Origin of the sequence: Anaerotruncus massiliensis (ex Togo et al. 2026) (genome assembly GCF_030825285.1) — a bacterium.
In the GTDB taxonomy this organism is placed as follows: domain Bacteria; phylum Bacillota; class Clostridia; order Oscillospirales; family Ruminococcaceae; genus Anaerotruncus; species Anaerotruncus massiliensis.
The window spans coordinates 1-50,745 of record NZ_JAPJQF010000017.1; the positions used below are offsets into that span (position 1 = coordinate 1).

General features: G+C 63.3%; 52 protein-coding genes. 19 read left to right on the top strand and 33 right to left on the bottom strand.

Going from position 1 to position 50,745, the window contains the following annotated elements:
• The 8 genes from RCI06_RS07085 to RCI06_RS07120 form a co-directional block, all read right to left on the bottom strand.
• On the bottom strand, positions 1 to 361 hold a 361-nt coding region (locus tag RCI06_RS07085; RefSeq protein WP_306575259.1), incomplete at its 3' end, for a hypothetical protein.
• 64 nt (positions 362 to 425) lie between these two features.
• Complete coding sequence (locus RCI06_RS07090; protein WP_306575261.1) at positions 426 to 1,358, bottom strand: pseudouridine-5'-phosphate glycosidase; 933 nt, start codon at positions 1,356 to 1,358, stop codon at positions 426 to 428.
• A 31-nt stretch (positions 1,359 to 1,389) separates the two neighbouring features.
• Positions 1,390 to 2,448, bottom strand: coding sequence for an ABC transporter permease (locus tag RCI06_RS07095; RefSeq protein ID WP_101552507.1), 1,059 nt, complete (start codon positions 2,446 to 2,448; stop codon positions 1,390 to 1,392).
• Entirely contained in the window at positions 2,445 to 3,977 is a 1,533-nt protein-coding gene (locus RCI06_RS07100; protein ID WP_306575264.1) for an ABC transporter ATP-binding protein, read from the bottom strand. Before RCI06_RS07100 ends, RCI06_RS07095 begins: the two co-directional genes overlap by 4 nt.
• A 73-nt stretch (positions 3,978 to 4,050) precedes the next feature.
• Positions 4,051 to 5,127: a BMP family ABC transporter substrate-binding protein gene (locus tag RCI06_RS07105; RefSeq protein WP_306575267.1), complete on the bottom strand. Its 1,077-nt coding sequence runs from the start codon at positions 5,125 to 5,127 to the stop codon at positions 4,051 to 4,053.
• Between the two features lie 22 nt (positions 5,128 to 5,149).
• Positions 5,150 to 5,944, bottom strand: coding sequence for an SDR family NAD(P)-dependent oxidoreductase (locus tag RCI06_RS07110; protein WP_306575269.1), 795 nt, complete (start codon positions 5,942 to 5,944; stop codon positions 5,150 to 5,152).
• A 14-nt stretch (positions 5,945 to 5,958) separates the two neighbouring features.
• The gene (locus tag RCI06_RS07115) at positions 5,959 to 6,747 is read right to left on the bottom strand and encodes an SDR family NAD(P)-dependent oxidoreductase (RefSeq protein WP_306575272.1); all 789 of its coding nucleotides are present in this window, start codon (positions 6,745 to 6,747) and stop codon (positions 5,959 to 5,961) included.
• A gap of 20 nt (positions 6,748 to 6,767) precedes the next feature.
• On the bottom strand, positions 6,768 to 7,682 hold the full coding sequence (locus tag RCI06_RS07120; RefSeq protein WP_276873418.1) for an ABC transporter permease: 915 nt from the start codon (positions 7,680 to 7,682) through the stop codon (positions 6,768 to 6,770).
• 373 nt (positions 7,683 to 8,055) lie between these two features.
• Here RCI06_RS07120 and RCI06_RS07125 point away from each other — a divergent pair, with 373 nt between their 5' ends.
• Positions 8,056 to 8,805 carry a DeoR/GlpR family DNA-binding transcription regulator gene (locus RCI06_RS07125; protein ID WP_276873415.1) on the top strand — a complete coding sequence of 250 codons (750 nt, stop codon included), beginning with the start codon at positions 8,056 to 8,058 and terminating at the stop codon, positions 8,803 to 8,805.
• A gap of 89 nt (positions 8,806 to 8,894) precedes the next feature.
• On the opposite strand, the gene RCI06_RS07130 is transcribed toward RCI06_RS07125, so the two are convergent.
• From RCI06_RS07130 to RCI06_RS07205, 16 genes are all read right to left on the bottom strand, one after another.
• Positions 8,895 to 10,814 carry a YgiQ family radical SAM protein gene (locus RCI06_RS07130; RefSeq protein ID WP_306575276.1) on the bottom strand — a complete coding sequence of 640 codons (1,920 nt, stop codon included), beginning with the start codon at positions 10,812 to 10,814 and terminating at the stop codon, positions 8,895 to 8,897.
• A 76-nt stretch (positions 10,815 to 10,890) separates the two neighbouring features.
• Complete coding sequence (locus RCI06_RS07135) at positions 10,891 to 13,434, bottom strand: DNA translocase FtsK (RefSeq protein WP_306575278.1); 2,544 nt, start codon at positions 13,432 to 13,434, stop codon at positions 10,891 to 10,893.
• A 24-nt stretch (positions 13,435 to 13,458) separates the two neighbouring features.
• Positions 13,459 to 14,334: an undecaprenyl-diphosphate phosphatase gene (locus RCI06_RS07140; RefSeq protein WP_101552492.1), complete on the bottom strand. Its 876-nt coding sequence runs from the start codon at positions 14,332 to 14,334 to the stop codon at positions 13,459 to 13,461.
• Positions 14,335 to 14,373: 39 nt separating this feature from the next.
• Entirely contained in the window at positions 14,374 to 14,574 is a 201-nt protein-coding gene (locus tag RCI06_RS07145) for a YlzJ-like family protein (RefSeq protein ID WP_306575281.1), read from the bottom strand.
• The gene (locus tag RCI06_RS07150; protein WP_101552488.1) at positions 14,571 to 15,326 is read right to left on the bottom strand and encodes a ClpP family protease; all 756 of its coding nucleotides are present in this window, start codon (positions 15,324 to 15,326) and stop codon (positions 14,571 to 14,573) included. Before RCI06_RS07150 ends, RCI06_RS07145 begins: the two co-directional genes overlap by 4 nt.
• 198 nt (positions 15,327 to 15,524) lie before the next feature.
• Positions 15,525 to 16,352: a TIM barrel protein gene (locus RCI06_RS07155; protein WP_101552486.1), complete on the bottom strand. Its 828-nt coding sequence runs from the start codon at positions 16,350 to 16,352 to the stop codon at positions 15,525 to 15,527.
• Between the two features lie 33 nt (positions 16,353 to 16,385).
• Positions 16,386 to 17,045: a hypothetical protein gene (locus RCI06_RS07160; protein ID WP_276871661.1), complete on the bottom strand. Its 660-nt coding sequence runs from the start codon at positions 17,043 to 17,045 to the stop codon at positions 16,386 to 16,388.
• A 25-nt stretch (positions 17,046 to 17,070) separates the two neighbouring features.
• Positions 17,071 to 18,588 (bottom strand): FGGY-family carbohydrate kinase, encoded by a 1,518-nt coding sequence (locus RCI06_RS07165; RefSeq protein WP_306575285.1) that lies wholly within the window; start codon positions 18,586 to 18,588, stop codon positions 17,071 to 17,073.
• A 45-nt stretch (positions 18,589 to 18,633) separates the two neighbouring features.
• Complete coding sequence (locus RCI06_RS07170) at positions 18,634 to 20,034, bottom strand: class II aldolase/adducin family protein (protein ID WP_302822744.1); 1,401 nt, start codon at positions 20,032 to 20,034, stop codon at positions 18,634 to 18,636.
• Between the two features lie 18 nt (positions 20,035 to 20,052).
• Positions 20,053 to 21,057: a dihydroxyacetone kinase subunit DhaK gene (locus RCI06_RS07175; protein WP_306575289.1), complete on the bottom strand. Its 1,005-nt coding sequence runs from the start codon at positions 21,055 to 21,057 to the stop codon at positions 20,053 to 20,055.
• Complete coding sequence (locus RCI06_RS07180; protein ID WP_101552476.1) at positions 21,041 to 21,862, bottom strand: ABC transporter permease; 822 nt, start codon at positions 21,860 to 21,862, stop codon at positions 21,041 to 21,043. Before RCI06_RS07180 ends, RCI06_RS07175 begins: the two co-directional genes overlap by 17 nt.
• A gap of 10 nt (positions 21,863 to 21,872) precedes the next feature.
• Positions 21,873 to 22,772, bottom strand: coding sequence for an ABC transporter permease (locus tag RCI06_RS07185; protein WP_306575292.1), 900 nt, complete (start codon positions 22,770 to 22,772; stop codon positions 21,873 to 21,875).
• 84 nt (positions 22,773 to 22,856) lie between these two features.
• Complete coding sequence (locus RCI06_RS07190; protein WP_306575294.1) at positions 22,857 to 23,996, bottom strand: extracellular solute-binding protein; 1,140 nt, start codon at positions 23,994 to 23,996, stop codon at positions 22,857 to 22,859.
• Between the two features lie 78 nt (positions 23,997 to 24,074).
• Positions 24,075 to 25,160 (bottom strand): ABC transporter ATP-binding protein, encoded by a 1,086-nt coding sequence (locus RCI06_RS07195; protein ID WP_101552469.1) that lies wholly within the window; start codon positions 25,158 to 25,160, stop codon positions 24,075 to 24,077.
• An 18-nt stretch (positions 25,161 to 25,178) separates the two neighbouring features.
• The gene (locus tag RCI06_RS07200) at positions 25,179 to 26,366 is read right to left on the bottom strand and encodes an MFS transporter (RefSeq protein ID WP_306575297.1); all 1,188 of its coding nucleotides are present in this window, start codon (positions 26,364 to 26,366) and stop codon (positions 25,179 to 25,181) included.
• A 105-nt stretch (positions 26,367 to 26,471) separates the two neighbouring features.
• Entirely contained in the window at positions 26,472 to 27,863 is a 1,392-nt protein-coding gene (locus tag RCI06_RS07205) for an APC family permease (protein ID WP_306575300.1), read from the bottom strand.
• Between the two features lie 299 nt (positions 27,864 to 28,162).
• On the opposite strand from RCI06_RS07205, the gene RCI06_RS07210 reads away from it, so the two are divergent.
• Positions 28,163 to 29,434, top strand: a complete 1,272-nt coding sequence (locus RCI06_RS07210) for a PucR family transcriptional regulator ligand-binding domain-containing protein (RefSeq protein WP_101552462.1) — start codon at positions 28,163 to 28,165, stop codon at positions 29,432 to 29,434.
• Positions 29,435 to 29,480: 46 nt separating this feature from the next.
• On the opposite strand, the gene RCI06_RS07215 is transcribed toward RCI06_RS07210, so the two are convergent.
• Genes RCI06_RS07215 through RCI06_RS07225 form a run of 3 tightly spaced genes read right to left on the bottom strand, consistent with a single transcriptional unit; the run spans position 29,481 to position 30,930 of the window.
• Positions 29,481 to 29,963 carry a gamma carbonic anhydrase family protein gene (locus RCI06_RS07215; RefSeq protein WP_276871644.1) on the bottom strand — a complete coding sequence of 161 codons (483 nt, stop codon included), beginning with the start codon at positions 29,961 to 29,963 and terminating at the stop codon, positions 29,481 to 29,483.
• Positions 29,964 to 29,975: 12 nt separating this feature from the next.
• Positions 29,976 to 30,416 (bottom strand): hypothetical protein, encoded by a 441-nt coding sequence (locus RCI06_RS07220; RefSeq protein ID WP_276871643.1) that lies wholly within the window; start codon positions 30,414 to 30,416, stop codon positions 29,976 to 29,978.
• Between the two features lie 22 nt (positions 30,417 to 30,438).
• Positions 30,439 to 30,930: a dCMP deaminase family protein gene (locus RCI06_RS07225; RefSeq protein ID WP_101552458.1), complete on the bottom strand. Its 492-nt coding sequence runs from the start codon at positions 30,928 to 30,930 to the stop codon at positions 30,439 to 30,441.
• A gap of 154 nt (positions 30,931 to 31,084) precedes the next feature.
• On the opposite strand from RCI06_RS07225, the gene rsmA reads away from it, so the two are divergent.
• Positions 31,085 to 31,945 carry a 16S rRNA (adenine(1518)-N(6)/adenine(1519)-N(6))-dimethyltransferase RsmA gene (gene rsmA, locus RCI06_RS07230; RefSeq protein ID WP_306575304.1) on the top strand — a complete coding sequence of 287 codons (861 nt, stop codon included), beginning with the start codon at positions 31,085 to 31,087 and terminating at the stop codon, positions 31,943 to 31,945.
• Positions 31,946 to 31,984: 39 nt separating this feature from the next.
• Here the strand turns inward: rsmA and RCI06_RS07235 are convergent, their stop codons facing one another.
• On the bottom strand, positions 31,985 to 32,422 hold the full coding sequence (locus tag RCI06_RS07235; RefSeq protein WP_101552453.1) for an ImmA/IrrE family metallo-endopeptidase: 438 nt from the start codon (positions 32,420 to 32,422) through the stop codon (positions 31,985 to 31,987).
• A gap of 10 nt (positions 32,423 to 32,432) precedes the next feature.
• Positions 32,433 to 32,825 carry a helix-turn-helix domain-containing protein gene (locus RCI06_RS07240; RefSeq protein ID WP_158595686.1) on the bottom strand — a complete coding sequence of 131 codons (393 nt, stop codon included), beginning with the start codon at positions 32,823 to 32,825 and terminating at the stop codon, positions 32,433 to 32,435.
• A 160-nt stretch (positions 32,826 to 32,985) separates the two neighbouring features.
• On the opposite strand from RCI06_RS07240, the gene RCI06_RS07245 reads away from it, so the two are divergent.
• The 4 genes from RCI06_RS07245 (at position 32,986) to RCI06_RS07260 (ending at position 35,477) form a co-directional block, all read left to right on the top strand.
• Positions 32,986 to 33,183 carry a hypothetical protein gene (locus RCI06_RS07245; RefSeq protein ID WP_101552449.1) on the top strand — a complete coding sequence of 66 codons (198 nt, stop codon included), beginning with the start codon at positions 32,986 to 32,988 and terminating at the stop codon, positions 33,181 to 33,183.
• Positions 33,184 to 33,197: 14 nt separating this feature from the next.
• The gene (locus tag RCI06_RS07250; RefSeq protein ID WP_306575307.1) at positions 33,198 to 33,503 is read left to right on the top strand and encodes a sigma-70 family RNA polymerase sigma factor; all 306 of its coding nucleotides are present in this window, start codon (positions 33,198 to 33,200) and stop codon (positions 33,501 to 33,503) included.
• Between the two features lie 111 nt (positions 33,504 to 33,614).
• Complete coding sequence (locus tag RCI06_RS07255; RefSeq protein WP_121587360.1) at positions 33,615 to 34,799, top strand: isocitrate/isopropylmalate family dehydrogenase; 1,185 nt, start codon at positions 33,615 to 33,617, stop codon at positions 34,797 to 34,799.
• Positions 34,800 to 34,829: 30 nt separating this feature from the next.
• Positions 34,830 to 35,477 carry a redox-sensing transcriptional repressor Rex gene (locus tag RCI06_RS07260; protein WP_101552443.1) on the top strand — a complete coding sequence of 216 codons (648 nt, stop codon included), beginning with the start codon at positions 34,830 to 34,832 and terminating at the stop codon, positions 35,475 to 35,477.
• 224 nt (positions 35,478 to 35,701) lie between these two features.
• On the opposite strand, the gene RCI06_RS07265 is transcribed toward RCI06_RS07260, so the two are convergent.
• Both RCI06_RS07265 and ychF read right to left on the bottom strand, forming a co-directional pair.
• Positions 35,702 to 36,385: a hypothetical protein gene (locus tag RCI06_RS07265; protein ID WP_306575310.1), complete on the bottom strand. Its 684-nt coding sequence runs from the start codon at positions 36,383 to 36,385 to the stop codon at positions 35,702 to 35,704.
• Complete coding sequence (ychF, locus tag RCI06_RS07270; RefSeq protein WP_256152731.1) at positions 36,385 to 37,482, bottom strand: redox-regulated ATPase YchF; 1,098 nt, start codon at positions 37,480 to 37,482, stop codon at positions 36,385 to 36,387. The genes RCI06_RS07265 and ychF overlap by 1 nt, the downstream gene beginning before the upstream one ends.
• 296 nt (positions 37,483 to 37,778) lie before the next feature.
• Here ychF and RCI06_RS07275 point away from each other — a divergent pair, with 296 nt between their 5' ends.
• The 6 genes from RCI06_RS07275 (at position 37,779) to RCI06_RS07300 (ending at position 45,135) form a co-directional block, all read left to right on the top strand.
• Positions 37,779 to 38,993 carry a hypothetical protein gene (locus tag RCI06_RS07275; RefSeq protein ID WP_306575314.1) on the top strand — a complete coding sequence of 405 codons (1,215 nt, stop codon included), beginning with the start codon at positions 37,779 to 37,781 and terminating at the stop codon, positions 38,991 to 38,993.
• Positions 38,994 to 39,195: 202 nt separating this feature from the next.
• A complete protein-coding gene (locus RCI06_RS07280; RefSeq protein WP_101552436.1) occupies positions 39,196 to 39,888 on the top strand; it encodes a response regulator transcription factor in 693 nt (230 codons plus the stop codon).
• 72 nt (positions 39,889 to 39,960) lie between these two features.
• The gene (locus RCI06_RS07285; protein ID WP_101552434.1) at positions 39,961 to 41,400 is read left to right on the top strand and encodes a HAMP domain-containing sensor histidine kinase; all 1,440 of its coding nucleotides are present in this window, start codon (positions 39,961 to 39,963) and stop codon (positions 41,398 to 41,400) included.
• 428 nt (positions 41,401 to 41,828) lie between these two features.
• The gene (locus RCI06_RS07290) at positions 41,829 to 43,481 is read left to right on the top strand and encodes a S1C family serine protease (RefSeq protein WP_306575325.1); all 1,653 of its coding nucleotides are present in this window, start codon (positions 41,829 to 41,831) and stop codon (positions 43,479 to 43,481) included.
• A gap of 204 nt (positions 43,482 to 43,685) precedes the next feature.
• Positions 43,686 to 44,120 carry a universal stress protein UspA gene (locus tag RCI06_RS07295; protein ID WP_101552430.1) on the top strand — a complete coding sequence of 145 codons (435 nt, stop codon included), beginning with the start codon at positions 43,686 to 43,688 and terminating at the stop codon, positions 44,118 to 44,120.
• A 40-nt stretch (positions 44,121 to 44,160) separates the two neighbouring features.
• Positions 44,161 to 45,135: an alpha/beta hydrolase gene (locus RCI06_RS07300; protein WP_276874083.1), complete on the top strand. Its 975-nt coding sequence runs from the start codon at positions 44,161 to 44,163 to the stop codon at positions 45,133 to 45,135.
• Between the two features lie 59 nt (positions 45,136 to 45,194).
• Here RCI06_RS07300 and RCI06_RS07305 read toward each other — a convergent pair whose 3' ends face one another.
• Together RCI06_RS07305 and cysK are read right to left on the bottom strand one after the other, a co-directional pair.
• Positions 45,195 to 45,635, bottom strand: coding sequence for a hypothetical protein (locus RCI06_RS07305; protein WP_306575317.1), 441 nt, complete (start codon positions 45,633 to 45,635; stop codon positions 45,195 to 45,197).
• A gap of 37 nt (positions 45,636 to 45,672) precedes the next feature.
• The gene (gene cysK, locus RCI06_RS07310; protein ID WP_306575319.1) at positions 45,673 to 46,602 is read right to left on the bottom strand and encodes a cysteine synthase A; all 930 of its coding nucleotides are present in this window, start codon (positions 46,600 to 46,602) and stop codon (positions 45,673 to 45,675) included.
• Between the two features lie 216 nt (positions 46,603 to 46,818).
• Here cysK and ylxM point away from each other — a divergent pair, with 216 nt between their 5' ends.
• The 6 genes from ylxM to trmD all read left to right on the top strand — a co-directional run bounded on the left by ylxM (position 46,819) and on the right by trmD (position 50,478).
• Complete coding sequence (gene ylxM, locus RCI06_RS07315) at positions 46,819 to 47,184, top strand: YlxM family DNA-binding protein (RefSeq protein ID WP_172439274.1); 366 nt, start codon at positions 46,819 to 46,821, stop codon at positions 47,182 to 47,184.
• Positions 47,185 to 47,220: 36 nt separating this feature from the next.
• Positions 47,221 to 48,597 carry a signal recognition particle protein gene (ffh, locus tag RCI06_RS07320; protein ID WP_101552422.1) on the top strand — a complete coding sequence of 459 codons (1,377 nt, stop codon included), beginning with the start codon at positions 47,221 to 47,223 and terminating at the stop codon, positions 48,595 to 48,597.
• Between the two features lie 70 nt (positions 48,598 to 48,667).
• Positions 48,668 to 48,910, top strand: a complete 243-nt coding sequence (rpsP, locus tag RCI06_RS07325) for a 30S ribosomal protein S16 (protein WP_006873857.1) — start codon at positions 48,668 to 48,670, stop codon at positions 48,908 to 48,910.
• Positions 48,911 to 48,933: 23 nt separating this feature from the next.
• Complete coding sequence (locus tag RCI06_RS07330; protein WP_101552420.1) at positions 48,934 to 49,167, top strand: KH domain-containing protein; 234 nt, start codon at positions 48,934 to 48,936, stop codon at positions 49,165 to 49,167.
• A 68-nt stretch (positions 49,168 to 49,235) separates the two neighbouring features.
• Complete coding sequence (gene rimM, locus RCI06_RS07335) at positions 49,236 to 49,745, top strand: ribosome maturation factor RimM (protein ID WP_121587367.1); 510 nt, start codon at positions 49,236 to 49,238, stop codon at positions 49,743 to 49,745.
• Complete coding sequence (trmD, locus tag RCI06_RS07340; RefSeq protein WP_172439320.1) at positions 49,741 to 50,478, top strand: tRNA (guanosine(37)-N1)-methyltransferase TrmD; 738 nt, start codon at positions 49,741 to 49,743, stop codon at positions 50,476 to 50,478. Before rimM ends, trmD begins: the two co-directional genes overlap by 5 nt.
• The last annotated feature ends 267 nt before the right edge of the window (positions 50,479 to 50,745 follow it).

Sequence of the window (50,745 nt, forward strand, 5' to 3'; positions counted from 1 at the left end):
GGATGTCCCCGGGGGCGGGCGCCGCCTCCATGCGGTTGGCGGAATCGTGGTGCTTGACCCAGTGGCGGTAGCCGTCGAGGTCGTAGAGCAGCCACAGCTTGATGCCCTCCCCCTCCATCACCCGCACCCCCTCGATGTCGAGGCCGGGATGCCGGGCCAGCGGTTCGAGCAGGGCGGGGGGCATGGCGGAGGCCCGCCGCGTGACGAGCCCGACTTCCCCGTCCTTCGCCCAGTAGGACGCCCCGGCGGCGGCGTTCATGCCGCCGCCGCCCAGATATCCGAGCTGGAGCCTGCCGTCATAGGTGACGATAAAATCGCGGGTGGTGTGTCCGAACACCGCCAGTTCGATCCTTCCTGCCATGATGACTCCTCATCCGCAGGCGGGGGAGCCGCGTCCGCCCGCCCGCGTTCTTCCACACGTATTTTCAGAGTTCTCCCGCCGAAAGCGCGGCGAGCGCCTTGGCGATTTCGCTTGCAAGGCGGACGTTGTTGTAAACCAGCTGGATGTTGGTGTCGAGGCTGCGCCCCCCGGTGATCTGCTTGACCCGGTCGAGCAGGAAGGGGGTGGAATCCTTGCCGTGGACGCCCTTCTCCTCGGCCTCCCGGACGGCCTGTTCGATGACCGGGTTGATCTCCTCCTGCGGGATTTCATACTGCTCTGGCACGGGATTGCAGACCAGCATGCCGTTGGAGAGCCCCATCTCCTGCTGGAGGTGGAAAATCCGGGCGATGTCGGCGGGGTCGTCCAGCCGGTAATCCGGGCTGTAGGGGCTTTGGGAGGAATAGAAGGCGGGCAGGCGGTCGGAGCGGTAGCTGACGACCGGGACGCCCTTCGTCTCGAGGTATTCGAGGGTGAGCGGGATGTCGAGGATGGCCTTGGGCCCCGCGCAGACGGTCAGCACGGGCGTGCGCGCGATTTCATCGAGGTCGGCGGAGATATCGAAGGATTCCGGCGCGCCGCGGTGGACGCCGCCGAGCCCGCCGGTCGCGAAGATGCGGATGCCCGCCAGGTGCGCGATGATCGAGGTCGCCGCGCTGGTGGTCGCGCCGTCCAGTCCGAGGGCGACGGCCGCGCCTATGTCCCGCCGGGAGAGCTTGCGGACCGCGAGGCCGGCCTTGCCCATATAGGTGATCTCATCGCGGTCCATGCCGACGATGATCTCCCCGTGGATGACGCCGATGGTCGCGGGGACGACGCCCTTTTCCCGGATGATCCGGTCCACCTCGAGGGCGGTCTCGACGTTTTGCGGGTAGGGCATGCCGTGGGAGATGATGGTGCTTTCCAGCGCCACCACCGGCCTGTTTTCGGCAAGTGTCGCCTCGACCTCCGGGGAAATCCGCAGATAGGTTTTTTTCATGTGCTTATGGTCCTTTCCTGGTTTGATGATTTCACTGGCCGGAAGCCGCCGCCCGGAATCTTGCGCGGAGCTGCGGCAGCTTCTGTACGGTGATGATGACAATGACGATCCCCATGAGAATTTTGGCCATGGCCTTGGGGACGCCGCCGAACATCTCGATCGCGATGGACCCGCTCGTCATGGCCCCCATAAAGAAGGCGGAGAGGGGCACGAGCGCGGGATTTCCGCCCGCGAGCAGGGAGACGACGATGCCGTCGAAGCCCACGTCGGGGGAGAAATCGATCATGAACCGCCCGTAATTCCCGAGGATTTCGACCGCGCCGCCCAGCCCCGCGATGGCGCCGCTGACGGCGTAGACGAGCATCTGCCGGCCGCCGACCCGCAGGCCGGAAAACTCGGCGAACCGTTCGTTCGCGCCGATGACCCGGCACTCGTAGCCGATGACGCTCTTCGCGTCGAAAAAGGCGATGACCGCCACCGCGATGAGCGCGATCAGGATCCCGGTGGTGACGTTGGTGCCGCCGATCAGCACGGTCAGGCGGGAGCCCTCCGGGATGTAGGCGGTCGAGCCGCTCTCCCCGAGGGTGCCCGGCTCGTAATAGGGATATCGCACGAGATATTCGGTGAAGAGGGTGGCCACGTAGTTGAGCATGAGCGTGACCACCACGATGCTCGCCCCGAAGCGGATGCTGATGGAGCCGGCGAGCACCGACCAGAGCATCCCGGCGGCCATTCCGGCCAGCATGGCGAGAGGAAGGACCACAAGGCGGGGCGCGCCTGGCAGGGCGAGGCCCACCGCCGTGGCGGCGAAGGCGCCCAGGTAGAGCTGGCCGGCCGCGCCGATGTTGAAGATGCCGCACCGGGAGGAGACCGCGAAGGCGAGCCCGGTGAAGACGAGCGGGGTGGCCCAGCGCAGCGAGCGCGCCAGGTTGTAGACGCCGCCGAACGCGCCCTTGAAGAGGGCGGAATAGATGGTGGCGGGGCTTTTGCCGCTGGCGAGCAGCACCAGCGTGTTGAGCGCGAAGGCGCACAGCAGGATGAGCAGGATGCGCGCGAGCCCCCGGAAAAACCGTACCGCTTTTTGATTCATCCCTCCGCCTCCTCGCTTTCCGTGATGCCGAACATCATCCGCCCGAGCTTGTGCTCGTCCGCCTCGGCGCGCAGCAGCTCGCCGGTCTTCCTGCCGCCGTACATGACCATGATCCGGTCGCTGAGCTCCATGACCTCGTCGAGGTCGGCGGAGATGAGCAGCACGGCGTTGCCCGCGTCGCGCATCTCCATGAGCATCCTGCGGATGTACTCCGACGCGCCGATGTCCACCCCGCGGGTCGGCTGGCAGGCGATGATGACGCGGGGCTTCTTGGAGAGCTCGCGCGCCACGACCACCTTCTGCATGTTGCCGCCCGAAAGGTTTTTGCAGGCCTCCTCGGGGGAGGACGCCTTGATCTGATAGTCCGCGATGAGCTTTCGGCTGACCGTCTGCGCCGCCCTCCAGTCTATGACCCCGTGCTTCGAGACGGGCGGGCCGTTCCGGATGCTGAGGACGAGGTTGTCGGTGAGGGGGAAGTCAAGGATGAGCCCCTCCTTGACGCGGTCCTGCGGGATGTGCGCGAGCCCCCGCTCAAACCGTTTGCCGACCGGCATGCGGGTGATCTCCTCCCCCTGCATTTCGATGCGGCCCGCAGCGGGGCGGCGGACCCCGATGACCGCCTCGGCCAGCTCGGTCTGCCCGTTGCCCTCCACGCCCGCCACGCCGAGGATCTCCCCCATGCGCAGCTCGAAGGAGAGCCCCCGCACCTCCAGCGTGCCGCGGTCCCCGGGGACCGCGAGGTCCTCGACCGAGAGCGCGACCGGCCCCCGGTCGGTATCCTTGGGCACGAGCCCCCGGATCTCCCGCCCGATCATCATCTGGGCGAGAAGGCGGGGGGTCACGTCGGATTTGTTCACCGTGTCGACCGACCTCCCCGCCCGCAGGACGGTGATCCGGTCGGAGATCTCCATCACCTCCCGCAGCTTGTGGGAGATGAAGATGACGGTGTGCCCGGCCTGCGAGAGCTTGCGGACGGTGTGGAAGAGCTCCTCGCTCTCCTGCGGGGTGAGCACCGCGGTGGGCTCGTCGAGGATGAGGATTTTCGCCCCGCGGTAGAGCGTCTTGACGATCTCGATCCGCTGCATCAGCCCGACGGTGAGGCTGCTCACCGGCGCGTCCAGCGGGAGGTCGACGTCGAAGTCCCGCCTGATCGCCTCGAGGTGGCGTTCCATCTCGCGGGGCTTCCACAGCACCCGCTGCCCGGGCGGCCGGTGCCCGAGCACGATGTTTTCCGCGACGGTCAGGGAGGGGGAGAGCATGAAATGCTGGTGCACCATCCCGATGCCGTTGGCGATGGCGTCCTTGGGGCTGCGCAGCACGAGCGGCTTCCCGCCGAGGCGGATCTCCCCCTCGTCGGGGCGCAGAAGCCCGTAGAGGATATTCATGAGGGTGCTCTTTCCCGCGCCGTTTTCACCGATCAGCGAATGGACCTCGCCCTTTTTCACGCCGAAATGGATGTGGTCGTTGGCGAGCGTCGCGCCGAACCGCTTGGTGATGCCGGAGAGCTCCAGATCGTATTCAGGATTCATCAAAGTCACCTGCCGCATCCCGGTCGCGTGGAACCGGCCGCGCCCAGAGGGCGCGGGCCGGTCCACTGGTGTGTCATTTCTGAATGTTGCGCTCGACCGTCAGCTCGCCGGCCTTGATCTTTTCGGAGACGGCTTCCACGTCGGCCACGCCCTCGTCAAAGGCGGCCTTGTCCTCCGCGCTGAGGTGCTCGGAGATGAGCGGGCTCACGGTGATGCCGATGCCGCCCTCCGCCAGCGTGGAGAAGTGGGTGCCGGGGGAGAAGCTGCCGTTGGCGAATTCACTGACCACCGAGTACATGGCGGGGCCGAACTGGGTCATCGTGTCGGCCAGCACGACCGCGGGGGAAATCTCGTTGTGGGGGGAGGAGTCGCCGATGATGAAGACGCCCTTCTCCTCGCCCGCCTCGATGACGCCCATCGCGGTGGCGGCGCAGTCGGTGATGATCAGGTCGCAGCCCTGGTCGATTAGGCTGATGGCGGCCTCCTTGCCCTTGGCGGGGTCGTCGAAGGAGTTCGCGTTGGAGAGGAGCACGTCAAAGTCGGGGTTGACCGATTTTCCGCCCGCCTTGAAGGCGTTGTAGTTGGCGATCAGCGCGCTCTGCTCGGCGCCGATGACGTGCCCGGCCTGGTTGACCTTGGTCATGTGGCCGGCGAGGACGCCGCACAGGTAGTAGCCCTCCCAGGTGGCGAAGTCGACGCAGACGACGTTGTCCATCTCGATCTCCTCGAGCGGGAAGACCATGCAGAATTTGGTGTCGGGAAACTCGGGGGCCACGGCCTTGAGCGCCTCCACCATGGTGGGCATGGCGCAGATGATCATGTCGACCCCCTCGCGCGCGAAGGTGCGGACGACCTCCTCGTGCTGGGAGGGCTCGAGCGCCTCGTAGATGGAGGTTTCGAGGCCGAACTCCCCGGCGGCCTTCTCAAGATTCTGCTTGAGGCTGTCCATCGGCCCGGAGTCGCCGAGACTCTGGGGGATCACCATGACGACGCGGCGTCCGCCGGAAGCGGGGGCGGGTTCCTGGGAGGCGGCCGGGGCGGCCTGCGCGCCGCTGTCGGGAGCGAGGGAGGCGGCCGGACTGCCGCCGCAGCCTGCCAGCAGGGAAAGGGACAGGGTCAAAACGAGCATGAGAGCGAGAGCCTTTTTCATGAGATTCCCTCCTTATTCATCGTCAGAATTTGGTGTTCCCGGCGTCCACGTTGATCGACTGGCCGCGGATCATCGCGGCGGCGGGCGTGCAGAGGAAGGCGACGACCCGGCCGACCTCGACCGGCTGGATCAGCCTGCCGAGCTGGGGCGGGCCCCAGGTCCTTTCGCAGTCGGCGACGGTCACCCTGCCGCCCGTCTGCTGCTCGGTGGCGGCCATGCAGGCCCGGAGCATGGCGGTGTCCACCGCGCCCGGGCAGACCGCGTTGACGTTGATGCCCAGCGGGGCGAAGTTGGAGGCCATGCACTGGGTCATGTTGCTGACCGCCGCCTTGGAGGCGCAGTAGTGCACCTGGTCGTCGTAGGTGACCTTGGCGCCGTTGGAGGAGAGGTTGACGACGTTGCCGCCCTTTCCCGCCCGGCGCAGCCCGTCCGCGAAGAGCTGGGTCATCCGGAAGAGCCCCTTGACGTTGACGCCCAGAATGAAATCCCAGTCCTTGTCCCCGATCTCGAAGATATCCTGCATCAGCGTGACGCCCGCGTTGTTCACGAGGATGTCTGGCACGCCGAGGACCTGGCGCGCGCGTTCCAGCGAGTCCCGCACGGTGTCGGGCTTGGTCACGTCGCAGTAGCTGGCGGCGGCGTCGATCCCCTCCAGCCGGAGCTCCTCGGCCGCCCTGCGCAGGCTCGATTCGTTGATGTCGCAGAGCATGACGGACGCGCCGAGCTGGCCGAGCGCCCGGGCGATGCCGAGGCCGAGCCCGCTGCCGCCGCCCGTGACGATGGCGACGCGGCTTTTGAGGGAGTAATAGTCGTTCATGGAAGCCTCCTTCTCTAGTAGGCCTCGGCGAGCATGACGCCGCCGTCGGCCAGGATGGTCTCTCCCGTCACCCATGCGGAGAGCTCGCTGCAGCAGAAGATGCAGACGTCGGCGATGTCGACGTGCTGCGCGATCCGCCCGAGAGGGGCCCGGTCGCTGTAGCGTTCCCGCCAGCCGGGGACGTTCTGGTCGAGGCCGGGCGCGTCGATGAGCCCGGGCGCGACCGCGTTGACGCGGATGCCGTACTTTCCGAGCTCAAAGGCCATGCAGCGCGTGACCATCTCGAGCCCCGCCTTGGAGGAGCCGTAGACGAGCCCGTCGGCCATCGGCCGGAAGGCGTTGATCGAGAGGATGTTGACGATGGCGCCGCCCGTCCCCTGGCGGATCATCTGGTTGGCGGCGGCCTGCGCGCAGAAGAAGGCGCCCCGCAGGTTGGACTGGTGCATGTCGTCCCATTCGGCCTCGCCCACGGTGAGCAGGTCGTGGTGCGGATAGATGCCCGCGTTGTTGACCAGCATATCCACCCGGCCGAAGACCTCCGCCGCCTTGGCGATCATCTCCCGGCTCCTGGCGGCGTCCCGCACGTCGGTGCGGATGGCAAGCCCTTTGGCGCCGCGTTTTTCGATCTCCGCCACCACCTCGGCGGCGGGGTGCGCCGGGTCCTCGGTGCGGTAGGTGATCACGACGTTGGCCCCCGTCTCGGCGAACCGCTTTGCGATCCCCGAGCCGAGCCCGGCGCGGCCGCCGGTGACGATCACGGTTTTCCCCGAGAAGTCGAGCATCTTTTGAATTGGTACTGCCATGGAAATCCCCCTTTTTCGGTTTAGTTGTTGGTCGCGGCTGGGTTTGGCTTATGGACGGCGGGCTTTTTCAGGCGCAGGTTGCGCAGAATCAGCACCGCAAGCGTGACGAGATAGGGAATGGTGAGCACGAGCGGCCCAGGGAGGTTCAGGTTCTGGACGCGGAAGGTGACGACCTCCGCGAGCCCGAACACAAAGCTCGCGAGCGCCGCGGCGAAGGGGTTGGCGTGCCCGAAGACGACCGCCGTGTAGGCGAAGAACCCGCGCCCCGCCGTGATGTTCTCGGTGAACATCTTGACGTACCCGAGGGAGAGGTGCACCCCCGCCAGCCCACAGAGCATCCCCGCGAAGACGGAGGCGGCCAGCCGGTAGCGGTAGACGGGGATCCCGGCGGCGGCCGCGGCCTCCGGCTTTTCCCCCACGGCGCGCAGGGAGATGCCGAGGTGGGTGTGGAAGAGCAGGAAGTGGAGGGCCGCGACGAGGAGCAGGGAGACGTAGACCAGCGCGGTGTGGTTGTTGAGCACCTTGTCCAGGAAGGGGACCCGGTCGAACAGGGGGATCGAAATCCGCGGGAGGCCGATGATGCGCGGGTTCCCGACCGTCCCGGCGTCCCCGAAGATCATCTTCATCATGTAGGTGGTGGCGCCGATCGCCAGCGTGTTGATGCCGATCGAGACGATCGTCGCGTTGGCGCTCAGCCGCTCGGTCAGCCAGATGTAGAGCAGCCCGCAGACCGCGCCCGCCGTCAGCGCGAAGGCGACTCCCATGAGGGGGGAGGCGGTCAGGTAGACGCCCAGCACGCCGAAAAACGCGCCGAAGAGCATGATGCCCTCGTGTGCGATCGTGAACACCCCGGATTTTTCAAAGACGACGCCGCCCATGGCGGCGAGCAGAATGGGGGCGGCGGTGCGCAGCATGCCGGCCAGAATTTCGAGCATGGTCTTCCCCTCCTTGAAAGGTTTCGCGTGTAACGGCTTTGTGCCCGCAGGCGGAATGTGAAAAAATCTGTTACCGGAATTACCGGCTGCAAGCCCATCTTAACACGGCGTTTTTACGCATTGCAATACGGATGTGGGGGCGGGCGGAAAGATTCGGAGAATTGGCCACATGGGGGTCCGGGAGCTTGGGAGAAAGCCACATAAAAAATCACAAAATAAATCATTTTGTGATTTTTGTGGGAGAAAACAGGCGCTGTATTGACAAAATATTCACATATGCTTGAATTTTCCAACACAATTTGTTATGATTTGGCAAGATCATAACAGGAAGGGATTGCTTCGATTGGACAAAAAACTGTTGCGGATCAACCGGATGACAGAGCTTCTGCAGCAAAGGCGCTCCTCCACGGTCCGGGAGCTGGCCGGGGAACTGAAGGTGTCGGAAATGACCGTCCGCCGGGACCTGGAGGTGCTGATGGACGGCGATATTGTGACCGTCGCGCACGGCCACGTCCTGCTCAAGAACCCCCAGGCCCGGCCGGTCATCGGACCGGACTACGAGTGGGCCTATGAAAACAGCTCCCACTTCGAGGAAAAGGAGCGGATCGCCCGTTTCGCCGCGTCGATGATCGAGCCGGGCGACATGGTCATCCTCGACGTGGGCAGCACGCTCGAGCGCCTGCCCCGTCACATCCCGGCGGACATGGACTTTTCCGCCATGTGCTTCAGCGTCAGCGTCTTCAACCAGCTCCGGCAGAGGCCGAACCGGCGGCTCATCCTGGGGGGCGGGAGCTACCACCACGCCACCGACATGTGCGAATCTCCCGAGAATGTCGCGATGGTCAACAACCTCCGCGCCAACAAGGTTTTCCTCTCGGCGGGCGGGGTGCACCGGGAGCTGGGGGTCACTTGCACCTACCAGTACGAGGTGGACCTCAAGCTGGCGGCCATCAGCTCCTCCAAGACGCGCATCCTCGTGACCGATTCCAGCAAGTTCGGCAACGTCCGGGTGGCGTTTTACGCCCACCTGTCCCAGTTCGACGCGATCGTGACGGACACCGGCCTGCCCGAGGACTGGCGGGAGTGGATCGGGGAGGCGGGCATCAAGCTGCACCTGCTCTAGGCGCGCCCTTTTTCGCGCAGCAAAAAAAGCGGACATTTTCCGAAGAAAATGTCCGCTTTCCTTATGGAGAAAACGTTCCCGCGGGCCCGCTATCCGGGGCCGCGCCCGCCCGCGGGACGGGCGGGGGGCGTCCCGCGCGGGGACGGCGCGCCGCGCCGCTCCCCCCGGCCCTTCGCGCGGCCGGGCGCCTGGCGGCCCGCCGGTTTTTCCGCCGCCCGGTCGGGCGCGCGCCGGTCGGGCGGGATCAGGCAGTTCGGCCCGTTTCCGACGAGGTCCATCCGGCCGGTGCGCTGGAGCGCGGTGAGCACGGCGCGGCGGTTCTCGGGCTTATAGTACTGGAGCAGCGACCGCTGGAGCCATTTGTCCTCCTGCGAGCGGGGGACGAACACCTCCTTGAGGGTATAGGGGTCGAGCCCGGTATAGAACATGCAGGTGGAGACGGAGCCGGGCGTGGGGTAGAAGTCCTGCACCTGCTCGGGGCGGATGCGGTGCTTTTTGAGGAAGACCGCGAGGTTGACCGCGTCCTTCAGCGTGGAGCCGGGGTGGGAGGAGATGAGGTAGGGGACGAGGTACTGCTCCTTGCCCACCTGTTTGGTGAGGCGGTAGAACCGCTCGGCGAACTTCTCGTAGACCTCGATGTGGGGCTTTCCCATGCAGTCGAGGACGTGGGCGCTTGAATGCTCGGGCGCGACCTTGAGCTGGCCGCTCACATGGTACTGGAGCAGCTCGCGCATAAAGCGGTCGTCCTGTTCGAGCATCATATAGTCGTAGCGCAGGCCGGAGCGGACGAACACCCGTTTGACCCCGGGCAGCCCGCGCAGGCGGCGCAGCAGGTGCAGGTATTCGCTGTGGTCGACCTCGAGCGCGGGGCAGGGGGTGGGCGCGAGGCATTTGCGCTCGGCGCAGAGGCCCTTGGAGAGCTGCTTTTTGCAGGAGGGACGGCGGAAGTTGGCGGAGGGGCCGCCCACGTCGCTGATGATCCCCTTAAAGCGCGGGTTTTTGAGAAAGCCCTCCGCCTCGGCGACGACCGATTCCTCGCTGCGGCAGGTGACGGCGCGGCCCTGATGGAAGGCGATCGAGCAGAAGTTGCAGTTGCCGAAGCAGCCGCGGTTGTGCATGATCGAGAACTCGACCTCCTTGATCGCGTCCACGCCCCCCTGCGCCTCGTAGGAGGGATGGTACATCCGCTCGAAGGGCAGGGCGAACACCGCGTCGAGCTCCTCCGTCGTGAGCGGGGGCATCGGCTCGGTTTGCACGAGGAAGCAGTCGTCCCCCTGCTTCTGGATGATCTTGCGCCCGCGCACCGCGTCCTGTTCCTCAATCTCGGTGCGGGTGGCCTTGGCGTAGGAGAGCTTGTTCTCCTTCACCTTGGCGTAGGAGGCCACCGACACGGCGTCGGCGGGCAGCCCCGGCTGATTGGTGAGGTAGCAGACCCCCTTGCAGCGGATCTCTTGGGCGGGCACGCCCTTTTCCAGCTCCCGCGCGATATGCTCCGTCTGCTTTTCCCCCATGCCGAAGATGAGCAGGTCGGCGCGGCTGTCGACCAGAATGGAGGGCATCACCGTGTCCGCCCAGTAGTCGTAGTGGGCGAAGCGGCGCATCGACGCCTCCAGCCCGCCGATGACGATCTGCGCGTCGGGGAAGAGGGCGCGGATCCTGTTGCAGTAGACGGTTGTGGCGCGGTCGGGGCGGCGGCCCGCCTTCCCGCCCGGGGTATAGGCGTCGTCCGAGCGTTTCCGCTTGGCGGCGGTGTAGTGCGCGACCATCGAATCGATGTTGCCGCCCGTCACCCACCAGCCGTATTTCGGCGCGCCGAAACGCAGGTAGTCCGCGTCGGACACCGGCTGGGCGATCATCGCCACCCGGTAGCCGAGCGATTCCAGCAGGCGGGAGACGATCGCGATCCCGAAGCTCGGGTGGTCGACGTAGGCGTCGCCCGTCACGCAGATGAAATCCGGCCGGTCCCATCCGCGTTCGCGCAGCTCCTGTTTGGTCAGCGGTAAAAACATCGTAACGCTCCTCGGCCGCGCGGGGCGGCGGAAATGAGAGATGCCGCCGGGGGCGGCATCTCTGGGACGAATTTTATTAATCGGCGCGGTTCAGCTTCATTTCGGCCCACCGCTCGGGGGAGATGAGCACCTGGCGCGGCTTGCTGCCCTCGAAGGGGCCGACGATGCCGCGCTGCTCCATCTCGTCGACGATGCGCGCGGCGCGCGCGTAGCCGAGCTTGAGGCGGCGCTGGAGCAGGGAGGTGGAGGCCATCCCCGCCTCGACGACGCATTCGATCGCGGGCAGGAGCATCTCGTCCTCCGCGTCCTCGCCCGCCGCCGCGGAATCGCCGCCGCCGTTTTTGCTCCCCTTGCCGGCGACGACGTGGTTGTCGATCTCGCTGACGATCTCCTCGTCGTACTCGGCGGAGGCGTCGCTCTTGATGAAGGCGATCACGTCCTCGATCTCCTCGTCGGTGACGAAGCACCCCTGCACGCGCACCGGCTTGGCCGCGCCCACGGGATTGAAGAGCATGTCCCCGCGGCCGAGCAGCTTTTCCGCGCCGCCCATGTCGAGAATGGTGCGGCTGTCCACCTGCGACGACACCGCGAAGGCGATGCGGGAGGGGATGTTCGCCTTGATGACGCCGGTGATGACGTCGACCGACGGCCGCTGGGTGGCGATGATGAGGTGCATGCCGGCGGCGCGGGCCATCTGCGCGAGGCGGCAGATGTAGTCCTCCACCTCGGTGGGGGCGGCCATCATGAGGTCGGCGAGCTCGTCGATGATGATGACGATCTGCGGCAGGGTGGTCATCCCCTCGGTGCGGGCGGCGAGGTGGTTGTAGGAGGAGAGGTCGCGCACCGAGTTGTCCGCGAAGAGCTTATAGCGCTTGAGCATCTCGGTGACCGCCCACGAGAGGGCGCCCGCCGCCTTTTTCGGATCGGTGACGACCGGCACGAGCAGCTGCGGGATGCCGTTATAGACCCCCAGCTCGACCACCTTGGGGTCGATCATGAGGAAGCGGACCTCCTCGGGGGTGGATTTATAGAGCAGGGACATGATGATCGAGTTGATGCAGACCGACTTGCCCGAGCCGGTGGAGCCGGCGATGAGCAGGTGGGGCATCTTGGAGATGTCCGCCAGCGTCACATTGCCCGCGATGTCGCGGCCGAGCGCGGCGGTGAGCTTGCTCTTGGCGCCCTGGAACTCCTTCGAGTCGATGATCTCGCGGATGGACACCGCGCTGATCACCTTGTTGGGCACCTCGATGCCGACGGCGGCCTTGTTGGGGATGGGGGCCTCGATGCGCACCCCCGCCGAGGCGAGATTGAGCGCGATGTCGTCCGCCAGTCCCGTGATGCGGCTGATCTTGACCCCCGCCGACGGCTGAAGCTCATACCGCGTGACCGCCGGGCCCCGGGAGATGTCCACGATGCGCGTCTGCACGCCGAAGGAGGCGAGCGTGTCCACCAGCCGCTGGGCGTTGGCGCGCATCTCGTCGGTGATGTCCGTCTCGCTCTTGCGGCGGGGTTCCTTGAGCAGCCCGACGTGCGGCTTCACATAGGCGGGGTGCACCGGGATGGTGGATTCCGCCTCCAGCTCCATCTGGATGCCCTCGTCCGGCTTGCCGCGGTCGAGCGGCGGCGCGGGGACGGGGTCCGGCTCAAAGGGCGGCGCGGACTCCGGTTCGGGCGCGGGCTCCGCCTTGAAGGAGAAGCGGCCGGTGTCGGTGGCCGCCTTGCTCACGAGATCGTCGATCGACGGCTGGGGCGCGGGCACGAACTCCATCGCCTCGTCGGCGGGCAGCAGCGAAAAGCCCCCCGCCAGCGCGGGGTCGAAGTCGTCGTCGAGCGGGATGTCGATCGCGGCGGCCTTCGGCCGGGGCGCGGGCGGCGCGCCCGCCTGCGGCACGTCGGAGGTGAGGTCGGGAGCGGCCTTCGCGGTTTTGCGGCCCCGGCGCGGGGTGTCGAGCGGGATGTCGATGGGCGTCTTCGGGGCGGCCTGGGCGCGGGCGGCGCGGCGCTCCTCCTGCTTCTGCATCTGGTCGGCGTAGGTCTCCTCGATCTTTTTGACGGGCTGGTGCGCCGCGCGCGCGAGCCCGATGAGGGTGCCGCCGGTGAGCAGCATCAGGAAGACGAAGATGAGCAGGACGATGACGACCCCCGCGCCCACCTTGCCGAAGAAGTGCAGGAGCGGAAGCCCGGCGATCGCGCCGAAGAGGCCGCCGCTCTTGACCTCGGTGCCGCGCAGGATGCATTCGACGAGCATGTCCAGCAGGTGGTCGCTCTCGGGCAGGCCCATCTGGAAGATCTGCAGCGCGCCGCAGAAGAGGACGACCAGCACGCCACATTCAAACGCACGGGCCTTGAAGGGCTTGTCCATCGTGAGCAGCGCGGCTATGTACAGGAGGGTGACGGCGACGAAGATCGCGCCCCACCCGAAGAGGCCGAACATGGCGTTGTGCAGCCAGTTCCAGCCGCTCGAGCCCTTGACCAGGGTGAGCGCGGCGACGAAGATGCCGACCGCAAAGAGGATGATCGCGTGGATCTGCCGCCGCGCGCGCTGCTGGGCGGCGTTTCGTTTGCGGGTGGCTGCGGCGGATTTGCCGCGGGAATTGGATGAGGTTTTGGTGGCCATGATACCCTCCTGAGCAACTGCGGTTTATTTGCCGATGAAGAACTGCTGGATGGGATGCCCTGCGAAGTTGTCGATCACGCCCACGGTGAGCATGACGGCGCCGAGCGCGAGGGTGTACCAGCCGAAATATTTGAGCTTGTTGCCCTTGACGACCCACTGCACCAGCTTGATGGCGAGCACGCCGAAGACGGCCGAGGTGAGAAAGCCGGTGAGGATGACGGGCAGGGGCAGCCCGGACCCCTCGCGGAAGGCGTCGGGCACCTCGAAGATGATCGCGCCGAGCACGGCGGGGATGCCGAGGATGAACGAATAGGTGACGGCGTATTCCCGCTCGAAGCCCCACAGCATCCCGGCCGAGATGGTGGACCCGGAACGGGAGATGCCGGGCATCGTGGCGACCACCTGCGCCACGCCGACCGCGACGGCGTCCTTCGCCTTCATGCTGGAGGCGTTCTTGCGGCCGTGGTCGTGCTTGCAGGCGGTCAGGAGCATGACGCCGGTGAGGAGGAAGCAGAAGCCCTCGACCGTCACATCGTTGTCGGTGGAAAAGCCCTCGACCCAGTCCTTGATGAGGAACATCACGGTCAGCGGGAGAAGCGAGAGCAGCAGAAAAAGCAGCATCCGCCGGCTGGGGGACATGTTTTTGGCGGAGAAACGCCCGGTGAAGAGGTCCCGCAGCAGGGAAAACGCCTCGAGAATCAGGTCGGCGATGGTGCGGCGGAAGACGATGAACACGGCGATCAGCGTACCCGCGTGCAGCAGGATGGAGAAGAGGAACCCGGTGTCGCCGCTGTTCCCGGTGAAATACTGGAAGAGGGAGAGGTGTCCCGAGCTGGACACGGGGAGAAATTCGGTCAGGCCCTGCAGGACGCCCTGCAGAAACGCCTCCAACACGCTCATGGCAGACTCCTTTATGTAGGGCGCGGCGCGCCCTCCGGCTTATTTTGACAGTTGGCCCCCCGGCGCGTACCGGGGGTCGAGGTAGAGCCTGGGATCGGTGGAAATCAGCCGGGAAATGGTAAATTTTCCGTCGATATTTACTCCTTGTATATAACTGTTATGCAACTCCTGGTATTCGTATGCGGCGTTTTCACCGCCCGGGAAGATCTGCTCGGGCGGGATGATCGTGTGCAGGATCATGACGCTTCCTCCCGCCCCTCGATCATCGCGTAGAGCGACTCGATCACGTCGGACACGCCGCCGAGCGCGTCGATGAGCCCCTCGTCGACCGCCGACTGCCCGTCGAGCACGGTGCCCACGTCCATGACGAGCTCGTCCTTGTTCATCATGAGCTGGCGGAACCGCTCGGGGGTGATGTTCGAGTTGTCGGTGACGAATTTGACGATCCGCTCCTGCATCTTGTCGAAGTAGGAGAGGGTCTGCGGCACACCGAGCACCAGCCCGTTCATCCGCACCGGATGGACCGTCATCGTGGCGGACGGCACGATGAAGCTCTTGCGCGCGCTCACCGCGAGCGGCACGCCGATCGAGTGGCCGCCGCCGAGCACGAGGGAGACGGTGGGCTTCTTCATCCCCGACAGCAGCTCGGCGATCGCGAGGCCCGCCTCCACGTCGCCGCCCACCGTGTTGAGGATGATGACCAGCCCCTCGATGTCGGGGTCCTGCTCCACCGCCAGCAGCTGGGGGATGACATGCTCGTATTTGGTCGTCTTGTTGGTCGCGGGCAGGATGTAGTGCCCCTCGATCTGCCCGATGATCGTCAGGCAGTGGATCGTGTGCTTGCCCTTGCCCGTCGTGATGCCGCCGGTACGCTCGATCTGTTCGGTCTGCGCCTGCGAGCCGGTCTCCTGTTCGTCGGATTCGGCCTCGTCCTGCTTTTCGTTGTTTTGGGGAGCGTTCTGCCGGGTTTCCTCATCGTCAAACGCTTTCACAATCGGTACCTCCTTCAGAATGGTAACGACTGTAGCATTGACCGTTCTTCATCGGAAAATGCGGCAAAACATACAACTTTATTATAACATTACAGGGCAGAATGTCAAACGAACAAGCGCGAAAAAAAGAAGCCGCCGCGCGTTTGCGCGGCGGCCGGGGATGTGGTTATGCATATCTGCAAACGAAGGCCCGGGATACTACTCCAATTCTGACAGAAGCCGGCGGAGGGCGCGGATTTCGCGGCCCGCATAAATTTCGGGCTCCCGCGCCCCACAGGACAGAAGCTCAATGCTCAGCCAGCCATCATAGTGGTAGCGACGGATCAGATCCAAAAGCTCCCGCATGTCCAATACGCCGGTGCCGATCCCCATGTGGGTCTGGTCGATGCCGTTGCTGTCCACAAAGTGGATATAGTCGAGCTTGTCGCCCAGCTTTTCAAAGTGTTCATAATAGGGCTCGTAGTTGATGAGGGGGGTGACGGTGTCAAGCATGGATTTCACGCGGTCGCTGTTCAGATCCTCGATCAGCTCCACCAGGTCGTCCAGCAAAAAGATGGTGTTGCTCTCCATGGGGGTCAACGCCTCGATGATGATATCGACGCCGACCTTCTCCGCGTGCGCGACGACCGGAAGAAAGACGCTGCGGATGTTCTTCATGTTTTCCCGCCGGGTCGTGCCAAAGCCGGCGTGTCCGCTGTTGATCAAAACACGTGGAATGCCAAGCGCCCGGGCGACCTCCAGACCTCTTTTGAGGTAGACGACGGTTTCCTCCCGTTCCACGGGATCGGGAGAGGAGACGTTGTAGGGGTAGCTGGTGACTTCAGGCAGATAGATGGGGATATCGACCCGGTAACGCTCCTTGAGGCGCAGGATCTGATCGATCCGTTCGGGCGTCATGTCGTACGCATATGCATGCGGGCGCCCGCCCCACAGCTCGATTCCGTCATACCCCAGCGAGGAGGCGATTTGAAAGGCCTTTTCCAGAGGATGCCTGGCAAAGAGCGGGGATGTCGTTGCGATCTTCATGGTGATTTCCTCCGCAGCCGGACGGGCCGGCTCTTATTTTTTCAGATAGGAGACGACGGCTTCGATCTGTTCGGAAAAGGTCCCGCCGAACTTCCCCTCGAAAAACGCGCCGCCGACGGTGAACGTCCACGGGCCGGCTTTTTTGATCAGGTCCAGCCGCTCATAGCTGTCGATGCTCCCGACGATGCTGACGGGCTTGTCCATCGCGTGCACCAGCCCGGTGATCAGTGCGGGCGCGTCGCCGACATAGCGGAAGCCGGACAGGTTGATGCCGTATACGCCCTGCGCACTGACTTCCCGTGCGTGGGCAATGATCTCGTCGATTTCCCCATAGAGCCGGTGATCCCTCCGTTTGCCCACGAAGGGGAGGTAACGCAGACCGTTCTCAGAGGCGAGCTGCTGGATTTTCGGGAAAAAGTTCGTCCCCGTAAAATAGTCGAAACCGCAGTTGATTGCGAGCCGGGCGCTTTGCAGCCCCTCTTCCTCGGTATAGGCGAGGGATTCCAAAAAGACGGTTTTCCCTTCACGCTTCATACACTGGACAAGCTCGCGCATTTCCCGCTCAGGCAGACCGATGTCCTTGAATCCCCAAAAGTCTGCGGGGGCGTCTTTTGCCTCGAGAAAAATGTCCATGGCGTTGGGCACGGTGATGTCGTGGTGTGTGAGCATGACGGTTAAATGCGGACCTTCCATTGCGTCGTCTTCCTTCCTTCTTTCCTTACAGCTGGGAGGTGATCCCCCGGAGCTGCGCGGTAAGCAGCTTGTATCGCCTGAGCAGGTCGTCGTAGGGGGCGCGGTTTTCCGGGGCGGGCAGATACCGTTCCCGTTCCCGGGCGATCCGCAGGGAAATCTCCTGCACGGAGGGCCACAGCTTCGCGCCGGCGCCCGCCAGAAGCGCGGCCCCCAGGCAGGCGGCGTCCTCGGTGTTCTGCATGGTCAACAGGGGCCTGCCGAGCATGTCCGCCTTGATTTGGCACCAAAGGGGGCTTTGCGCACCGCCGCTGAGCGACCGGATTTCCGTCACGGGAATCCCCATCTCCTCCACAGCTTCCACGATGCGGCAGAGAGAGGCCGCGACCGCCTCAAGGTAGGCGCGAATGATGTGCGCCTTGGTGTGATTGAGACCGAGACCGTAGATCAGGCATTTTGCGGCGATATCGGTGTCGGGCGGACCGGCCCCCTGGAAATGAGGCAGCACCGTCAACCCCTCGCTTCCTGGCGGGATGGCCGCGGCCTCCATGTCCATGAGCGCATAGGCGCTCCGGCCGAGCAGCCGCCCCACGGCGGACTCCTCCGCGCACAGGGCGTCGCGCAGCCATTTCAGAGCGATTCCGCCGCTTGAGAAGCCATGGATCATGTACATGCCGGGAATCGCCGTGTAAAAGCAGGAGAGCCTGCGGTGCGGATCGATGGCGGGGCGCTCGGTCAGGGTGCAGACGACCATGGCAGCCCCAGTGCTTTCCGACAGGATGCCCGGCCGGGCGTTTCCCACGCCCAGCGCGCCGCACGACTGATCCAGACCGCCCATGACGAGAAGGATCTCTTCCGAAAGCCCGAGCTCGGCGGCGACCTCCGGCAGGATTGCCGGGAGCGGCGTGCCCGACTCTACGATTTTTGGAAGCTGCTCCCGCCGCACGCCCAGCTCCCGCAGCATGGGCTCCCAATAGTCCCTGGTGCGGATGTCCCACATATGGGTGGAGCACCAGAGGGAACCCTCGCCGAAGGTCTCTCCGCATAGACGGAAAAAGAACCAGTCCTCCAGCAGCAGGATTTTGCCGAGGCGTTCAAAGAGCGCGGGACGGTTGCGTTTGAACCACAGCACCTTGCAGCCGGGAGAAAGCGGGATCACGTCGGTCTGCCCAGTGGCGCGGTGGATTTCATCCGGGTCGAAGCGGCCCGCGAGGAACCGGGCCTCCTCCTGCGCGCGGTTGTCCATCCAGACGATGGCGCGGGAGAGCGGCCGCCCGGCTTCATCGAGGAACACCATGGTTTCCCCCTGCGCGGAGACGCTCAGGGCGAGAATTTCCCGGCCGGACAGGCGCGACTCCGCCAAAACCTCCCGCAGGCCGGCCTTGAAGGCATCCCAATAGACGGACACCTCCTGCTCCACCACGAAATGAGATTCGGTGATGAGCCGGTACTCCTGCGTGGAGGAGCAGATCTTCCGGGCCTGGGAATCGAACAGGCCGACCTTGACCGCGGTGGTCCCGAGGTCCACGCCGAGCAGGTATTTCATTTCAGGAATCCCCCGATCACAGACAAATTTTCTGAAAAGGGCGGCTTACTTCGCCCACTCCTCCGCGACATCCTCGGGGTTGACGGTCTGGAGGCCGCCGAGCAGGGTGGCGAACAGCGCCTTCTGGGCGATGCATTCGAGGAAACGGGCGTTGGTAAACGCTTCGTCGAGGGTGCGCCCGACCGTTACCGCGCCGTGGTTGCGCATGAGGACGGCGTTGTTTTTGCCGAGCGCGCTGACGATTTCCTCCCCCAGCTCGTCGGAACCCGCTTTGCCGTATCCGGCGCAGACGACCTCGCCGGCGCCGAGGTGCGCGTATTGCTCGGCAAGCACGAAGGGGATGTTTTTGCCGCAGATGGCGAAGACGGAGGACCAGGCGGCGTGGGTATGCACCACCGCGTTGACGTCGGGACGGGCCCGAAGGATCGCAAGATGCATCGGCATCTCGATGGTGGGGCGGGACCAGGTGGTCATGCGGTTGCCTTCCATGTCCACGACGGCCATGTCGCAGGCGTGGTATTCGCCAAGATTTTTGTAGCCGATTTCGATCGGCGAGGCGGAGATATACACCAGTCCCGTTTCCGGATCGCGAACGCTGATGTCCCCGTTGTCGCCGGAGGGGGAGAACCCAAGCTCGTAAAGCATCCGGGTCCCACGCGCGGCCTCCTCCCGGTACAGATCCTTAATTCCGAGCCTGCGGTCGTTTTCCGACTGTTCCTCCCGATACGCCGTTTCACGCGCGGCCAGTTCCCGATACATCTGATAAACTTTTTCCCGATCCAATTTTTGACCCTCCTGTCTTTGTAGGCCGACTCCGGCCGGTTTGCATGCCGTGACGATCCCCTCGATGAGCAGGCAGGCGGCCGCCGCGCCCGGATCGGCCAGGCCGATTGTTTTTTCCCGGAATACGGCGGCTTTTCCGTGCTGGCTCATCAGCGCGCGTGTGTTTTCCAGGCTGATTTTTGCCTGCGTCAGCCCGGCCTGCGCGCGCTTCCAGATGTCCGGGCTGTCGCACCCCTCCACGGCGCGGGCGGCCGGGAAAAGCACGTCCAGCAGCGTCTTTTCTCCCTCTCCGGCGTTTCCCCGTTCGGCCGCGGCTTCCGCCATACTGCGGAAAAGCAGGGCGAAGCCTGTCCCGTCGAGCTGTTCGCGGCCGGATAGGGCTTTCCCCGCGCCGAGCAGGGCGGAACCGAGCAGCGTCCCCATCGTGGAGGGAGCCGCCCGGATGATGGAGAGGCCGACCTTCGTAAAAAACATGCCGAGATCGGAATCGGCGATGCTCTCGGCAGTGTCGGCGGCCGCGGAAAATCCGCGGACCATCGTCAGTCCGAGATCTCCGTCCCCGATTTTACTGTCCAGTTCGATCAGGGAATCCCGGTTTTCCTTCATAAGCGCATAGACGCGTTTCATTGCATCGACCGCGTGCTTCTTTGTGAATTCGATCATAGTTCCTCCAATGGGCAGCTAGCCGGCGTTCTGGGTAAAAAAGGGCGTATGCGCCTCCCGGCGCAGCAATTCTTTCAGCTCCCCGTCCAGTTTCAAAAGGGAGAGGGAAAACCCGGACATTTCCATGGAAGTGGCGAATTCCCCCACATAGGAGGAAAAGATCGAAATCCCCTTGTCCTCCAGGATCGCGGCGACGCTGCGGAACGCGATGTAGAGTTCCTCCAGTGAGGTGGCCCCCAGCCCGTTCACCAGAACGGAGACCTCGTCTCCGGGAGCGGCGTCCATTTCGCCCAGAATGAGGGCGAGCATGTCGGAGACGATTTCCTCCACCGGGCGCAGCGGTTGGCGCAGAATTCCCGGTTCGCCGTGGATGCCCATGCCGAACTCCATCTCGCCCTCCCCGATTTCGAAGGAGGGACGGCCGACTTCGGGGATCACGCAGGGGGAGGCGGCCACGCCGACGGTGTGGACGTTCCGGTTGGCCTTTTCGGCGACGCGGCACACCTCGTCGAGGGAACCGCCCGCGTCCGCCATCGCGCCCGCGGCCTTGTAGACGAAAAAGATTCCCGCGACGCCGCGGCGTTTGTGGGCCTCGTCCAGCGGGGCGGATGCGGCGTCGTCGGTGCCTGCCAGCGTCCTTACCTTGATACCGTCCATTTCCGCGAGCTCCGCGGCGATCCCAAAATTCATGAGATCGCCGGTATAATTCCCGATCAGGTAGAGCACGCCCATCCCACGGTCGACGGCTTTGGTGACCGCATAGATGTCGTCCGCGCCGGGGGATTGGAAGACGCCGCCGACCGCACAGCCGTCGAGCATCCCGTCCCCGACATACCCGAGGAAGAGCGGGAGATGCCCGGTCCCGCCGCCGGTGACGATGCAGACCTTCTGTTTTTCGCGGTTCCTTTTGACATAGCACCGCAGGTTCCCATTGAGGCATTCGACCGTATCGTGGTGGGCTGCGACGATGCCCTCCATCATCTCGTCGACGTAGGCCTCGGGGGCGTTAATGAACTTTTTCATGCGCAGCCTCCTTTTTGGCGTTGATGACGAACCGCAGGCAGAACACGGCGAGCGTTGCAAAGATCAGCAGGGACGAGATGGCCGAAATCGCCGGGCTGACCTCGTACTTCAAGCTGTCGAACATCAGTTTGGGTAGCGTGGCGGTGTTCCTGCGGGCGATGAAAACCGATACCACGGATTCGTCGAACGAGGTGACGAAGGCGAACAGCATGCTGGTGAGGATCGCGGGCCTGATGAGCGGAAGCACGATTTTGCGCACCGCCGTGAAATGGGTCGCGCCCAGGCTCCTTGCCGCGTCGTACAGGTTTGAATCCACACCGTACAGGGAGGCCGCCGTCAAGGTCACCACCATTGGGATCGCAAGACAGGTATGCGCCAGAACCATGCCCGTGTAAGTGCCGATGAGCTTCCACTGCCCGTAGACCATGTACATGGAAATCGCCACGATGATCGAGGGCAGGATCATGGGGAGCAGCAGGATGACATTGAAGACCTTGCCGCCCTTTTTCATGGTCTTGCTGGTGATCCCCAACGCCGCGGAGATTCCAAGCGTGCAGGCCAGCACCATGGTACAGACCGCGATCCGCAGGCTGTTCCACGCCGCGTTCAGCCATTTGGGGTTGGAGAAGAAATCCCGGTACCAGCGCAGGGAAAAGCTGCTGGGCGGGAACTCCAGGAAATCCGAACCGCCGAAGGACATGGGGATGATGATGAGCACCGGCATGATCAAAAAAAACAGGACCAGTCCGCAGACGATATACAGCCAGACCGGCCGCCGGTCGAACCTTGAAATTCGCGTCCGCATGAGGCACCTCCTAGACAAGCCGTTTTTGCAGGGAATCCATTCCGAAAAAGCGGTCGAAAACCCCGAGGAACAGGACCGTGATCAACAGGAGGATCACGCCGAGGGCGGAGCCGAACGACCAATCCAGGAACGTAAACATCTGCCGGTCGATGAGCCCTGAGGCGACCAGCGTCTGCGCGCCGCCGAGAAGCATGGGGGTGACGTAGAAACCGAGCGACTGGATGAATACCAGTAAAATCCCGGAGGCGATCCCGGGGACACTCAGCGGCAGGGTGACGCGCAGGAAGGCTTTCGTCCTGGAAGCGCCCAGCGACATGGCCGCCAGGCTCAGGTTTTTGTCGATGCTGCGCAGCACGCTGTAGATCGGAAGAATCATGTAGGGCAGCAGGATATGCACCATGCCGATCAGGACGGCTGCCGGCGTGTACATGATCTGGACCGGCTCGCTGATGATGCCCAGCGCGAGCAGGAAGCTGTTGACGACCCCCGTGCGCTGCAGGATCACCATCCAGGAGTAGGTCCGAACCAACAGGCTGGTCCAGAGCGAAAGCAGGATGATCGTCATGATTGCGCCGGCGGTCTTGGACTTTACGATGGAGAGAAGATACGCCACCGGGTACCCGAGGATAAAATTGATCGCCGTGGTGGCCAAACATAGCCAGATGGTGCGAAGCAGCGTTTTGATGTAGACCGGCTCGGAAAAGATATGCTGGAAATACTGCAGGGTAAAGGCGTGATCCTCATAAATACTTTGGGGCAGCAGTTTCATCATGGGATAAAAATAGAAGATCATCAAAAGGATCAGCGAGGGCAGGATCATCGCAAAAGAGGAGATCCAGGGGCTCCTCCTCCGGGGGAGGGAAGCACCCTCCCGCTGCCTTCCGGACCCTGCGTTCTGCGAAAATGTCATGGTCATCCCTCCCAAGGGACATCCGCCGCCGGCGTCCGCGCGGGGGAGCCGGCGGGGCGGATGCTTGATTAAAGGACCGATGCGTCAGCCCGCGAGCCATTCGAGATAACGCCGCTCCGCTTCCTTGAAGTTCTGTTCCCACCATTCCACATTGACCCAGATCGCGCCGTCGATATTTTGCGGGGAAGTCGCCATTCGGTTGGCCTGTTCCTCTGTCATATAGTCGAACGCGGTCGTGATAACGGGGCCGTAACCCGACTGGATGGAGAATTTGGCGGCCAGCTCAGGGTCGCAGCAGTAATCGAGGAAGGCGTAGACCACGTCGACGTTGCGCGCGTTTGTGGGGATTGACCACGCGTCGACGTTCATCAGCACGTCGTCGAAGCCGACCTCGACGTTGACGCCCGAATCCTTGACCTTATAGGCGTAGCCCGGCCAGAAATATCCGGCGTCGACCTCCCCGTCGTTGAGCGCCTGCATGATGTCCGCCCCCGAGCCCCACCATTTGGTGATGGAGCCCTTGATCCGGTCGAGGCTCTTCAGAGCGCGGTCGATGTCCAGCGGATACAGGTCTTCCCGCGCGACCCCGTCGCCCAGCAGGGCGAGTTCGAAGGTCTGGGTGGGGACATAGCTGATCATCGAGCGGTTGCCGGGGAATTTCTCCAGATCGAAGTATTCCACCGCATTTGTCGGGCCGCCGTTGGGGAATTTGTCGGCGAGGTAGACGGGATGGATCGAGCTGGCGTAAGCGCCGATGCCGTACTCGTACTTCACGTCTTCCATAATGTTATCGGCGGATTTCAGCCTGCTGTAGTCGATCGGCTGCAGCGCGCCCGCCTCGGCGCACACCCACAGGGTGTCGGTTGTGCCAAGGCCGGAGACGAGGTCGTAACCGGGGACATCCTGCTCGTACTGGGCGCGGATCTTTGCGCTCAAGTCGTTGCCGTATTCTTCGAGGATCACAGTGGCTCCGGTGTCCTCTACGAAAGGATCGACAAAACAGGTCTGGATGTTATTGGCAAAATTCCCGCCCCAGACGCCGACGGTAATCTCTTTTCCCTCGAAGATCTTACCGCCGCTTTCCGGCTGCGCACCGGACTCGGCGGGGGCCGGAGCCGCATCCGGGATCACCGCGTCGGCGGCGGGCGCGGCAGGCTCCGCCCCGCACGCCATCAGAGAGACGCCCAATACCACGCACAGAAGTAACGCTGTCAATCGTTTCATTTTTTTCGCCTCTTTCTCTCAGCATTCTGGTTTGTATCGAATATGCAGCGGCCGTCCGGCCGATGGATCCAACGTCCGTCAGGAGAGGAGCTGGCTGTTTTCACTGTTCCATGTCAGGTCGATGAGATCCCCCACCGAAAAATGGGAACGGATATCCATAGTCTGTTCCTTTGCGGAGAAGTGGTAGCTGCCGTCGATTGAAATGATGTATTTTACCGTTTCGCCAAGGTAGATGACCTGCGCCACCTGCCCGCGAAGCTTCGCCTCCGGCCCGAGGTCCCTGCCGATCGCGACCTTCTCCGGCCTGATGACGAATTTCAGATCGTCCGTCGGTTTGGGCTGGGCGCCGCGCCTGGGGCAGCGGATGAGGGAACCCTGCTCGGACTTGATCCGCAGGATCAGTTCCTCCCCCTCCTGACCGGCTATTTCGACCGGTACAAAGTTTGACTCCCCGATAAAGTCGGCGATAAAGGAACTGTTGGGATGCTCGTAGATGTTCTTCGCCGTGTCCAGCTGGGCGATTTCCCCATCCCGCATGATTGCGATGCGGTCGGAAAGGGTGAGGGCCTCCTCCTGGTCGTGCGTGACATAGATCGTCGTAATATTCAGCTTTTGCTGGATCCGCTTGATTTCAAGCTGCATGGCCGAACGCAGCTTTTTGTCCAGGGCGCCGAGCGGTTCGTCCATCAGGACGATCGGCGGATGGAACACGAGCGCGCGGGCGAGGGCGACGCGCTGCTGCTGGCCGCCGGAGAGTTGGGAGGGATACCGGTCCTGATATCCGTCAAGCTGGACAAGCTGGAGGATTTCCGCGACCATCCGCCCGATCTCCGCCTCCGGAAGCCGTGGCTTCTTCATATGGAGGGGGAAAGCGACGTTGTCTTTGATCCTCATATGTGGGAACAGCGCGTAATTCTGGAACACCATGCCCAACCCCCGTTCATTGGGCGGCAGAAACGTTATGTCGCGCTCGTTTACCGAAATCATGCCGCTGGTGGGGGTCTCCAGCCCTGCGACCATTTTCAGCGTGGTGGTTTTGCCCGACCCGCTGGGGCCGAGAATCGTCAGGAACTCCCCCTCGTGCAACTCAAGAGAAAGGTCCTTTACCGCCACAACCTCCTGATACTTTTTGGTGAGCCCGTCCAATACGAGCATCGCATCCATTCAAATCCCTCCCGCGAATCAAATCTGCAAGTTTTTTCGAACGATGTGGTTCCCCAAAATTGCGGTGACTGCCGCCGAAAGCAGCGCTGCCGACAGGATTACGGGCAGAAAAGGATTCCCGTACCGTTCTGTCCCGTAAAAGCCGCTGAACAGCGAACCGAGAAAGGTTCCCAGCCCAAGCAGGCATTCGGCGGCGCCGCCGTAATTCCTTCCTCCCGGCCGGGAGGCGAAGACCCCGATCCGCAGCGCGGTGAAATGCAGGAACCCCGCCACGGTTCCCACGAGGGCCATTCCGATCCCCATGGTCCAGGCCCGTCCCGCATTCCCGAGCAATAGAAAACAGAGGCAGAGCGCCCCTTCCGACAGGGCGATGATCAGAGCGGTCCGGAGTTTGGCCAACTGCTCGGGACCGGATCGCTTTAACGCGGTGGCGACCGCCATTTGCGCAAAGAGCCGGATGCCCAGCAGCACGCCCCAGAAACTGGCGCCGAACCCGGCCCGGCGTACAAAAAAGGCGCCTGTCGCGCGGAAGGCCCCTTCGGCCAGCCCGGCCGCGCAGATTCCACCCAAACCGGAAAAAAGCAAAATCCGTTGTTCGGACCGGCAGAGGTCCGCCCATGGGGAACCGCGGTCCTCTCCGCTTCCGTCGCCACCGGTCGATACGGCGGCCCTGCCGGCCGCTTTCGGAGAAATGGGAGGCGGACAGACGACCGACGGCAGCAGCATGGCCGCCGCAAGCAGGAGCAGACAGCGCCCCAGCAGGGGATACAGGAAGCCCGCCAGCACGGGCGCGGCGACCGACGTCATGGTGATCCAGATAAAGCTGTTGCACAGAAGTCCCGTGTCTTCGCCGTTCCCGCCGCGGGCGGCATGAAAGGCCCAGAATTCCGGCCAGAACGTCCCTTGGCAAAGACCGTGCAAAAGCACCAACGGATAGAGGAGCGGGTGGGTGGGACAAAGAGCGCTTATCAGGTATACGGCCGCGGCCAAAAGAATCGACCAACGCGCCGCGAAGGCTCCGCAGAGATGGTTCCGGCACATCCCGCTCAGGCAGGTGACGGCGATGTAGCAGACCGAGTGGACCGCCGTCAGCAATCCAATTTCGGATTGGGACATCCCCAGCCCGGAGGAAAGGTAGGGCAGGACGAAAAAATAAATGCCCATATCGGTGTTGAGCAGCAGCGCGGCGGTCATCATCCGAATCATGAAACGCTCCCCAATCCCATTTAAACACAATCCATATTGGGTTACTATGTGGCCCGCTGACAAAAGATTTTGTCTCGCCCCCACAAGCCGGAAAGCTTTCAGGAGTCACCGGGGACGGGAGGCCTTCCGCCGGGGGGAGGAAAGGTAAAACAGGAGCCCTAAAACCGCCCACCCGCCGACAATCACCCATTCATAGGGCCAGCTGAGCGATGCGGGGGAGCCCGGGAGATAAGCCGCAAGCATGACGGCGCTGAGCAGAAGGGAACCGCCCCCTGCGAGCCGCCACCGCGCCGCCGAATAGGGACGGGGCATATCGGGTTCCCGCCGGCGTAGCCTCAAATAGGAAACCGAGACCAAAAGATAGGTGACGACGGTGGCGAAGCTGCCCGCGTTGGCCGCCCATTTCAGTACGGTCGCGCCGAAAAACGGAGCGGCGGTGGTGAGCACCATGATCAAAAGGATGGCGCGTGAAGGGGTTCGGTACTTTGGATGGATTTTTCCAAACCAGGCGGGGAGCAGACCCTCACGGGACATGGCATAGACCGTACGGCTGGCGCCGATATAAAAGGCGTTCCAGCAGGTTACGATTCCGGCCACTCCGCCGGCGACTAGGAGTCTGGACGCAGCGGTGTTGCCGCCGAAAGCAGCCGCCATCGCGTCGGCGGTGGGAAGCGCGCTCGACGCGATCTGCTGCCTGCTGAGCGTGCAACTGACGCAGAGGATGATGGAGACATACCATATGACGGCAAGCCCGACGGATAAAACCAGCAGCTGGCCGATTTTGCGCGGCGGGATATTCATCTCCTCCGCGGCATGGGGAATGACGTCAAAGCCGCTGTAGATGAAAGGCGTCATGACGACGACGGTCAGAACCCCGTGCGGGCCGTTTGAAAAGAGGGGAAAAAGATTTTCCGGTTTCCCGTTGACGACCGTGCCGCCCGCCAGCAGAATCCCCGCAAGAAGGATGACGGCCATCAGGACCGTCTGTAAGAGGGCCGCTGTTCGGACCCCCCGGTAGTTGACGGCGCAAATCAACAGAGAGCTTCCGACGCCGATCAGCAGCCAGGGAGCATGGATCTCAAAACCGGCGGCGCTGTAAAGGTAGCCCGAAAGGATATCGGGAAAGAGGTAGGCGAAAACGTTGGGGAAGGCGACGGTTTCGAAGGAGATGACGGAGAGAAAGGTGAGGATGACCGCCCATCCGCAGAGGAAGGAGATCCGTGTCCCGAAAGCGCGCCTGCAAAAGCCGATGACCCCAAGGCTGTTCGGCATGGCGGAGGAAAGCTCCGCATAGACAAGGCTGACGAAGGAGACAAAGATACCTCCCAGGACGAAAGCAGCCGCCGCGCCGAAGGCGCCCGCGGACAGAATCCATTCCCCGGTTAGGATCACCCAGCCCCAGCCGAGCATGGCCCCAAAGGTGAGGAGGATGACATCCAGCTTGTTCAATGCGGCGTGCAGCCCGTTCCCGGAATCAGTCCATACCTTAGGCTTCATTTTCCCACCCCTTGCACGGCCGGATGACAGGACCCTACTCACCGAGCCACTTTTTGCCAGAAAAGAAACACTTGATTTAAACTGCTCACACATATAAACTGTAAAATAAGAAGAATAACTTAAAAAATGAAAATAAGTTTATAAAAGTCATGCAAAACAGACAAATATTTTTCTTTGGGATTATTAAATCATAAATATCCGGTGATTGGTATGGCTCGAGTCGACGAATAAAACTATCTCGTTCGGACATGCGGTGAGTGTGTGGCGCCGCTTATAATGGAACTGTGTCACGAAAGGGGATGTTGTCAGTGAGTTTTCAATGCCGAGAGATTCTAACGATTCCTACCATTCGGAACCTCAGGCTCCTCAGCGGGGCCGAGGGTTTGGACAGGGTGGTCCGTTGGGTCTATGTCGCCGAGGCAATGGAAAATATCAGCATGACGCTTGACTGGCTCATCGGCGATGAGCTCGTCATCATAACCGGCAGTAACCTCAAGGAGAACGTCACGCAGGAGCTGCTGAGGTTTATCCAGCGCTGCAACGACAAGTTTGTGGCGGGCATCGTGGTGAACACGGGAAGGTATATCCCGAAACTGCCTCCGGAGGCGGTGGCGCTTGCGGATGACCTCCACCTGCCGCTCTTTGAAGTCCCGTGGGAGACCAAGCTGGTGGAGTTTACCAAGGATATCGGGGCGGCGATCATCGACTCCTCCCTGGAGGAGGAATCCATCAACGCGTTTATGAACGACCTTCTTTTTGGGGACATCGGCGGGGAGGAAAATCTGCTTCCGCGGCTTGCGCGGTATGGGATGGAGCCGAACGACAAATACAGCATTGGGATCATCAACGCCGATTTTTCGGAAGCGGCGCGTGATTACAACAGCTATAACGTCAAAAACTACCTTTGGGATTTGGTCGGGACGTCCTTCGAGGAGTACGGGGTCACCAAACTGCTGACCAACAAAAAAGACCGGATCATATTTCTGGCAAAGTGCGATCAGCGGTACCGCTACCTGGATCAGATTCTGTCCTATGTGATCACCGTTATGTCGGGAAGGTACCCGAAGCTGACACTGGAAATCGGCGTGGGAAGGGCGTTCGAGGGGATGGAGAATCTTCTCAAGAGTTACCAGACTGCGCAGCAGGCGTTGAAGGTGCTGCGGATCGAAAAGCCGGATTTCCCGGTGATGTATTACGAGAACATCGGATTGTATTCTCTTCTCCTTTCCGTGCGGGAGTCCTCCGTACTGCAAAATTATTACAACAACCTTTTCCATGCGCTGCTTGAATACGACAGCAGCAACCACACCGAATTGATGAGGACGTTGGAATGTTATTTGAACAACAATGCGAAGCTGGCGCCGACGGCGCATGTCCTTTACATCCATGAGAACACGTTGAAGTACCGCTTGGACAAAATCAAGACCCTTTTGGGCGTCAACATCAACGATTTGCATGAACAGTTCCGAATCAAGATGGGCTTTATGATCGGCAGGGTGCTGGCGCCGCCGCCTGACATTCCGGAGATTGAAATAAAGCATAAAATAAAAAACGAGCGGTTCGCAATTTAGCGAACCGCTCGTTTTTTTGCGGAAGCCCCGCCGGAAAACGGGGCGGTTATTCTGCTTCTGCGGCAAGCGCCGCGTATTGCGCGGCAGAGGCGGCGTTATGTTCGATTTCGGAGGGCATGAGCGGGCGCATCACCCGCGCGGGCTGGCCGAGCGCGAGGGAGCCGTCGGGGATTTCCACCCCCTGCGGGACGAGCGCGCCGGCGGCGATCAGGCAGTTTTTCCCGATCCTCGCGCCGTTTAAGACGATCGCGCCCATGCCGATCAGCGTGTTGTCCCCGACCGTGCAGCCGTGGAGGATCGCGCCGTGCCCGACGGTGACGCCGTCGCCCACCGCGACGGGGAACCCCGCGTCCGCGTGAACGACGCAGCAGTCCTGGATGTTGGTGCGTGCGCCGATTGAGATCCGCTCGATGTCGCCGCGGACGACCGCGTTGTACCAGATGCTGCTTTCCGCCCCGGCGGTGACTTCCCCGCGCACGACCGCGCCTGGGAAGACGCGGGCGGAGGGGCTCAGTTCAGGCTGTTTCATCCGCGCGCCCCCCTATCGGTAGCGCAGCCAGCGCGCGAGCAGATAAACGGCCAGGATGATCTGCCCGAGGAAGGCGATGCCGACCGGCTGCCGCTCGAACAGCATGACGAGCCGCAGGGTAAGGCCGCCGCCCGGATAGGCGCCGACCGTGAGCCCGAGGGCCGGCAGGAGAGCAAGCCCGGCCGCGGCGGCCCCGGCGCAGGCGCCGGAGGAACGCGCGCGGGCGCAGAGGACGGCCGCCGCCGTGAGGTAGGCGGCGACGGCGAGCATGGTGAAGAACTGCCAGCAGAGGGCGGGCCACACGAGGAAGGCGCGCTTCATCTGCTGCTCGAGCGGGTAGGAGACGGCGGGGAAGCACCCGATCAGTGCGGGCGCGAGCGCGAGCAGCAGGCAGAGCGGGAGGCTGTTGCCCCCGCGCCGTCCCGAGAGGTCGATGCGGTTATGTCTGTTCACGGCGGAGTCCCCCTTATGACGTTCAGTAGTTGCTTTCTCCGCGCAGCGTCTCGTCATTGACGATCCATTCGTCGGCAACGTTGATGACGCGGAAATTTTCCTTGTCGTCCCGCACGATGACGGTCGAGATGCCCGCGTTGATGATCAGGCGGGTGCACATCGAGCAGGGGAAGGCGTTCTGGACATATTCGCCCGAGGCCACCTCCCGGCCGACGAGGTAGAGGGTGGAGCCGAGCATGTCCACGCGGGCGGCGTGGATGATCGCGTTCATTTCGGCGTGGACCGAACGGCAGAGCTCATAGCGCTGCCCGCGCGGGACACCCATGCGGTCGCGGGTGCAGTAGCCCAGGTCGGAGCAGTTCTGGCGGCCGCGCGGCGCGCCGACATAGCCGGTGGAGACGATCTGGTCATTTTTGACGATGATCGCGCCGAAGTTGCGCCGCAGGCAGGTGCCGCGCTCGGCGACGGTCTCGGCGATGTCGAGGTAGTAGTTGATCTTATCGCGTCTTGTCATATCGGTTCACATCCTTTATAATGATACCATTCGGTGAAAGGGCGGTCGTCCTTTCAGAATATTCTACTATAGTTTGCCGGGCTGTGCAACAATCGGTAAAAATTTCACGGGCCGTGCGGAAATCCGCCGCGTCGGCGGAAAGGAGGGAAACGCCGTGGAAAACCTCTCGAATATCGGTGTCATCCGGGACCTGCTCGCGCGGCACGGCTTCCGCTTCTCCAAGGCGCTGGGGCAGAATTTCCTGGTCAACCCCACCGTCTGCCCGCGCATGGCGGAGCAGGGCGGCGCGGGACCGGGCGTGGGCGTGATCGAGATCGGCGCGGGAGTCGGGGTGCTGACCGCCGAGCTGGCCCGCCGCGCGGACAGGGTCGTCTGCGTCGAGATCGACGGACGGCTGCTCCCCGTGCTCGCGGAAACGCTTGCCGGGTTCCAAAATGTCGAGATCGTCAACGCGGACGTCATGAAGGTCGACCTGCGCGCGCTCATCGCGGAAAAGCTCGGCGGCCTGCGGGTGGTCGTCTGCGCGAACCTGCCCTACTACATCACCTCCCCGATTGTGATGGGCCTGCTCGAACAGCGCCTGCCCATCGAATCGGTGACCGTCATGGTGCAGAAGGAGGCGGCCCAGCGGCTGTGCGCCCTCCCCGGCACGCGGGAGGCGGGCGCGGTGTCCTGCGCCGTGCGTTACTACAGCGAGCCGAAGGTGCTCTTTCCCGTTTCGCGCGGGTCATTTTTGCCCTCGCCCGACGTGGATTCCGCCGTCATCCGGCTGGACATCCGCCGGGAGCCGCCCGTCGACCCGGGGGACGAAAAAACCTTCTTCCGGGTGGTGCGCGCCGCCTTTTCGATGCGGCGCAAGACGCTGCTCAACTGCCTTTCGGCGGGCCTGCCGCTTCCCAAGGAGCGCGCCGCGGCCCTGCTCGAGCGGGCGGGGGTGCCCGCGGGGGCGCGCGCCGAGCAGCTCACGCTGGAACAGTTCGCCGCCGTCAGCCGCGCGCTGGCGGAGGAGGCGTAATCAAAAACGGGGCGCCGGAGGCGCCCCGTTTTTGATTGCCTAGTGGGTCATGCAGTATTCGACGATATGGGCGGGCAGCCCGGTGAACGCCGCCGCCTGCTCGGAGGTCCAGCCGTTGCGCAGGCACTCCTCCACCGTCTCGCCGTCGAGCAGCAGGTACCCCGCGAAGAGGTCGGCCTCCCGCTCGTAGCGCTCCATGACGAAGTCGGTGCGCTCCCGCAGGAAGAGGGCGTTGTGCCCCTCGTGCAGCAGGGCGTGCCCCAGCTCGTGGGCGCACACCGTCCGGCGCTCGTTTTCCTCGAGCGCGCCGTTGAGGTAGAGGATGCGCGCCCCGTGCGCGCATCCGTAAAAGCCCCTGACGCCGGGAGGCAGCCCGACGGGCAGGACCGTGATGTCGAGCGCGGCGCAGAGCGCGAACGGGTCGGCGGTGCCGAACCGCTCGGCGAGCTGGCGCGCCAGTTCCTTGATGCGTTCCATGCTGTCCTGCTCAGACGTCCTTTCCGCCGCTTTTGCGGCCCAGCTTGTTGACGGCGACCGACGCGCCCACCTCGATCGCGCTGACGACCTGGGTGATCTCCTCCTCGGTGAGGGGCACGCCGTTGAACATCAGCCCCTCCTGGGCGAGCAGCCTGCGCCGGAAATCCTCGAGGAACTCCCCGAGCTCGGGCGGTCCGGCGGGGCTTTCCGCCCCGTCGAGCAGCAGGTAGTCGCTCGGCACGCCGAAGAACCGGCAGAATTTGGTCAGCGTCTCGTTGTCCGGCTCCCGCCGTCCCTGCTCGTACATGCCCACCGCGCTCGCGGAAATTTCCAGCGCGCCCGCCAGTTCCTGTTGGGTCAGCCCCTTGGCCCTGCGCAGGGCCCGCAGCCTGTTAGCCAGCATTCCGGTCACCTCACTGTCCTGATAATAACACATTTCGTGTATTTCGTCAACAAAATATTGCAAATTGTGCGAATTTTTCTTGTGAATACACATTTCGTGTGGTACTCTTAAGATAGGAAGCAAAAATCACACGATTTGTAAAATCACAAGGAGGAATTGAATGGATTTAACCGCTTTGTCGGAGGAGTACCGGACGGCGGCCGACCGCCTGCAGGAGCGCCTGCGGGAGCTGAGGGTGTTCGCGCAGACGGCGCGCGGCGAGGAGGCGTTCGCCGCGCAGCGGCGGATCGACGCGCTCTACGCCGAACTGTACGACCTGCGCGTGGTCATGGACTACCTGCGCCACTATTATGACTGAGGGGGGCGGGGCACATGTTTGACGTATGTGAAAGCACCTTTTCCCTCCAGGATTTCGAGCGGATCGCCGCGCCGCAGTGCGCCGACAACGCACCCGCGCGCGCACGGTACGCGCGGTTCCTGCGCAGCGCCGTGCGCCACCTGCCGCCCAAGCAGCGGCAGGTCGTCGCGCTCTATTTTTTCGGGGGGCGCAACATCCCGGCGATCGCCCTGGAGCTCGGGGTGCACCCCTCCACCGTGAGCCGCAGGCTCGCGGCCGCCAAGCGCACGCTGCGCGCCCAGGTCGAGATGTGCAGCGAGGCGGGGCTGTTCCCCTCGTAAAAGCGGGGGAGGCGACCGGATTTCTTTCCATCGTTCATTGACAATGGGGTAAGTCTGTTATAAAATTATCATATATAGACAGACCGTCCGGCGTGAGAGCGCGCGGGGGAAATGAAAATATGGGAGGAAACGCGATTGGACCAGAAAGTCAAAGCCGCCGCTGAAAAGTTCGCGGCGCTCGTGGAAGCGCAGCTCGCGCGCAACGAGCGCATCAAGGCGCAGAAGGAGTTTACCGACTACGGGAAGCTCGACACCATCGTCATCGGCGTGTGCGGGGGCGACGGCATCGGCCCCATCATCACGAACGAGGCCGCGCGGGTGCTCCGGCACCTGCTGGCGGACGAGGTCGGGGCGGGCAAGGTGGAGTTCCGCACGATCGACGGGCTGACGATCGAGAACCGCGCGGCGCAGGGCAAGGCGATCCCCGACGACGTGCTCGCCGAGCTCAAAAAATGCCACGTCATCCTCAAGGGCCCCACGACGACTCCGCGCGCGGGCGACCCGTGGCCCAACGTCGAGAGCGCCAACGTCGCGATGCGCAAGGAGCTCGACCTGTTCGCCAACGTGCGCCCCGTCAAGGTGCCGAGCGAGGGGATCGACTGGACCTTCTTCCGGGAGAACACCGAGGGCGCCTATGCGATCGGCTCCTGCGGCCTCAACGTGGACGAGGACGTGGCGTTCGACTTCGTCGTGACCACCACCGAGGGCACCGAGCGGATCGCGCGGCTCGCCTATGACTACGCGAAAAAGAACCACAAGAGCCGCGTGTCGATCATCACCAAGGCGAACGTCGTCAAGACGACCGACGGCAAGTTCCTGAAGCTCTGCCAGAAGATCGGCGAGGAGTACCCCGGCATCACGACCGACGACTGGTACATCGACATCACCACCGCCAAGCTGATCGACCCCAAGCGCCGCCGCGACTTCCAGGTGTTCGTGCTGCCCAATCTCTACGGCGACATCATCACCGACGAGGCCGCCGAATTCCAGGGCGGCGTCGGCACCGCGGGCAGCGCGAACCTCGGCAAGCGCTACGCGATGTTCGAGGCGATCCACGGCTCCGCCCCGCGCATGATCGCCGAGGGCCGCGGCAAATACGCCGATCCCTGCTCGATGCTGCGGGCGGCGGTGCTGCTCCTGAGCCACATCGGCTACCAGGCCGAGGCGGATAAGCTCGAACGGGCGCTGGACATCTGTATGTACGAGGAAAAGAAGCTCGCGGTCACCGGCCGCGACACCGGCTGCACCTGCGAGGAATTCGGCAACTATGTGATGGACACCATCGCACGGCTGTAACCGGGAATTCTGGATCGAGAGGTTTTGCATATGCCGAAACACGAGGGTGTTTCCCTATCCGTTATCAAGCGGCTGCCCAGGTACTACCGGTTCCTCGGCGACCTGCTCAGCCGCGACGTCACCCGTATCTCCTCGCGCGAGCTGGCCTCCCTGATGCAGCTGACCGCGTCCCAGATCCGCCAGGATCTCAACTGCTTCGGCGGCTTCGGGCAGCAGGGCTACGGCTACAATGTGGCCGCGCTCCACAAGGAGATCGGCAATATCATGGGTCTCAACAAGCATACCCCCATGGTTCTCATCGGCGCGGGCAACCTCGGCCGCACGATCGCGCGCCACATGGATTTCGAGAGCAGCGGCTTCAAGCTCGTCGGGATCTTTGACGACAGCCCCCGCGTGATCGGCCAGAAGGTGAGCAGCCTGACCGTGCAGGACATGGCGGGGCTCGAGGCGTTCTGCAAGGAGCAGTCCCCGCGGGCCGCCATCCTCTGTATCCCTAAGGAGGTCGCCTTCGAGACCGCCCAGCGGCTCATGAAGCTCGGCGTCAACTGCTTCTGGAACTTCTCCCATTACGACCTCTCCCTCGACTTTGAGGGTGCGGTCGTCGAGAACGTCCACCTGGGCGACAGCCTCATGACCCTCTGCTACCAAATCAACGCCGCCTACCCCGAGGATGAATGACGGGGAGGCGAAAATAAGAAGGCCCCCGCCTTGCGGCGGGGGCCTTCTTTTGTCCGGTTTCCTCCGGAAGCCGTCAGCCCCCTTTCTTGAAAGAAAGGGGGCAAAGAACGTTTGGCGCAGGCCGGCCGCGTCCCCCGCAAAGGGGGGCGCCGTGAGAAAGCCAAAAGCAAAGATTTTCGCCCGCCTTTTTCAAAAGGCGGCGGGGCGGCGCCCCGGCCTGCTCTTCAGCTTTCCGCGATAACGAAGTCCGCGGTGATCTCCGAGCAGGCGAGCGCCTGCCCGCCGGTATCCGCGAAGCAGCTCAACTGCGCCGCGCGGTAGGTGCCCGGCGGCAACGGCTCGTCGAAGAGGTCGATGGGCAGCGTAATCGTGACGGTCTCACCCCCGTGCAGCACCCGTTCGGCGTTCACGTCGTCGGGGTTTGCCATCAGCCCCGCGCGCGGGGTGAGCGGCACGACGGCGTCCCCCTCCACCCGCCGGAAGTCGAACCAGTGGGTGTAGATGAGGTCGTTTTCCGTCCGGTTGGTGACGACGAGCGCGATCTCGCCGGTCCCAACAGGGTAGCTCTCCCGCTCGGGACGGGCGTCCACGCTGCGTTCCCCGGCGGGGAGCGCGGCGGCTTCGGGAAGCGGGGCGGTATTTTCCGGTTCGCCGGATTCGGCCTCGGCGGACCCGGCCTCGGAAGCCGCGGAGGATTCCGCGGGGACCACTTCCGCCCGGGAGGGGACCCCGTCAACGGGGGATGCGCTTTCCGGGGCGGGCGCGCCGCCGGGCAGGCCGACCACGCCCAGGACGAAGTCGTTCTGCGCCTCGGGCAGGAAGGCGGCGCGCTCCGGGTGCGGCCGCAGGAACAAAAAGAGCAGCGCGGCGAGCGCGAGCGCGCCGCACAGGACCAGCGCCCGCCTCATCAGACGTTGAAGCGGAAGAGGACGACGTCGCCGTCCTGCATGACGTATTCCTTGCCCTCCGAGCGGACAAGGCCCTTCTCCTTGGCGGCGGCCATCGAGCCGCAGGCGATGAGGTCGTCGTACGCGACGACTTCGGCGCGGATGAAGCCCTTTTCAAAATCGGAATGGATCTTCCCGGCGGCCTGCGGGGCCTTGGTGCCGCGCGTGATCGTCCACGCGCGCACCTCCTGCTTGCCGGCGGTGAGGTAGGAGATCAGCCCGAGCAGGGCGTAGCTCTTTTTGATGAGGCGGTCGAGGCCCGACTCATGCAGCCCCATCTCCTCGAGGAAGAGCAGCTTGTCCTCGGCGGACATGTCGGCGATCTCCTCCTCGATCCGGGCGCAGATGGGCAGCACCTCGGCGTGCTCCGCCGCCGCGATCTCCTCCACCTCATGGTAAAAGCGGTTCTGTTCGATGCCGCCGGTGAAATCCGCCTCGCTCATGTTGGCGGCGTAGATGACCGGCTTGTCGGAGAGCAGGGGCATGTCCTCGAGCGCGGCGCGCTCCTCCGCGTCGCACACGAAGCTGCGGGCGGATTTCCCCTCCTCGAGGTGGGCCTTGAGCCGCCCCAGCACGTCCGCCTGCGCGGCGAGCGTTTTGTCGCCTCCCTTGGCGGCCTTGAGGGCGCGGTCGATCTTGCGGTCGACGATGTCGATGTCAGAAAAGATGAGCTCGAGATTGATCGTCTCGATATCCCGCCGGGGGCCGATCTCCCCGTCGACATGGATGATCTCGTTGTCCTCGAAGCAGCGCACCACATGCACGATCGCGTCCACCTCGCGGATGTGGGAAAGGAACTTGTTGCCCAGCCCCTCCCCCTTGGACGCGCCGCGCACCAGCCCGGCGATATCGACGAATTCGATGACGGCGGGGGTGTATTTGTCCGGGTCGTACATTTTGGCGAGCACGTCGAGGCGCTCGTCCGGCACGGCGACCATGCCGACGTTCGGCTCGATGGTGCAGAAGGGATAGTTCGCGGACTGCGCGCCCGCGTTGGTGATCGCGTTGAACAGGGTGGACTTGCCGACGTTCGGCAGCCCGACGATGCCTAATTTCATGGCTGATTCCTCCGATCTTACAACTGCTCATTATACAGGAAAAACGCGCGGCGCGCAAGCGGTTTCGCCCGGCTGTGGGCGGCGGATATTCATGCAAAAAACGTATATGAAAAAACCGGAGCCAAAAAGATGCACAAAGAAAACCGCAAAAACACCCCCAAAAAGCCGGGTTGACAGGACGGACGGACGGACGGCGGCTATACTATTGTTTGGATAGCCGCCCACATTTTTGTGTAAAATGACGGTTGGATTATCCGGTGTGTATAATGATGAATAAGTATGAGGAGGCAACCGGAATGAAAAAACTGTTGGCGCTGGTCCTCGCGCTCGCGCTGGCCCTGCCGCTCGGCGTGACCGCCTTTGCGGCGGACGCGGAGAAGATCGATCTTTCGCTGACCGGCTTTGACGCGGGGGTATTATGTGACGGCGATGGAATCTATTACGGTCCGAATGACCTGATCCCGCCGGACAGCACCGTCTATCTGCCCTTCCGCATCTTCGCCGGGGAGAACCCGGACGACCCCGACGAGGTCGGGGCGTGGTACGGCGACAGGGACAACTACAAGGTGAAGTTCGACAAGGGCGACAACAACGCCAAAATGATCAAAAAAATCAGCTTTGTGGAGAAGAAATTCGAGGCCCGCGGCTGGCGCTGCCACGCGCTTAAAATCGAGCTCGCGCAGGATTTCAGCGGCGACGAGTTCAAGCTGACGCCGTCGGTCACCTTTACGGCCAAGCGCTATCTGGTCGACTCCATATCGGCTGAAGACGGGGAGCCCGGAAACGGCGTAAAGGGCCACTACGGTTTTGACACGCTGGAGGAGCTCAACGGGGCTTCCGAAGGGGACGTGGCTTTTAAGGACCTCGCGCAGGGGGTCTACGCGCCGGGCTCCAAAATGACGATGGGCCTGAAATTTTTCATGGGCAACGGCGAACGCAGCGCGGACGCGGATTTCAAGGCGGGCGACGGCGGCGTGGTTGTGAAGCCTCAGAAGAATGAGGACAACGAGATCACCTGGGAGGACGAAAAGGACACGCTGGCGTGGCTCAACTTCACGAGCGACGACGACGCGAAGAAGTTTTTCCCAAAGATGACCACCAAATGGGACGACCAGGAGTACGCGGAATATTTTGCGGACCAGGACGCCTACCTCTTTGATTTTATCGGCAATCCGAAGATCGCTTCGACGAGCCGCGCCTCCCTCAGGCTGCGCATCCCCTTCCTCAATGAGGATGGGGAGCTGTCGGTCGGCGAGGATTCGATCGTGGTCTACCAGGTGGTGGACGGCGCGCTTGTGGACATCACCGGCAAGGGGAGGATCCACGAGACGGACGACGGCGACTGGGTCTTTGAGCTGAAGACCCGCGAGCTCGGCACCTACATCATCGCGGAGAAGCCGGCGGCCGCTGGGGAAGCGGCCGAGGCCCCCGCGGAGACGGCGGAGGAAGCCCCCGCGGAAGAGGCGCCCGCGGCTCCCGCCAAGGCGATCCTCCCCTCCTTTGCGAAATAAGCGGAACCGGGCCGCCGGAAGGGCGGGCGCGTGAGCGCCCGCCCTTCTTTTTTACGGATGCGCGCGCGGCGGGCGTTTCTTTGCAGTTTGGACAATCCCCATTCAAAAAATATTCACCAAAACGGGTGATTTTCCGCTATAATTGTGATATGATAAAGCAAATAATCTGCCTGTTGCGGCGGGCAGAATGGGGGTACCAGACATGTCAATCGGGAAAATCCTGGTCTGCGACGATGATCGCAATATCTGCGAGCTGCTCCGGCTCTATCTCGAGAAGGAGGGCTACGCGGTCGTGATCGCCAACGACGGGGAAGAGGCGCTCGCAAAATTCTCCTCTGAAAATCCCGATCTCATGCTGCTGGACATCATGATGCCCAAGCTGGACGGCTGGCAGGTCTGCCGGGAGGTCCGCAAAAAATCCAACATGCCGATCATCATGATCACCGCCAAGGGGGAGACGTTCGACAAGGTGCTCGGGCTCGAGCTCGGGTCGGACGACTATGTGGTCAAGCCCTTCGACCCCAAGGAGATCGTCGCGCGCATCAAGGCGATCATGCGGCGCACCGGCAAAACGGCCGCGGAGGCGGACGTCAAGGAGGTCAGCTACGACAAGCTGGTCGTGAACATGACCAAATACGAGCTCAAGGTGGACGGCAAGGTGATCGACACGCCGCCCAAGGAGCTCGAGCTGCTCTACCACCTGGCGAGCAATCCCAACCGCGTCTACACCCGCGACCAGCTGCTGGACGAGGTGTGGGGCTTCGAGTACTACGGCGACAGCCGCACGGTCGACGTGCACATCAAGCGCCTGCGTGAAAAGCTCGAGGGCGTCTCAGACCAGTGGACCCTCAAAACCGTGTGGGGAGTCGGCTACAAATTCGAGGTCAAGGAATAACCTGTTGATCACGCGGGGCGGGCGGCAAGCCCGCCCTTTTTCGCATCAAACAATCAGAAAAGTGGGTCGGGTATGCAAAAAACGCTCTTCAGTAAACACTTCATCACCATCGCCGCGATCATCCTTTTGAGCATCACGATTCTGGGCGCGGTGCTGCTGGCGTTCGCCAGCCAGTACTTCAAGCAGGACCGTTACCGTCTGCTTGAGCACAACGCCCAGCAGGCGGCCGAGCTCACCTACGCGGACTTCCGCTCCAACCTCTACCAGGGGGTGACCCCGGCGGTCGTGCTGCCGCGCTACACCATCCTCGCGGACGCGATCGAGGCCGACATCTACCTTGCCAACACCGACGGCAAGCTGCTGCTCTTCGTGAGCGGCTCCCATTCGGATTACAATGAGGTGGACATCCCGAAGAACATCATCTCCGAGGCGTGCGCCGCGGGCGAATACCAGGAGGTCGGCAAGGTCGGGGGGCTCTACTCCCAGAACCACTATACGGTGGGCATCCCCGTCAAGACCGAGAGCGGCGTCCCGGCGGCGGTCATCTTCGCGTCCGCCTCTGCGGGCACGCTGACCGTCTTCCTCAAGGAAATCCTCAAGATGTTCATCATCAGCTCGCTCGCCGTGCTGATCCTCGCGTTCGCGGCGGTCTATTTCATCACCGCCGACCTCGTGCGCCCGCTGCGCAAGATGGTCGCCGCGACCCAGAGCTTCTCCAAGGGGGATTTCACCGTGCGGGTGCCGGTGGAGAGCTACGACGAGATCGGCCAGCTCGCGATCTCCTTCAACAATATGGCCACCTCGCTGGCCACAACAGAGGTGGCGCGCCGCTCCTTCACCGCCAATGTCTCCCATGAGCTGCGCACGCCAATGACGACCATCGCGGGCTTTATCGACGGCATCCTCGACGGCACCATCCCGCCCGAAAAGCGGGACGACTACCTCAAAATCGTCTCGGAAGAGATCAAGCGGCTCTCGCGGCTCGTGCGCTCGATGCTCAACATCGCCCGCATCGAGGCGGGCGAACTGGAGCTGAGGCCCGACCTCTTCGACGTGAACGACACGGTCATCCGCACCGTCTTTACCTTTGAGCAGCCGCTCGAGGCGAAGAACATCGAGGTGCGCGGCCTCGACGGCGGCAAGGTCATGGTCGAGGCCGACCCCGACCTCATCCACCAGGTGGTCTATAACCTCATCGAAAACGCCGTCAAATTCTGCAACGAGGGCGGCTTTATCGACGTGAACTACTCGGAGGACGACAGCTATACCTCCGTCGGCATCCGCAACACCGGCGACGGCATCCCCAAGGACGAGATTCCCCACATCTTCGACCGCTTCTACAAGGCCGACAAGTCCCGCAGCCGCGACAAGGGCGGCGCCGGGCTCGGGCTCCACATCGTCCGCTCAATCGTCAACCTGCACGGCGGCGACATCATCGTCCGCTCGGTCGAGGGCGAATACTGCGAGTTCGTCTTCACCATCCCCAAGCCCCATAAGAGCAAAAAGAACTGACCGGGGGGCTTTGAAAAGCCCCCTGGACCCCGAAACTTTTGATTCAGGCAAGCCGCCGCGCCCCACGGTTTCGCGCCGCCCGTGCGACGGAGTTCCCCTGGCCCGGCGGCACGGGCAGAGGCGGCAGTGAGGAAGGGTGGCCGGCCTGATAAAAGTTTTCGGGTCCCGGGGACTTTATCCGCCCGTGCGGCAGAGTTCCCCTGGCCCGGCGGCACGGGTAGAGGCGGCGGTGGGGAAGGGTGGCCGGCCTGATAAAAGTTTTCGGGTCCCGGGGACTTTTTCAAAAGTCCCCGGGTTCACAAATTCTTCAACAGATATGAATAATTCTTTTAAATCTCATCTATTTTATTGCAACAAATCTGCGGTATACTAACGCCAGAAGAACAAAAAAAGGACGCCTCCACAGGCGGAATCCAACCGTGAAAGGTATGAGATATATGAGCGATTATTACAATCCGAACGAAAATCCGCACGAGAAGGAAAACGGTTCGGCGGAGAGCGGTCCGGCTGGCGGGCAGCATGTGTGGAACGTGCCTCCGCAGAACGAGGGGCAGGGCTACCGCCCTCCCTATGAGCGCGGCGCCGCGGGGACGGAGGAGAGCGGGCGGCAGGAGCCGCCGCAGGACCTGACCCCCAACCAGTATTCGGCGAGCGGCGGCTGGCAGCGTCCCGACGGGCGCAGCGCGCAGCGCCGGGACGCCTACCAGTGGAACATCTCCGACTACGAGCAGGCGGCCAAGGCCAAGCCGCGCCGCCGCAACAAGGGCCTGATGGTCTTCGGGATCATTCTGGCGTCGGTGCTGGTGGTGTCGCTGGTGTCGCTGACGAGCATCGGGATCTACAGCAGCATGAGGAAGGACGCGGGCGCTCCGCCCGCGTCGGACAACGGCCCGACGCTGAACGTTCCGGCCGACGACCTGCCGGGCATCACGCTGCAGGATAAGCCGCAGTCGGCCGGGGAATCGCTGCCGGGCGGCAAGCTGTCGAGCGAGGAGATCATCGAAAAGGTCTCCCCCTCCGTCGTGGCGATCACCACCTACGTGAACTACCAGAACTACCAGGCCGAGGGCATGGGCAGCGGGATCATCATCCGCGAGGACGGCTACATCGTGACCAATGCGCATGTGGTCGAGGGCGCGAAGGGGATCACCGTGCAGCTGGGCGACGGCACCTCCTATGAGGGGCGGCTGGTCGGCTCGGACAGCAAGACCGACCTCGCGGTCGTCAAGGTCGACGCCGAGAACCTGCCCGCGGCGACCTTCGGCAACTCCGACCAGGTCAAGATGGGCGAAAAGGTGCTTGCGATCGGCAACCCGCAGTCGATGGACTTCGCGGGCAGCGTGACGCAGGGCATCGTCTCGGGGCTCAACCGCCAGATCACGGCGGGCGGCCAGAACGGCACCACCGTGACCCACTACACCAACCTCATCCAGACCGACGCGGCGATCAACCCGGGCAACTCAGGCGGCGCGCTGGTCAATGAATACGGCCAGGTCATCGGCATCAACTCCGCCAAGGTCATCGCGACCGGCGCCGAGGGCATGGGCTTTGCGATTCCCTCCAACGAGGTCAAGCCGATTGTCGACGACCTGATCGCCTACGGACGCGTCACCGGACGGGTCCGTCTGGGCATCTACGCGACCGAGGTCGACGAGGTGCTCGCGCGCCTCAACCACGTGCCCACCGGCCTCTTCGTGCAGTCAACCGAGGAGGGCTCCGACATCTCCAAAAAGGGCGTCGTCCCGGGCGACATCATCACCAAGGTGAACGGCAAGGACATCACCGGCACGCAGGACCTTTCGGCGGAGATCGAGGGCAAAAAGCCGGGCGACACCGTCGAGCTTGAGGTCTACCGCCCGAGCCAGCGCCCCAACGCGGAGGGGAAATTCTTCACCGTCACCGTCGCGCTGATGGAGGACCTGGGGGACAGCGTTTCAACGCAGGGCGGCGTCCAGGACCCGTCGGACGCCTACGGGCAGAATCCCTACGGCAACGGCCAGGACCCCTATGGGAACGGCTATGACGATTACGGCGACAGCTACGACGAATTCGAGGACTTCTTCAACCAGTTCTTCGGCTGACGGTCCGCGCGGACCGGCTGGCCGCGACCTCCTTTCCTGTACCGCGCCCCGCCTTGCGGGGCGCGGTTTTTGTCGGTATCGGACGGGCGGCGGTTTTTTATAAAAATCGGGTTCTTTATCATAATTTGTTTACAATTTTGTTGTATACTGATTGGGAAGAAAACATTCCGCCGTCCCCGGCGGATCCGGATAGAGGAGGGCGTCATGAATCAGACGCAGCCGAATGTCTATAATACCCTTGTGCTGGTCACCGACCAGTTCACCTGCGAGCGGATCATCAAGGCCGCGCGCGTGATCGCGGACCTGAGCAAGACCGACCTCACGGTGCTCAGCGTCATGAAGACGGGCGCGCAGATCAACCCCGCGGCGCTCGAACACCTCTTCGGCGTCGCCAAGGAATACGGCGCCAAAATGACGGTGGAGTTTTCCAACAACCCGCAGAGCGCGATCGTCCATTCGATCCGGGAGAACCGGGTGATCAACGCGGTCACCGGCATGCCGCGGGACGAGAGCTCGATCCTCGTGCGGATGTGGAAGACGCTGCAAAACGTCACCTTCTTCACCGTCAACGAGAAGGGGGAGCTGCACGAGGTGGTCGACCGCGAATTCGCGGCGGCCATTGAGATCGGCGCGCGATGAATCGGACGGCAGGACGCCTGCCGCGGGAGGAACGAACAAGATGAACATCACTGTCAGGCAGATCGAATTCAGGAGCACCAACGGCACCGACACCATCTTTGGATGGATTTATATCCCGGCGGGCCCGGTGCGCGCCGCCGTGCAGATTTCCCACGGCATGGTCGAGCACATGGGCCGCTACCACGAGTTCATGCGCTGGCTCGCGCAGCAGGGGTACGCGGCGTGCGGCGTCGACCACCTCGGCCACGGCCGCTCGGCGCGGGACGACGGGCACCTCGGCTATTTCGCCGAGCAGGACGGCTGGAAGCGGCTGGTCGACGACCAGCACAAGTTCAACAAGATCATTCGCAGCGAGGTCCCCGGCGCGCCCGTCGTGCTGCTCGGGCACAGCATGGGCTCCTTCGTCGCCCGCCTCTACGCCGCGAAATACCCCCGGACGATCGCCGGGCTCGTGCTCTGCGGCACCGCGCGCGCGGGCGTGCGGGTCGACTTCGGGCGCAGGCTCGCCGCGCGCTCGATCAAAAAGAACGGCGAGCTCTACCGCGACCACGACCTCCAGCACCTCGTCTTCGGGCACTATAACGACCGCTGCGTCCCCGCCGTCACCGGCTACGAGTGGCTCAGCCGCAACACCGCGCTCGTCGAGCGGTACGCCGACGACCCGCGCTGCGGGTACCTGCTCACCGTCTCGGGCATGGCCGACATGTTCACGCTGCTCAAAAAGTGCAACGAGAACGCCTGCTTTGCCGGCGTCGACAGGCAGACCCCCATCTATATCGTCGCCGGGTCGATGGACCCGGTGGGCGAGTACGGCAGGGGCCCCACGCAGGTGTACGACCGCTATGTGAAGGCGGGGGTCGCCGACGTGGAGCTGGTGCTCTACGAGGGGGCGCGCCACGAGGTGCTCGGGGAGCAGGGCCGCGAGCAGATCTGGCAGGAGCTGCTCGGCTGGCTGGACGACCACTTCGTCCCCGCCCCGGAGGAAGAGGAGGAGCCGGACGACCCGGAGACCTGATGAAAACCAAAAGCCCCCGGCGCTTTCGCGCCGGGGGCTTTTTCCGTCCCGACGAAGGGTCAGGACTTTTCGTTGCGGACGGACATCTGTTCGACGACCTCGGCGAAGAAGAGGAAGAGGAAGCAGACGGCGACCAGGCAGACGAGCGGCAGGACCATGCCGATCAGCGAATAGAAGAGGGAGAGGTTGAGGGAGGACATGCTCTGGTTGGTCTGCCCGAGCGCAATCATCAGGTCGAGCTGGGACTTCTGGGTGAAATAGCTCGAGAGTGTGAGGATGAGCTGGCTGAGCAGGTAGACCGCGGTCACGACCAGCCCGCCGATGTGCAGGCGGTAGAGGGTGTTCGCCGTCCGGTGGGTATAGCGGGCGGCCTTTTTCGGTTTATCCGCGGGGATGGGGCCGGCGGATTCCGGCGCGGCCTCCTCCGGAGCGGCGGGCTGCGCCTGCTCCGTCGGCGCCTCGGTCTCTTCCTGCGGGAGTTTGTTTTCCTGTTCGTTCATCATGCTTCCTCCGTTTATCAGAAAATTTTATGGTTCCTTACGCTTCGTACAGCCCCGACGAGAGGTAGCGTTCCCCCGTGTCGGGGCAGACGGCGACGATCAGCCTGCCCGCGTTTTCCTCCCGGGCGGCGATCTTCGCGGCGGCGGCGATCGCCGCGCCCGACGAGACGCCCACGAGCAGGCCGTCCTGCCTGGCGACGGCGCGGCAGGCCTCGAACGCCTCCCCGGTCGTGACGGTCGCGATTTCGTCGAGCACCGAACGGTCGAGGTTTGCGGGGACGAGGTTGGCGCCGATGCCCTGGATGCCGTGGGGGCCGGCCCGGCCCTCCGAAACGAGGGGGGATTCGGCCGGTTCCACGCCGACCACGCGGATGTCGGGGTTGTGACGCTTGATGGCCCGGCCGACGCCCGAAACGGTGCCGCCGGTGCCGAAGGTCGCGACGAGGATGTCGATCCGGCCGTCGGTGTCCCGCAGGATCTCCTTGGCGGTCGTCGCCTCGTGGATGGCGGGGTTGGCGGGGTTCTCGAACTGCTGGGGGATGAAGGCGGAGGGGAGCTGCGAAGCCAGCTCGGCCGCCTTTTCGATCGCGCCGGTCATCCCCTTCGCGCCCTCGGTGAGCACGAGCTCGGCGCCCAGCGCGGCCAGCAGCGCGCGCCGTTCGCGGCTCATCGTCTCGGGCATCGTGAGGATGAGGCGGTAGCCCCGCGCCGCGCAGACGAACGCCAGCCCGATGCCGGTGTTGCCGCTCGTCGGCTCGATGATCACGGTGCCCTCCTTGACGAGGCCGCGTTTTTCCGCGTCGACGACCATCGCGTAGGCGGCGCGGTCCTTGATCGAGCCGAGGGGGTTAAAATATTCCAGCTTGACGGCGAGCTTCGCAGTCAGTCCCCGCGAGGCGCTGTAGTTGGCCAGGTACATGAGGGGGGTGTTGCCGATCAGCTGGGTGAGATCGTTCTTGATGTTCATGGATCGCTCCCTTCTCCGCGGCGCGCGGCGCCGGGCGGCAGGGCCGCGTGGCGCGGCCCGACAGCTCTATTATACACGATCGCGTGCTCGAATGTTGAACAAAAAGAAAATATTTTGTCGTGTAAAGAAAATCGCCTTGACAGACGGGGGACTGTCCGTTATAATACACAAAGAGGGAACGTGTAAAGCAGATCACTTTACATGATGGGAGGCAGGATGGTGGCTAAAAATCTGGAAATTTCGCTGCTGCTCGATTTTTACGGAGACATGCTCACCGAGAAACAGCGCAATGTCGTGGAGCTCTACTACAACGAGGACCTTTCGCTCTCCGAGATCGCCGCGCACAGCCGGATCACACGCCAGGGCGTGCGGGATTCCATCAAGCGCGCGGAGGGCATCCTGCTCGACCTTGAGGACCGGCTGGGCCTGGCCAAAAAGTTCCGGACCATCCAGGACGGGCTCGACCGGATCGTGCAGAACGCGCAGGAGATCCGCGCCTACAACAGCCGCTTCGGCACCTCCAAGGAGATCACTGACAAGTGCGGCGAGATCATCGAGATCGCCGGCTCGATCAACGAATAACACGCTTTTTACATAGGACTGTCAGGAGGGAACCCCATGCCATTTGAAGGCCTGTCCGACAAGCTTTCCGCCGTCTTCAAAAAGATGCGCAACAAGGGGAGGCTCAAGGAGAGCGACATCAAGGAGGCGATGCGCGAGGTGCGTCTCGCGCTGCTCGAGGCGGACGTCAACTACAAGGTCGCCAAGGAGTTCGTCGCCAACGTCACCGCCAAGGCGGTGGGGGACGAGGTCCTCGAGAGCCTCACGCCCGCGCAGATGGTCGTCAAGATCGTCAACGACGAGCTGACCGCGCTGATGGGCGCGGAAAACGCCCGCTTGAACTTTTCCAGCAAGCCCCCGACGGTCGTCATGATGTGCGGCCTGCAGGGCTCCGGTAAGACCACCCATTCCGCCAAGCTGGCGTTGCACTTTAAAAACCAGGGCAAGCGCCCGCTGCTCGTCGCCTGCGACGTCTACCGCCCGGCGGCGATCGACCAGCTCAAGGTCGTGGGGGAAAAGGCGAACGTCCCCGTCTTTGAGATGGGGCAGGGCGACCCGGTGGAGATCGCCAAAAAGGCGGTCGCCCACGCGAAGGACTACGGCAACGACCTGGTCATCCTCGACACCGCCGGCCGCCTGCACATCGACGAGGAGCTGATGGGGGAGCTCTCCCGCATCAAGGAGACCGTGTCGCCGCAGGAGATCCTGCTCGTCATTGACGCGATGGTCGGCCAGGACGCGGTCAACGTGGCCTCCAAATTCGACGAGACGCTCGGCATCGACGGGGTCATCCTCACCAAGCTCGACGGCGACACCCGCGGCGGCGCGGCGCTTTCGGTGCGCGCGGTGACCGGCAAGCCGATCAAGTTCGCGGGCACGGGAGAAAAGCTCGAGGACCTCGAGCCCTTCTATCCCGACCGCATGGCCTCCCGCATCCTCGGGATGGGGGACGTGCTCACCCTCATCGAGAAGGCGCAGACCGATTTCGACGCCAAGAAGGCGGCCGAGATGGCCGAGCGGCTCAAGCAGAACACCTTTGATTTCAACGACATGCTCGAACAGATGCAGCAGCTCAAAAAGATGGGCCCGCTCTCGAGCGTGATGAATATGCTCCCCGGCGCCGCAGGAAAGATCGGCGACGACGAGGCCGAGCAGGGGGAGAAGGAGCTTCGGAAGGTCGAGGCGATCATCCACTCGATGACCCCCGCCGAGCGGGAAAAGCCCGCGCTCATCAACCCCTCCCGCAAGCGCCGCATCGCGGCGGGCAGCGGCACCGACGTGTCGGACGTCAACCGGGTGCTCCGCCAGAACGAGCAGATGCAGAAGCTCTTCCGGCAGATGTCCGGCGGCGGCAAAAAGAAGGGCAAGCGCCGCAGGAACCCCTTCGCCGGGATGCCCGGCATGGGCGGCGGCATGCCCGGGATGCCGTTTTAAGGCTGTCTCTCCGGGACTTCCCGGCGGACGATAGAAGACAGAAGGTCAATAACCATAGGAGGTGACATACATGGCTGTTAAAATCAGACTGAGAAGGATGGGTGCGAAGAAGGCTCCTTTCTACCGGATCGTGGTTGCGGATTCCCGTTATCCCCGCGACGGCAGGTTCATCGAGGAGATCGGCACCTATGACCCCACCAAGGACCCCTCCGTGATCAAGGTCGACGCGGAAAAGGCGAAGAAATGGCTCTCCAACGGCGCCCAGCCCACGGACACCGTCAAGGCGCTGCTGAAAATCGAAGGCGTGCTCTAATATGGGCGTGGAGGTAAGTCGTTTTGGATAAGCTGATTGTTACCATCGCGCGGGGCCTTGTCGAGGACAAGGACGCCGTCAGCGTCACGGTCGACGAGCCCAACGAGGAGGGTCTGGTCGTGTACCACCTCCACGTTGCCCCCGACGACATGGGGCGCGTCATCGGCAAACAGGGGCGTATCGCCAAGGCGATCCGCACCGTCGTCAGGGCGGCGGCCAACAAGGCTGAAACCAAAGTCGCCGTCGAGATCGACTGATTGAGAACCGGAAAATGGGGGAGCGTGCGCTCCCCCATTTTTACCCTCTTGCAAGCAGGGAGGACGTCATGAAAAAACAGTTTTTAGAATGTGGAAAGATCGTCACCACCCACGGGATCAAGGGCGAGGTGAAGGTCCAGCCGTGGTGCGACAGCCCCGATTTCCTGCTGGACTTTGAAACTCTTTTTCTCAGGCGCGGCGAGACCCCGCTCACCGTCGAGCGGGCGCGCGTGCAGAAGAATATGGTGGTGCTGAAAATAGCGGGCGTGGACACGCCGGAGGCCGCGGCGGCGCTGCGAAACCAGGTGCTCTACATCGACCGCGCGGACGCGCCGGTCGGGGAAGGGGAGTACTTTGTACAGGACCTGATCGACTGCGAGGTGTTCGACGCGGATACCGGGCGCAGCTACGGGAAGGTTTACGACGTGCGCCCGACCGGCGCGAACGACGTCTATTACCTGCGGGACGAGGCGGGGAAGGAGCGGCTGGTGCCCGCCATCCCCGACGTGGTGCTCGAGCGGGACGTCGACGCCGGGCGGATCGTCATCCGGCCGCTGGAGGGGCTTTTCGATGATTAAGATCGATCTGGCGACCCTCTTTCCGGATATGTGCGAGACGGTGCTCTCCGAGAGCATCGTCGGCCGCGCCAGAAAAGCGGGCCATCTCGACATCAAGTGCTGGCAGATCCGCGACTACACGGTCGACAAGCACCGCAACGTCGACGACACCCCCTACGGCCCCGGCAAGGGGATGCTGCTCCAGGCCGACCCGATCTACCGCACCTGGGAGGCGGTTTGCGCCGAGCGCGCCTCCCGGCCGCATGTGATCTACCTGTCGCCGCAGGGAAAGACCCTCACCCAGCAGCGGGCGAAGGAGCTCTCCCAGGCGGAGCACCTCTTTGTGCTCTGCGGCCACTACGAGGGGGTCGACCAGCGGGTGCTCGACGAGATCGTCGACGAGGAGATCTCCATCGGGGACTATGTGCTCACCGGCGGGGAGCTCGGCGCGCTCGTACTGATCGACTGCGTGGCGCGGCTCTGCCCCGGCGTGCTCGCCGATGAGAGCTGCTTCACCGAGGAGAGCCACTGGAACGGCCTGCTCGAATACCCGCAATACACCAAGCCCGCCGTCTGGCACGGCGTCGCCGTGCCAGAGATCGTCACGAACGGCAACCACGCCGCCATCGCCCGGTGGCGGCGTGAAATGTCCCTCAAGAACACCTATGAAAAGCGCCCCGAGCTTTTGAAAAACGCACAGCTGAACGAAAAGGACAAGTGGTTCCTGCGTACGCTCGGCTGGGAGGAGCTTTGATTTTTTTGCCGCGCTGCGCCCGGCGGCAGTTTTGGATTTGCCGCGCTGCGCCCGGTGAGCCTTTTACGCGCCCCTCTGGGGCGCTTCAGATGTGCCGCGCTGCGCCCGGCGGGGCGTAGACGGGAATTGCCGCTTTCCAAGCGGCAAGAATGACTTGCGCGTTCCGCCGCGCGCCACGGGTTCCTTTTCGGACGGACGAAAAGGAACCAAAAGTCCGCCTAAGAACCCTCCGCCGGGTTCTTAGGAATCTCCGGGAGTACCTTGCCA

Coding starts and splice junctions, on each gene's coding strand:
- RCI06_RS07090 (WP_306575261.1), bottom strand. CDS start 1,358: ATGAAAAAAACCTATCTGCGGATTTCCCCGGAGGTCGAGGCGACACTT.
- RCI06_RS07095 (WP_101552507.1), bottom strand. CDS start 2,448: ATGAATCAAAAAGCGGTACGGTTTTTCCGGGGGCTCGCGCGCATCCTG.
- RCI06_RS07100 (WP_306575264.1), bottom strand. CDS start 3,977: ATGAATCCTGAATACGATCTGGAGCTCTCCGGCATCACCAAGCGGTTC.
- RCI06_RS07105 (WP_306575267.1), bottom strand. CDS start 5,127: ATGAAAAAGGCTCTCGCTCTCATGCTCGTTTTGACCCTGTCCCTTTCC.
- RCI06_RS07110 (WP_306575269.1), bottom strand. CDS start 5,944: ATGAACGACTATTACTCCCTCAAAAGCCGCGTCGCCATCGTCACGGGC.
- RCI06_RS07115 (WP_306575272.1), bottom strand. CDS start 6,747: ATGGCAGTACCAATTCAAAAGATGCTCGACTTCTCGGGGAAAACCGTG.
- RCI06_RS07120 (WP_276873418.1), bottom strand. CDS start 7,682: ATGCTCGAAATTCTGGCCGGCATGCTGCGCACCGCCGCCCCCATTCTG.
- RCI06_RS07125 (WP_276873415.1), top strand. CDS start 8,056: ATGACAGAGCTTCTGCAGCAAAGGCGCTCCTCCACGGTCCGGGAGCTG.
- RCI06_RS07130 (WP_306575276.1), bottom strand. CDS start 10,814: ATGTTTTTACCGCTGACCAAACAGGAGCTGCGCGAACGCGGATGGGAC.
- RCI06_RS07135 (WP_306575278.1), bottom strand. CDS start 13,434: ATGGCCACCAAAACCTCATCCAATTCCCGCGGCAAATCCGCCGCAGCC.
- RCI06_RS07140 (WP_101552492.1), bottom strand. CDS start 14,334: ATGAGCGTGTTGGAGGCGTTTCTGCAGGGCGTCCTGCAGGGCCTGACC.
- RCI06_RS07145 (WP_306575281.1), bottom strand. CDS start 14,574: ATGATCCTGCACACGATCATCCCGCCCGAGCAGATCTTCCCGGGCGGT.
- RCI06_RS07155 (WP_101552486.1), bottom strand. CDS start 16,352: ATGAAGATCGCAACGACATCCCCGCTCTTTGCCAGGCATCCTCTGGAA.
- RCI06_RS07160 (WP_276871661.1), bottom strand. CDS start 17,045: ATGGAAGGTCCGCATTTAACCGTCATGCTCACACACCACGACATCACC.
- RCI06_RS07165 (WP_306575285.1), bottom strand. CDS start 18,588: ATGAAATACCTGCTCGGCGTGGACCTCGGGACCACCGCGGTCAAGGTC.
- RCI06_RS07170 (WP_302822744.1), bottom strand. CDS start 20,034: ATGATCGAATTCACAAAGAAGCACGCGGTCGATGCAATGAAACGCGTC.
- RCI06_RS07175 (WP_306575289.1), bottom strand. CDS start 21,057: ATGAAAAAGTTCATTAACGCCCCCGAGGCCTACGTCGACGAGATGATG.
- RCI06_RS07180 (WP_101552476.1), bottom strand. CDS start 21,862: ATGCGGACGCGAATTTCAAGGTTCGACCGGCGGCCGGTCTGGCTGTAT.
- RCI06_RS07185 (WP_306575292.1), bottom strand. CDS start 22,772: ATGACATTTTCGCAGAACGCAGGGTCCGGAAGGCAGCGGGAGGGTGCT.
- RCI06_RS07190 (WP_306575294.1), bottom strand. CDS start 23,996: ATGAAACGATTGACAGCGTTACTTCTGTGCGTGGTATTGGGCGTCTCT.
- RCI06_RS07195 (WP_101552469.1), bottom strand. CDS start 25,160: ATGGATGCGATGCTCGTATTGGACGGGCTCACCAAAAAGTATCAGGAG.
- RCI06_RS07200 (WP_306575297.1), bottom strand. CDS start 26,366: ATGATTCGGATGATGACCGCCGCGCTGCTGCTCAACACCGATATGGGC.
- RCI06_RS07205 (WP_306575300.1), bottom strand. CDS start 27,863: ATGAAGCCTAAGGTATGGACTGATTCCGGGAACGGGCTGCACGCCGCA.
- RCI06_RS07210 (WP_101552462.1), top strand. CDS start 28,163: ATGTTGTCAGTGAGTTTTCAATGCCGAGAGATTCTAACGATTCCTACC.
- RCI06_RS07215 (WP_276871644.1), bottom strand. CDS start 29,963: ATGAAACAGCCTGAACTGAGCCCCTCCGCCCGCGTCTTCCCAGGCGCG.
- RCI06_RS07225 (WP_101552458.1), bottom strand. CDS start 30,930: ATGACAAGACGCGATAAGATCAACTACTACCTCGACATCGCCGAGACC.
- RCI06_RS07235 (WP_101552453.1), bottom strand. CDS start 32,422: ATGGAACGCATCAAGGAACTGGCGCGCCAGCTCGCCGAGCGGTTCGGC.
- RCI06_RS07240 (WP_158595686.1), bottom strand. CDS start 32,825: ATGCTGGCTAACAGGCTGCGGGCCCTGCGCAGGGCCAAGGGGCTGACC.
- RCI06_RS07245 (WP_101552449.1), top strand. CDS start 32,986: ATGGATTTAACCGCTTTGTCGGAGGAGTACCGGACGGCGGCCGACCGC.
- RCI06_RS07250 (WP_306575307.1), top strand. CDS start 33,198: ATGTTTGACGTATGTGAAAGCACCTTTTCCCTCCAGGATTTCGAGCGG.
- RCI06_RS07255 (WP_121587360.1), top strand. CDS start 33,615: ATGAAAATATGGGAGGAAACGCGATTGGACCAGAAAGTCAAAGCCGCC.
- RCI06_RS07260 (WP_101552443.1), top strand. CDS start 34,830: ATGCCGAAACACGAGGGTGTTTCCCTATCCGTTATCAAGCGGCTGCCC.
- RCI06_RS07265 (WP_306575310.1), bottom strand. CDS start 36,385: ATGAGGCGGGCGCTGGTCCTGTGCGGCGCGCTCGCGCTCGCCGCGCTG.
- ychF (WP_256152731.1), bottom strand. CDS start 37,482: ATGAAATTAGGCATCGTCGGGCTGCCGAACGTCGGCAAGTCCACCCTG.
- RCI06_RS07275 (WP_306575314.1), top strand. CDS start 37,779: ATGAAAAAACTGTTGGCGCTGGTCCTCGCGCTCGCGCTGGCCCTGCCG.
- RCI06_RS07280 (WP_101552436.1), top strand. CDS start 39,196: ATGTCAATCGGGAAAATCCTGGTCTGCGACGATGATCGCAATATCTGC.
- RCI06_RS07285 (WP_101552434.1), top strand. CDS start 39,961: ATGCAAAAAACGCTCTTCAGTAAACACTTCATCACCATCGCCGCGATC.
- RCI06_RS07290 (WP_306575325.1), top strand. CDS start 41,829: ATGAGATATATGAGCGATTATTACAATCCGAACGAAAATCCGCACGAG.
- RCI06_RS07295 (WP_101552430.1), top strand. CDS start 43,686: ATGAATCAGACGCAGCCGAATGTCTATAATACCCTTGTGCTGGTCACC.
- RCI06_RS07300 (WP_276874083.1), top strand. CDS start 44,161: ATGAACATCACTGTCAGGCAGATCGAATTCAGGAGCACCAACGGCACC.
- RCI06_RS07305 (WP_306575317.1), bottom strand. CDS start 45,635: ATGAACGAACAGGAAAACAAACTCCCGCAGGAAGAGACCGAGGCGCCG.
- cysK (WP_306575319.1), bottom strand. CDS start 46,602: ATGAACATCAAGAACGATCTCACCCAGCTGATCGGCAACACCCCCCTC.
- ylxM (WP_172439274.1), top strand. CDS start 46,819: ATGGTGGCTAAAAATCTGGAAATTTCGCTGCTGCTCGATTTTTACGGA.
- ffh (WP_101552422.1), top strand. CDS start 47,221: ATGCCATTTGAAGGCCTGTCCGACAAGCTTTCCGCCGTCTTCAAAAAG.
- rpsP (WP_006873857.1), top strand. CDS start 48,668: ATGGCTGTTAAAATCAGACTGAGAAGGATGGGTGCGAAGAAGGCTCCT.
- rimM (WP_121587367.1), top strand. CDS start 49,236: ATGAAAAAACAGTTTTTAGAATGTGGAAAGATCGTCACCACCCACGGG.